We start from the raw sequence: 57671 nt of genomic DNA, 5'->3' as shown, positions 1-57671 counted from the left end.
GTGGCGATCAAATTATAACAAATGAATCTATTGCAGGCCTACGAACGGAAAGTTGGTTGGTGACGGCAATTTTTTCTGTAGATACAGATGCAATTGATCCTACCCAAGATTGTACAAATGGAGGTGGGTTTGGTAATCAGATTACTGCCACCGGCGATACGGATACCTCAAATAACACCGCTTGTGTGCCTGTGGAGATTGGAAATTTAGAGATTACTAAAGACGGTGTGTACGTAGATTCAGATTCAAATGGTTTCACGAATATTGGAGATACCGTTAACTATACCTTCGTTGTTAATAACACAGGAAATGTGGCTATATCCAATGTAATTGTATCGGATCCTTTATTGGGAGGTGCGATATCTGGACCTGCTTCAGGTGATACGAATGGGGATGGCGAATTGGATATTACAGAGACTTGGACGTATACTGCTTCATATAATATTATCCAAACGGATATAGATAATGGTCAAGTCAATAATCTGGCCACGGTAAATGGTGAAGAACCCAGTGGAAATGGTGTAACCGATACCTCAACAGACCCAACACCTTGCGCTACGTGTACGGTAGACCCAATTTGTCCTGATTGTACTTTGACAGAGTTACCTAGTACGCTTGATATTGATCTAACAAAAACGGTAGATTTAGATATTGCAGAAGTTGGAGATGAACTATTTTTTACCATATCTGCTACGAACAATGGTTCGGTAACGGCTAATAATATCAACATATCTGAAATACTTCCGAATGGTTTTGAATATGTGGATCACATCGCATCTTTAGGAGCTTATAATAGTACAACTGGTCAATGGGATATTCCAATATTAAGTAATGGGCAAACAGCTAATTTAAATATTCGAGTTCGTGTAGCTATAGGTTCAGATTATATAAATACTGTTAGATTAATTGGGTTGGACGAAACAGATATAGATCCATCAAATGATGAAGCTAGTGCTGAAGTTAGTATCCGTGGAATAGTTATTTCTAAGGATGGTGTTTATACTGATTCTGATGCCAATGGTGCTACAAATGTTGGCGATTCAATAACGTATACATTTTTAGTCAGCAATGCGGGAAGCGTAGTTCTTACCGACGTAGTTGTATCTGACCCATTATTGGGAGGCAATATAACAGGGCCTGTCAGTGGAGATGCTAATGGTGATGGAGCGTTAAATAATACTGAGGTTTGGGTGTACAATGCTTCTTACATAATCACGCAAGCGGATATAGATAACGGACAGGTTAGTAATTTGGCAACCACAACTGGAGAGGACCCAAATGGTGTAATTACGAGCAATACGTCTACAGACCCAACGCCATGTACAACTTGTAATGTAGATCCAATTTGTATGGATTGTACATTGACTGAGCTTCCTATTTCCAACGTAGATATAGCTTTGTCGAAGTCCGTAGATGTTAATTTGGCTAGAGTTGGTGATGAAGTAAATTTTACTATTACTGCAAACAACAATGGAACGGCACAGGCGAGTACTATATCTATATCAGAAATGCTTCCTAACGGTTATCAATATATTGAACATTCAACTACTGGGGGTGTTTATGATGAGATTACTGGTTTATGGAGTATAAGCACGCTGATCTCCGGCCAAACGGTTGAATTGTATATTCGAGCCCTGTTAATTGAAGGCACGGATTATTTGAATACTGTGAGATTGGCTAATGTGGATCAAATAGATATAGATTCTTCAAATGATGAAGCTAGGGCAGAAGTGGAAATAGATGAACCCATTTGCCTTATTAACATTTACAACGTATTAACACCAAATGGTGATGGTGCCCATGACGTTTTTCAGATTGCTTGTATTGAAAATTATCCGGATAATAAGCTAGAAATCTATAATCGATGGGGAATAAAGGTGTATGAAAAAGAAGGCTATAATAACACCTGGACAGGTATTTCCGATGGTCGCGCTACCTATGAGCGAAACGAAGAGTTACCGGTAGGAACCTATTTTTATACTCTTAATTTAGGAGATGGTACAAAACCTAAATCTGGATATGTTTATTTGACCAGATAGGTTAGATTTAAGAGTCAATTTTTTTAATTGCTATCTTATGTAAACTTTCAAAAGTTTCTAATAGATGGTTTGCTTCACTCTTTCTAATTGACACTACGAACTTGCAATCCATCTCCATTTGTTGCGAGATGATTTGACATTGCCTTTGTTTTAAAATGCGCATGACTATATCCATTTCTGGGTACTCAAAAGAAAGCTGGAAGGTATCTTCAATAAGTCGTTCCTCAATTTTTGAAGCCTCTAAAGCCATTTGTGCTCCGGTTCGATAGGCAGCGATTAAACCTCCAACACCTAGTTTGGTTCCGCCAAATATTCTAGCTACAGCCACTAATACATTTGTTACGTTAAAAGCTTGTATTTGCCCGTAAATAGGCTGTCCGGCAGAATTATTTGGTTCTCCATCATCATTAGCGCGATAACGAACTACTTCGGTTCCTAACTGCCAAGCATAACAAACATGACCTGCCGTGTGATGCTTCTTTTTCAATAGTTCTATAATTGGTTTTACTTCATCCTCATTCTCAATAGGAAAGACATAGCCATAAAATTTGCTTTTCTTTTCCTTAAAAAGAATTTCCTCAGAGGGTTTGGCAAGGGTTCTATAGGTGTCATTTATCTCTTCCATCAGCCAAAAGCAACTAAAATTATACTGGTAATGGCCAAAGCAATACCGCCCCAATTCTTGGAGCTTATCTTTTCTTTGAATAAAAGTATTCCTAAAAGTGTAGTGAACATTACTATGGCTACATTGTTTATGGTAAATACGGATGAACTGTTCAATGTTTCGTTCCGTAAAGCTTTTAGAAGAAAGAAAATTGAAAAGTAATTTACAACTCCTAGGGCTATTCCGCCTAACAATGTATTCCAATTATAAGTTGCCCGAAGGTCTTTGATCTTAAAGAGGGTAATTAAAAAACCAATACAGGCGGCCGAGGCAAAAACGGTGGCGGAAAAAATTGGATACTCTTCTTCTTTAATGTGAATTTCCTGAATGTATTTTAGACTTGCATCAATAATTCCAGAACCAAGAAACACAAGAACGGGAAGAATTAAAGCTGATTTTTCAAATTTCTTTACAGGTTCTTTAATGGAAGTGAAATAGACGGCCGCAAGTGCTAATATGATTCCGAATATTTTTACATAACTCAATTCTTCGGCGTACAGGAGAACTCCAATTATAACCGGAATTACAAATGACATTTTGGTGGCTACCGATGTTACCGATACACCTACTTTTTGTGAAGCCTTGGCCATGAGATTAAAGACTACTATAAAAAGAATGCCTAGGATAAAAGTGCCTAAAAACCATGGTTTGCCGGGTACTTCCGTTATATGGGTTTCTCCCTGGTAGCGTAAAACGCCTACACCTGCAGCTACATAATAGTTAGTGACAATAGCAAAAAGGGTATTGACTTTAAACCGGGTGTATAGCTTAAAAATTATAAATATGAGGCTAGAAGCCAGTATGCTCAAGGCAAGTGACGCCATTTTATAATTTTGATTTCAATTGAATGATGTCTTCTTTGCCCACCTGAATATTCCAACAAGTTATTCCTAGTTTTTCAGCGGCATCCGTATTTTCTTTTGTGTCGTCTATAAAGAAGGTTTCTTCCGCTTTTAGTCCGTTTTCATCCAAAACAAACTGATAGATTTCCGCATTTGGTTTTCTTAGGTGGATTTCATGGGAAAGGTAAAACTTCTCAAAAGGCTTTTTAAAACGAGCATAACGCTCAGCACCCATTTTTTGCTCCACATGGGTGATGTGGAGCTCATTGGTATTGCTTAGTAGAAATAGGCGGTATTCGTTTTCTTTGGCCAGATTTTCAATGAATTCCAATCGTTCTTCAGGAAAGTCCAGTAGCATTGAGTTCCAAATGTTCGTTATTTCCGTGGCATTCGCATTGGGGTATTGGTTTTGAAGCCGAGTGACAAAATCATAGGAAGTCATTCCACCTACCTCATACGTACCGTTTAGTTCAATCATTTCTGGCGTTAGATCTAAAGATCCGCCAAATTTTTCCATTTCTCGGAAAATGATTCCCTTATCCAAGTTGATGAATACATCGCCAAAATCAAAAATAATATTCTTAATCATTTGTATATATGTTTAAGGTGTCACCACCAATGGACTTAGTTGTTTTAATTTTCCCTTTTAGTCTGGGTGCTGATATTCCGTTTCCAAAGGATGTACTACCTGTAAAAACCCTAGCTTCATCCCATACACCTGAATCGATAAAAGTCTGCAAGGTCTGGCTGCCACCTTCCACAAAAACGCTTGTTATATTTTCCTCATGGAGGATAGTGCAGATTTGTTCAAGGAGGTTTTCATTGAAATTGATTAACCTATATTCAATAGAATCTTTTTGGAGCTTTTTATCTGTTACTTCCGTTAATACCAGCGTGGGGATACTACCGTCCAGCACATGGTAATCGGTACCTATTTTTAATTTTTTGTCCAACACTAAACGAATCGGGTTTTTTCCCGTAAATAAACGGACATCCAGTTTAGGGTTGTCTTCCAGTACCGTATTTGTACCTACCAAAATACTTTGTTCCTCACTACGCCATTTATGTACAAGCTGGCGAGAATAGGAATTGGTAATCCAATAGGGCTCGGGATTTTTGGTGCGTTCTTCTTTATTTGGCGCAATAAAACGATCTGCGGTTTGTGCCCATTTTAAAATAATATAAGGTCTTTTCTTTTCTTGAAAAGTCAAAAACCGACGGTGGTGCGCTCGGCATTCTGCTTCTAAGCAGCCGGTAACTACTTTGCTTCCTGCATTTTTTAGTTTTTCTATGCCCTTGCCAGCAACCTTTGTATGCGGGTCAATTAATCCAATAACCACTCTAGGAATGCCGTGTTTGGCAATCAAATCAGCACATGGCGGCGTTTTCCCGTGGTGCGAACAAGGTTCCAAGGTTACATATATAGTGGCTTGTTTAAGAAGTGTTTTATCGGTAACGGAATTAATGGCATTTACTTCGGCATGTGGTCCGCCGTAGGGGCTAGTGAATCCTTCACCAATTATTTTCCCATTGTAAACAATTACAGCGCCTACCATTGGGTTAGGGGCGGTTGTGCCTAAACCATTTTTAGCAATTTCCAAGCAACGTTGCATAAAGCCTTCATCTTCGGATAGCATGGGTTTAAATTGTAATTTGTTGCTCGGCATTGGCATGATTCTCGATGTTTTTGAAAGATACATACGCACATTTCTGCGTATCTTCACACCGTAAAAATATAATTTTATTTATTGGTAATGAGTGCTGTGAACATTCGTAACATAAGAAAGGAAGATAATACGCAAGTTGCGACTTTGATTCGCAAGGTTTTAGTGGATTTGGGTGCGCCCAAAGTAGGAACCGCCTATGCCGATGTAACCTTGGATCATATGTTCGAAAATTATGATAAACCAAGAGCTGCTTACTTAGTTTTAGAAGAAAATGGCGTTATCTTGGGCTGTGCGGGAGTTGCACAATTAGATAATTGCAAGGATAATATTTGTGAACTTCAAAAAATGTATTTTTTGGAAGAGGCCAGAGGAAAGGGAATTGGTTCCCAAATGTTGAGGCAATGTTTGAAAAAAGCGAAGGAATTCAATTTTGATAAAATCTATCTTGAGACCATGCCGTATATGAAAGCTGCACAAAAGTTGTATGCCAAGATGGGTTTTGAATATATAGATAAGCCACTAGGTGACACCGGCCACTATTCTTGTCCTGTTTATATGGTTGCCAAATTGTAATAAATACTGCGTGTAGACCATGGTTTTAAAAGAAATAAAAAATATTTATCATAAGGAATTAGATGCTTTGTATGCTTCGGAAGAAGTAGACAGTTTCTTTTACTTACTGATAGATCACTATTTACAATTGGAACGATTTGTACTGGCCTTGCAACCTAATTTAACTTTAACAAAAGAAGAGGAACAACCACTCTTTGAAGCCTTGACAGAGCTTAAATTGCAAAGACCTGTTCAATACATAATGGGTGAGACCAGTTTTATGGACCTTGATTTTAAGGTTAATGAACATGTGCTTATTCCAAGACCGGAAACAGAAGAGTTGGTACGGTGGATTATTGACGAAGTAGAAACAGAATACACGGACAAAAATAAAAATATTCGGATTTTGGACATCGGTACGGGAAGCGGTTGTATTGCCATTTCATTGGCTAAATATTTACCGGACGCCCAGGTATTTGCCTTGGATGTATCAGCAAACGCATTGCAAATGGCTAAGAACAATGCAGCCTTAAATTCGGTTAAAGTTGAGTTTATTGAGGCCGATATTCTAAATGGGGGTACGTTTGCTTCGGATTTTGATGTCATTGTCTCCAATCCGCCTTATGTGCGGCAACTTGAAAAGAAGGAAATGCATAAAAATGTATTGGAACATGAACCGGATTTGGCCCTTTTCGTTTCAGATGAAAATCCACTTATTTTTTACGAAGCGATAACGAAATTCGCAAAACACCATCTTTTGGAAAAGGGAAGGCTCTTTTTTGAAATCAATCAGTATTTGGCAAAAGAAACCGAAGCACTTTTACTTCAACATAATTTTTCAGAAATTGAGGTCCGAAAAGATATGTTTGGTAACGATCGAATGACAAAGGGTATTTTGAGGTAATTCAAGCCAATAATTCTTCAAAAGCACATTAAGATTACAGAAACACTTAGTTAGAAAATGCAGATAAAAGAACAAATAGAGGCGCTTCGCCAAGAACTTCGTGAGCACAACCATAATTATTATGTGCTGGACAATGCCACTATATCAGATTACGAATTCGATACTAAATTAAAGGAATTACAGGTGCTTGAGGCGAAGCATCCAGAATTTTATGATGCCAGTTCGCCTACATTGAGAGTTGGAGGTACGGTTACCAAGAATTTTGATACGGTGGTGCATAATGAGCGCATGTACTCTTTGGACAACTCCTATTCTAAAGAAGATCTTGAGGATTGGGAAAAACGCATGCAACGCATATTGGGTGATGCTCAGGTAGAATTTGTTTGTGAATTGAAATATGACGGTGCATCTATAAATATCACCTATGAGAACGGAAAATTAGTGAGAGCTGTTACTAGGGGTGATGGATTTCAAGGTGACGATGTAACAACTAACGTAAAGACTATAAAATCCGTTCCGTTACAATTAAAAGGTGATTATCCTCCCAAATTTGATATTAGAGGTGAAATTGTATTGCCTTTTGAAGGTTTTGCCCAAATGAACGCGGAGCGAATTGAAAATGGGGAAGAGCCTTATATGAACCCAAGAAACACGGCTTCGGGTAGTTTAAAGTTACAGGATAGTGCCGCTGTAGCACAAAGACCGTTAGATTGCCTTTTATATGGAATAGTAGGTCAAAATACAGGAGTAATCTCACAATGGCAGATGCTCAAAAAAGCTCGGGAATGGGGTTTCAAGGTTCCTGAAGTAGCTAAACTTTGCCGTTCTACGGATGAAGTTATGGCATTTGTAAACCAGTGGGATGTGGAGCGTCATAAATTACCTTATGAAACTGATGGGGTAGTGGTAAAGATTAATAGCATACAGCATCAAGATGAGCTAGGTTTTACTTCCAAATCGCCGCGTTGGGCCATGGCCTATAAGTTTAAAGCGGAACAGGTTTCTACGCTTTTAAATGAAATCACCTATCAAGTAGGGCGTACGGGGTCCATTACGCCTGTGGCCAATTTGGAGCCGGTGCTTTTGGCCGGAACTACGGTAAAAAGGGCGTCGTTGCATAATGCCGATCAGATTGCAAAATTCGATATTCGTGAAGGTGACACTGTTTTTGTTGAAAAAGGAGGGGAAATCATACCTAAAATAGTTGGTGTTGATTTTGGGAAGCGTCCTCAGGATTCGGAACCCACAGAATATATTAGCCATTGTCCGGAATGTCACGAACCTTTAGTGCGAACGGAGGGTGATGCCAAACACTATTGCGTAAATTATTATGGTTGTCCTCCTCAAATTACAGGAAGAATTCAGCACTTTATTTCTCGTAAGGCAATGGATATTGAAGGGTTGGGAAGTGAAACCGTAGAACTTCTTTATAAAGAAGATCTGATTCAGAATTATGCAGATTTATATACGCTCACCAAAGAACAGGTTTTGCCTTTGGAACGCATGGCAGAGAAGTCTGCTGAAAATCTAGTTCAGGGAGTTGCGGAGTCCGTGAAGATTTCTTTTGAGCGAGTGTTATTTGCCTTGGGCATTCGCTTTGTGGGTGAAACGGTAGCTAAAAAACTGGCCAGAGCATATAAGAATATTGATGCTTTAATGGTGGCGGATGAAGAAAGCCTGGTTGCTGTAGATGAAATTGGTAGTCGAATTGCCAGTTCTGTGGTTGAATTTTTTAATAATGAAACTAATCAAGAAATCATTGCTAGGCTAAAGGCCTACGGATTGCAATTTACCCTTTCAGAAGAGCAACTGGAAAATCAAACGGATAAGCTAAAAGGACTTACTATTGTTGTTTCAGGGGTGTTTGAAACGGTTAGTCGTAATGAACTCAAGAAGATAATAGAAAGCAACGGTGGTAAAGTTGGTTCAAGCATATCTTCAAAAACCGCTTATTTGGTTGCAGGTGATAAAATGGGTCCCAGCAAACGAACCAAAGCAGAATCATTAAATGTTCCTATAGTTACTGAAGGTGAATTTCTGGAAATGGTGCGGTAGTTTTTTATAAGTAGTGGGTTTATTTATATCTATTGTTTACATTTTGAGCCATTTTGGAGGTGATGTACTTTAAATGTTTGGCTTTGATGATTTCGTTTGCTTTATGATTTTTACCAAATTTTATACCTCCAAAACCAACTTGTGAGGTTACTGAGCCTGTTTGGGCGTCAACAACAATCCATAAATACATTTTATGTTGATGAGACCATATAATTTTCACATAAGTGGTTCCTGTTTCTTTTGCTAAAATAGCTTTTTGGTAGTTGTCCCAATCGACTAGTTTATGCTCATATTCGTAGTACGAATCCATTTTTTTTAAATCTTTTTCTTTGAAAAAGTCATTGGGTAATATTAATTTTGATTTTTGATTCTTCTCAATGTTTTCTTGAACATTGTAATATGTTTTCTCTGGAACATCTTGTGAGGCGCTTGTCACTAAATTGGTAAGTTGTTGACAAAGAAAAAGATAATCAATATCAATAAGTTCTCCATTTGCGAATCCAATTTCGGTAACAGACTTTGAGTTTCCCCCGTTAGTAACTTCCAAATTGTAGCTGTAATAGGCAAATGTGAAAGCCACACGTTGGTAACTAATTGAGTTTGCAGGTGCATTTGCTCCCATTCCATACCTTCTTCCAAAGCTACCGGATTGTTGATCCAATGACAAGTGGTTCATTCTTGTTTCTTTCAATTGCTCATTGTTGTGAGTTAGATATGCGTAGTCTGAATTGTTTGCCTCTTTTAGTTTATCTATTTCTTCTTTTGAAAAAAATGACACATTGGTTAATTTCCAGTTCTTCTCAAAAATATCTTTCATTGCTTTGTTCGCATAGATATCAAATTCTGATTTTTCATCTAGTAATTGAACAGCTAAAGTTCTTTTTAATACCAAATCAGCCAATTCTTTCTTTGGATATTGGTATTGTGAAAAAAGACTTAAAGTGACTAAAAGAAAAAAAGGAAGTAATAGATTCTTCATCAGAGAGGTTTTTTTGTTCAGTGCAAACGGAAAAAAAACCTAGAAAGTATAAAGCTATTTTTGCTTAGTCAAATTGAGATTGGTACAAAAGTGAAAAGAAATTATGAGGGCAACACTAAAAATATACCCTGCAAAATAGTTGTTATCGCCTAACCCAAGGTAAGGGTAATACACAAAACAGAAAAGAAAATTGAACAAAGTAAATACTCCAAAAAGAAGTAGCATTTGGGTGTTTCTTACTAGTTCTTGAAATGTTCTTTTGAATGTTAATGGCTTTAAATAGTGCTCAAAAAGCTGCATAAACATAGGCCACAGAAAGATTAATGGAAGTGCAAATAATCGTGATTCTCGGGCAAAGGCGGTCATAAAAACCAATGGAGTGTTGATGAGGGCAGTCAAGAGAAAGGCATGAACAAAATTGTTCTTCCATGTCTCGCTATTCTTTCGTTTCAAATAGAAGTAGGAGAAATATAGAAATGGTCCTAAAGTAATAAAAATGGATACTATAGATTCAACTATATTTCGTGTGTTTTGAATATTTTCTAGAAAACAAGAATATCTGCTGGTAATCTCTGTATGTGTAGCGTGTAATAGTCTTTGGTGGTAAATGAAAAAAACAATATAACATCCATAGAATAGAATGGGTGATATTATAATTAAACTATTTTTTTTCAGATTAAGCCCCAGTTTTTTTCGTGGATGATTTTGCATTCCTGGTAATAATAAAACAAGAGCAGGAAGAAGAAGCACACTGGTTTCACGGGCTACCATAGCTAAAGAAAACAGAACCATATACCAAAACCATTTCCGTTTAACAAAAGCAATACATGCCATAAGCAACAAGCAGTACTGTAAAGGTTCGTCATAAGTAAATACCGGAGGAAAAAAGGCGAACAGAACAGAAAATGAGGTGAAAAATACCAGCATGTTAATTAGTCCTTGTTCCTTTGTTGCTTTTAGGACAAGAGATAATAAATATATCAAGACCCCACTAAAACCCAACAATAAGAAGTTGACAAGAATAAAAGCATAGCCTGCCCTAAAACTGAATAGTTGCTGTGTGCTCTCAATCAATAAGGTGGTAAGAGGTCTTCTGGCAAAAGGAGCTATTTCCTTGTGATAATTTATCTGGGATTTTAAGAAAACATGAGAAATTTGGGTATTGTTTTCGTTGAGCATACTGTCTACGCTAGGCAGCATATGAATGCTCAAGATGGCGACAGTGGTTAGTAGTGCCAATACATAGGGTGTTGGTCTCCAGAGGAGTAAGCTTCTTGATAGTTGAACCATTAAAGCATATGGTTAATTTCAATCGAAATTAGGTATTTTTGTGTAGGAAAGAACATATGACACTATAAATTGATGGCAACACCTAAGAGTTACGAAGATTTTAAACAAACTTTAACCGAATCGGTCCCTCCTGTAGATTGGCCCGAAGCCTTAAAAGCGATGTGGTTTGCAGGTAGCGATAATTGGGAGGCATCACATGATATCGCTCAAGATATGTTCAACACAATGGGGAGTTGGATTCATGCCTACTTGCATAGGGTTGAGGGAGATAAGTTTAATGCGGGATATTGGTATCGTAAAGCTGGGAAGTCCTACCCTAACATGTCTTTGGAAGAAGAGCACCAAAAAATAACGGAGTATTTATTGAATAATTAGGGCGTCAGTTCTTTTTTGAAACAGACACTATTTTCCATGCCTTTGTATTGCCCGTAATTGGGAATTACTTTATACTTGTTTTTGGTGTAAAGGGCAATAGCTTCGGGTTGGCGTTTGCCTGTTTCTAAAATGCAATTTTTAAAATTTAGTTCGGAAGTCCATTTTTCCAATTCTTTTAAAAGTAGGGAAGCTATTCCTTGGCCCCGGGTTTCCGGTGAAACGTACATTCGCTTTACTTCCACAGTGTCAGAATCGAATTCTTTTATAGCTCCACAGCCTACGGCTACTTCATCTGAATAGGCAATAACAACGTGATTAAGGCTTTCTATACCGTTATATTGGTGATAGAAATCATGTTCATCACCATCGGTTTCACTTAAGTAGTTGTCTAGTTTAGCTACGAGTGCAGGGAAGTGTTCGTTTTTATATGTTGTGCGTTCAATTCGTATCACACTTAAACATTTATAGAGACTCCTGAAGCATTACTGTTCTTTGAACCGTCAAAGTAAAAATCTATTCGCCCTAAATTAATACCAAAGCAACCTACTTGGTTGACTAGCACATTGCGGCCTAGTTTATTTTCTACAATAGTGGGTTTATCAAGAAAAGTGTGGGTGTGGCCGCCAATAATTAAATCAGTGTATTCTAGTGTTTTGGCCATAGCAAGATCATGCGGCTTCTGTTGGTTTTTGTATTCGTATCCTAAATGGGAAAGACAAACGATAAGGTCGCAATGCTCTTCATTTTTTAAAGTACGTTCCGTGTCTTGAGCTATTTCCAGCGGTTCTAAATATTGGGTTTCTTTATATAGTTTCTTGGTCACCAATCCATTTAATTCTATGCCTAGGCCGTAAACCCCAATTTTTATTCCGTCAACGGTATAAATTTTGTACGGTTTTACCTGGCCGTCCATGACCGTATTCTTAAAATCGTAATTGGCATTAATCATCTCAAAATCTGCATTGGGCATCTGAGCCAACAAGCCATCGATACTATTGTCAAAATCATGGTTACCAATGGTAGCAGCATCATATTTTAGCATGCTCATAAGTTTGAATTCTAACTCTCCGCCATAAAAATTGAAATAAGGTGTACCTTGAAATATATCGCCTGCATCAAAAAGTAGGGTATTTGGATTCTCCTTTCTAATACGCTCTACCAAAGTTGCTCTTCTTGCCAGACCTCCAAGATTAGGAAATTCAGAATGGTCCACGGGAAATGAGTCTATATGGCTGTGAACATCATTGGTGTGTAAAATGGTGATATGTTTTTTTACATCGCCAAGGCAGGAGCTTAGAGAAAGTCCGCCTAGTCCAACGAGTGCGCTGGATGCCGTAGTGTTTTTAATGAATTTTCGTCTGTTCATAAAACATATTTTTTTCGAATGACACTGATGTTTGTTAGTTTACAGTGTTTCGTGTTGAGTGCTACTTTAGTTTAATAAATCGATTATCAACAACAGGTTTAAGCGTGTCTGTTTTCTTGAAGTAATCAATCATGGCATTTCTAATTAGATAGTCCGTATTAGTAATGGCAATAGCCTTTTTAAAAAACACCATGCTATCGCCTCCGTTTACAAGATAATTAGACGTTGCTACATAGTAAATTTTGTTTTCGTCCAAAGGTTTGCCTTGAATTGCAATAGATTGGATCTCATTTTTTGCATCTAAGGTGAGTTGCATTCCTGAAATGGGGTGTGCACGTCCAGAATCTCTTAGGTAAGAAGCCATTTTTAAAATAGAACTTCCTTTGAGTTCTGCTATAACTATGGAATTTTCAAAAGGCATAACCTCATAAGCGGTTCTTGAGGAGACATTTCCTTTGGAAATTAAAGAACGAATACCGCCATGATTCAGTAAAACCAAATCAATTTCATGCCCTGTTCTTGATTTAAAAATGGGATTGGCTTCAGATAAAACTATATCTGCCATAAGGTTTCCGGCCGTAGTATTTAGTGCGCCATCGGTTTTGGAAATAGGGTAGGGAGCATAGGATAATGTGCTGTCCAATACATGGTTTATCCTTTCCCTGTAAGGCTTAACGAAGGTCTCAATGGATTCCGTAGCGGTAATGGAATCTGTAATCCTAATTTGCTTTCCATCTATCTGTTGAAGGTTTTGCTGTTGCTCACCACAAGATGATAAAATTACAAATGTTGTAAATATAACAAAGTGTTTTATTTTTAAAACCATATTTCGTTCTATCTTAGCGCCATATTATGCGTGGAGATTCTTTACATTTGTAGAACCCATTCCAAATTTTGCATACCAGAATGGTTACAAAATGTAAAAGTACATGTTTAAGGGAATAAAAGATAAGTTCAAGTACAATTCGGGCGTTAAATTTCTGAAACAAGAGTTAGCCAAAGATCCGCCAATAATCGAGAGAAGTAAAGGTATTACTTCCATAGGTTGTATAGTAGATTTGGACACTTTTGATGATGCGAACCAATTTTATGGATTCGTTGAGGATTATAATTTGCGACCGAACGCTGTAAAGATTGTAGGTTATAAAAGTTATTACGATAAAAATTCGCCGTATTCTACTCCTGTTTTTTCAGATAAAGACCTTGGGTGGAACGGAGCAATAGAAAACAGCTATGCGCTTGAGTTTTTAAGTAGAGAGTATGATTTACTCGTAAATTATTATACCAGTGACAATCTATTATTACAGTTAATGAGCGTCAAAACAAGAGCCCGATTTCGTGTAGGTTTTAAAGATGTTGATCTTATGTATAATGATTTGATAATGGATTCGCCATTGGAAGATTTTAAGACCTTTAAAGCGGAACTTAAAAAATATCTTGGCGTTTTAAACGAAATTGAGTGATGAAGCAATTAATTGGTACAGGTGTGGCGTTGATCACCCCGTTCAAAACAGATTTTTCAGTAGACGTAGATGCGTTACACCGTATTGTAAACTACTGTGTTGATGGCGGTGTAGATTATCTAGTGGTATTGGGTACCACAGGAGAATCAGTAACACTTACCAAAGAAGAAAAACAACTGGTTGTTGATACTGTGACTATTGCAAATGCAGGGAGACTTCCTTTAGTTGTAGGTGTTGGAGGTAATAATACAGTTGCTGTAATAGAGGAGTTACAAAAGCTAGACCTTACTAATTTTGATGCTGTTCTTTCAGTATCACCTTATTATAATAGACCTACGCAAGAAGGTATTTATCAGCATTTCAAAGCTATTGCACAAGTGTCTCCCAAACCTATTATCTTATATAATGTTCCAGGTAGAACGGGTAGCAACATGCTTACGGCCACAGTGGCCCGTTTAGCGGAGTTGGAAAACATAGTTGCTATTAAAGAGGCATCGGGCAATATGCTGCAGGTTCAAGAGTTAATTAAGGAGTGTCCTAAAGATTTCCATGTTATATCTGGGGACGATGCCACTGCTTTAGCTACAGTTTTAGCCGGTGGTTCAGGTGTGATTTCTGTTCTAGGCCAAGGACTGCCTACTGAGTTTTCTAGTATGATCCGTTTAGGATTGGATAGAAATGTGGATGAGGCTTACAGACAGCATTATGAACTTCAAGATGGAATGGGCTTAATTTTTCAGGAAGGTAACCCTGCGGGGATAAAAGCTATTTTTGAAGTTTTGGGTCTTTCAAGAGCGGGCGTTAGACTTCCGTTAATGGAAGCTTCGGAAAGTCTTAAAAAGAACATCTCCGACTTTGTAAAATCATTGAAGGTTTTTGCATAGTGGTGTTAAATCTTCCCTAAAAGCATGGGTACACGGGGCTAGAATACTATTTTAGCTACTTTATTTTTTGTTTTTTATATCCATCTGGAATCCGTAATTTTGCAAAATGCTTTTTAAAATGAGGTTATTAGCCCCTATCTTACTTATCGCTTTGATGTCACAATCATGTAGCGAGTATCAAAAGGTACTTAAAAATGAAGAAGTTAAACCTAAATATGACCTAGCTCAGAAATTCTATGAGGAAGGTGATATGAAAAGGGCAAATCGTCTTTTTGAACAAATAGCTCCAAAATATGTGGGTAAACCACAGGGAGAGCGTGTAATGTTCTTTTTGGCAGACACTTATTTTCAAAGGAAAGATTACAATATGGCAGGCTATCAGTTTGAGCGTTTTGTAAAATCTTATCCAAAGAGTGATAAAGTAGGTGAGGCTTCGTTTTTAGGAGCGAAGAGTTATTTTGAGCTTTCACCGGTTTATTCGTTAGATCAAACGGATACGGATAAAGCGTTGACTAAATTGCAGCTTTTTATTAACTCATACCCAGACTCTGAATATTTTGAAGAAGCTAACGGTATGGCAAAGCAGCTGACCACTAAAAAAGAGCATAAAGCATACGAAATAGCAAAACAGTTCAACAAGTTAGGGCAATTTGATTATACGTTCTTAACGCCGGCGGTAGCAGCTTTTGATAACTTCATTTCTGATTATCCAGGATCTATTTACCGTGAAGATGCTATGTTTTACAGGTTTGAATCGGCTTCAAGGTTTGCCGTTAATAGTTTTGAAAGATTACAAGAGGAACGGCTGAAAGAAGCTGTTACAGATTATAATGCTCTTAAGAAGCAGTTTCCAGAAACTAAACATGCCAACGAGGCAGATAAGATACTTGAAAAAGTAAAGTTACAGTTACAAAATTTCACCCAAGAGAAAGAAGCAAAATAAATAAGTTTGACTATGAACATGAACGATCTTAAAAATTCGAATGCTGCCGTTTCAACGGTGACGATCAACAAAAATGAGTTTGATCAGCCAACGGAGAATATTTACGAAGCAATTTCAATTACAGCTAAAAGAGCGGTACAGATCAATTCTGAAATTAAAAAAGAACTTCTTGAGAAACTAGAGGAGTTTGCTACGTATAGCGACAGTTTAGAAGAGGTTTTTGAGAATAAAGAACAAATTGAGGTTTCTAAATTCTACGAAAAATTACCTAAACCACATGCTTTAGCAGTTGAAGAGTGGTTGAATGATAAAATATACCACAGAAATACGGAGAAAGACCAGTAGTATATGCTAGGCGGTAAGAACATCCTTTTAGGCATTACCGGAGGGATTGCCGCTTATAAAACTACTTTTCTCGTACGTTTACTGATTAAAGCTGGCGCCAATGTCAAAATTGTTTTGACGGATAGCGCCAGCTCTTTTGTTTCCCCACTTACCCTGGCGACCCTTTCTAAAAACCCAGTGCTTTCATCTTTTGTTAATGAGAAAGAAGGTGCTACGGATTGGAATAATCATGTTGAATTGGGGCTTTGGGCAGATTTGATGATTGTAGCTCCTGCTACGGCAAATACCTTGTCTAAGATGGCATCTGGTACGTGTGATAATTTATTATTGGCGTGCTATCTGTCGGCAAAATGTCCAGTGTTTTTTGCTCCTGCTATGGATTTGGATATGTATAAGCATCCTTCTTCAAAATCGTCATTTATAAAATTAAAGTCTTTTGGGAATATAATAATACCCGCTACTTCAGGTGAATTGGCGAGCGGACTTCACGGTGAAGGACGAATGGCAGAACCTGAGGATATAGTGAAATTTATTAAGGGGTATCTTCAAAAAGGACTTCCGCTTAGCGGAAAAAAAGTGCTGATCACAGCAGGTCCTACCTATGAAGCTATAGATCCGGTACGGTTTATTGGTAACCATGCTTCAGGTCAAATGGGGTATGAGTTGGCCAAGGCAGCTGCAAATCTTGGGGCAGAGGTGGTTTTGGTTTCTGGTCCGTCTCATTTTACCGTTTCTCATGATCTTATCAATTTAAGAAAAGTAACTTCAGCAGAAGAAATGTATAACGAGGTACATCTACACTATAAAAATATTGATGTAGCTATTTGTGCAGCGGCTGTTGCGGACTATAGGCCTAAAACAGTAGCAGACCAGAAAATAAAGAAAAAAGAGACTGAATTTTCGGTAGAGTTGGTAAAGACAAAAGATATTTTGCTTTCCCTAGGTGATCAGAAGAAAGAACAGTTTTTGGTCGGTTTTGCATTGGAGACAGAAAATGAGCTTGAAAATGCAAAAAATAAGCTTAAAAAGAAGAATTTAGATGCTATTGTTCTTAATTCTTTGAATGATAAAGGGGCTGGTTTTGGAAAACCTACCAACAAAATTACTTTTATAGATAAGAATTCTGCGATTACGCCGTTTGAACTTAAGACAAAGGCGGAGGTTGCCAAAGATATTTTTGACGAAATCTTGAAAAGATACCATGCGTAACTTTATATTTATTCTTTTATGTTCGTTTTTCATGACGTCGGTTTCGGCGCAAGAATTGAACTGCGTGGTGACTATTAATGCAGATCAGGTATCTCAAACCAATCAGCAAATTTTTAAGACACTAGAGCGCTCGTTGAACGATTTTGTCAATAAGAATAAATGGACTAACCGCACATACAAGGAAAATGAAAGGATAAGCACTCAAATGTTTATTACAATTACCGATTATGAGTCTAACCGTTTTAAGGGAAACATCCAGATTCAGTCTTCTCGTCCTGTTTTTAATACATCTTATGAAAGTCCTGTTTTTAATTATAAGGACAATCAGCTTAATTTTGAGTATATAGAATTTCAACCCTTAGTGTTCAATGAGAATGTTTTTGAATCCAACTTAGTTAGTGTTGTTTCGTACTATGTTTACGTAATCCTAGGTTTAGATGCAGATACGTTTTCACTTGAAGGTGGTACTGAATATTTTAGAAAAGCACAGCAAATTACTACGCAAGCTCAGAGTAGTAGTTATACAGGTTGGGACCAAAATAGTGATCGTAGCCGTTTTGAATTAGTAGATAATCTTTTGTCTAATACCTACAGGGAATACCGTATAGCCATGTATAATTACCACCGTAAGGGTCTTGATATTCTGGGTGATAATAATAGTACGGGCAAACAAGTTATTGCGGGCACTATGAAGCTTTTTGAAACAATGATCAAGCGTAGGCCCAATGCCTTTCTTATTCAGACTTTTTTTGATGCTAAGTCAGACGAAATACAGAATATCTTTTCTGATGGACCAAAAGTAGATATTGTTCAATTAAAAGAAACTTTGAACAGTATAGCTCCATTATATTCAAGTACTTGGAACGATATTAAATACTAGTTCTTTCGGTACGGAATTATCATTTATCTTTACGGCACAAATAGAATAAAAAACTGTGCTAGTACACCTTTCCATAAAAAATTACGCATTAATAGATAGTCTTAACGTAGCCTTTACCAATGGTTTTACCTGTATTACTGGTGAAACAGGTGCGGGTAAGTCTATTTTATTGGGGGGTTTATCTCTTGTATTGGGTAAACGTGCCGATTTATCTTCATTAAGGGATAAGGATAAGAAATGTGTTATAGAAGCTGAATTTCAGATTGATAAGTATAACTTGAAATCCTTTTTTAAGGAAGAGGATTTAGATTATGAAGAAAGAACTATTATCCGAAGAGAGATTCAGCCTAGCGGGAAATCCCGAGCATTTGTAAACGATTCTCCAGTTAGATTAGATGTACTTACAAAATTAGGAAGCAGTCTTATTGATGTGCATTCACAACACCAGACGTTACAATTAACTGATAATGATTTTCAATTAAAAGTTATTGATGCCTTGGCCGATAACAAAAAAATGTTAGAAGAGTACGTGTCAAAACTTAGATTGTACAAAACCACTTCAAAAGAGCTGGGCAAGCTTGTAGAATTTCAAAAAGAAGCCAATAAAGAGCACGATTACAATACTTTTTTATTGGAAGAACTTCAGGCGGCACCTTTGAAATTAGGTTTGCAAGAAGAACTTGAGGAGCAATACGAGCAGCTTAATAATGTAGAAAATATTCTAGAATTGATTTCTTCGGGTCATCAATTACTAAATGATGAACAAGTAGGGATTGTAAGTTTGCTCACGGAACTAAAACAAGTAGCGAATAAGCTATCCAGCTTTGGGAGTCAATACGCAGATTTAAATCAGCGTGTGCAATCTGTATTTATTGAAGTAGATGATATTGCTTCTGAACTTCAGAACTATCAAGAAGAAACAGAAGCAAACCCAGAATTGCTGGAGGAAACCAATACCAAGCTTCAGCAACTGTATGATTTGCAAAAAAAACATAGCGTTCAGGGAGTTTCTGAATTGTTGCAAATTAGAGAAGAACTGGCCGAAAAAGTTAGTGTCACAGAAAACCTTGAAGCGGATATAGAGAAAAAAGAACAGGAGCTCGCGGCTCAAAAACTGATGGTGCAAAAGGCAGCCGATGAGTTAACGGCTAAGCGTAAAAAAGTCATTTCGGAGCTGAAAAAGCAATTGGAAGATTCTTTAAAAGCTTTAGGTATGCCTAGTGCTACGTTTAAAATAGAGCTTTTTAAGGCGGATGATTTTAAAACAAACGGAGCGGATGGACTTATCTTCTTGTTCTCTGCGAACAAAGGAGGCGATTATGGAGAGTTGAAAAAAGTAGCCTCCGGTGGAGAGCTTTCTCGTATTATGTTAACCATAAAATCTATATTGGCCAAATACGAAAACCTCCCCACTATTATGTTCGATGAAATTGACACCGGCGTATCTGGTGAGATTTCAGGAAAAATGGGAGATATTATGCAGACAATGAGTAAAAGCATGCAGGTGTTTTCTATTACACATTTGCCTCAAGTGGCTTCTAAAGGTGATCATCATTTTAAAGTATATAAGTTAGAAGAAGGTGCGGTTACTAAAACAAACATGAAGCAATTATCTAGTGAGGAAAGGGTAGTGGAGCTAGCTGAAATGCTAGGCGGTAAAGAGCTTTCTGAATCTGCTATGGCTCACGCAAGACAACTTTTAAACTAAAATTTTATAGGAGTGCGCTAGACTTGGAGGTGTATTTTAGTTATTGAGGCCTCTTTTATTCGTATAAATGCTTTTTTCTTCTTGTGGCAACTCTTTGTTGCCAACTTTTTAAATATCTTTGACGCTTTAAGAACAACCAACAGAATCTATTAAAATGTCATATAATTTATTAAAAGGTAAGAAGGGAATTATTTTTGGAGCTTTGGATGAAAATTCAATAGCATGGAAAACTGCGGAACGTATTCATGAAGAAGGAGGAACGTTTGTTTTGACCAATGCACCTGTAGCTATGCGTTTAGGGCAAATTAAAGATTTGGCCGAAAAAACAGGTTCTCAGATTATTCCTGCCGATGCAACTAGCGAAGAAGATCTTGCAAATTTGGTAACCCAGTCCATGGAGATTCTTGGAGGGAAAATAGATTTTGTATTGCATGCTATTGGTATGTCTATAAACGTTAGAAAAGGACGTTCTTACACGGATGAAAAATATGATTTCACTACTAAAGGATGGGACGTTTCTGCACTTTCTTTTCATAAAGTATTGCAAAGCTTGTATAAAGCAGATGCAATGAAAGAATGGGGTAGTATTGTAGCCTTGACCTATATGGCGGCACAGCGTGTTTTTCCTGATTATAATGATATGGCGGATAATAAAGCATATTTAGAGTCCGTAGCACGTAGTTTTGGATACTTTTTTGGAAAAGAGAAAAATGTTCGTGTGAATACGATATCACAATCACCTACACCAACAACTGCTGGCCAAGGGGTGAAAGGTTTTGGAGGTTTTATTAGTTACGCTGAAAAAATGTCACCTTTAGGAAATGCAACTGCATTGGAGTGTGCAGATTATACGGTAACGCTCTTTTCTGACTTGACCAAGAAGGTCACTATGCAAAACTTGTTTCATGACGGAGGGTTTTCTAATACTGGGGTTAGCCAAGAGGTTATAGAACGCTTTACCGAGGAGTAGGGTAAAACACTTTTCAATAGATTTAATTCTGGCGAAGTATTGTTTTCGGCATATATTTTGGGCATTTTATAGCATCTATTCCAGTTTTTAAAATGCCTTTGAATTTTCCGTATAAAAACTCATGGATTTATCTTTTTCGTTTATAGTTCCTGTTTACAACAGACCCGATGAAATTGCGGAGTTGTTGGAAAGTCTTACGCATCAGACCTATTCAAAAGATTTTGAAGTGTTAATTGTAGAAGACGGTTCAACACTTTCTTCTGAAGAAGTGGTAGGGAAATATAGAGAGAAGCTATCCATTTCCTATTATAAAAAACCAAATTCGGGTCCGGGAGATTCTAGGAATTACGGAATGACTCGTGCTAAGGGTAATTATTTTCTAATTGTAGATTCAGATTGCATGATTCCGCCTCAATATTTAGATGCGGTTCATGGCGCTTTAGAAAAAGAGTGGGTTCATTGTTTTGGTGGACCAGATGCGGCTCACGAATCTTTTGGCCTTCTACAGAAAGCTATTAACTATGCAATGACTTCGGTACTTACCACTGGGGGAATTCGTGGTAATAAAAAGGCCTTGGATAAATTTCAGCCAAGGAGCTTTAATATGGGGATTTCAAAAATAGCTTTTGAAACCGTTGGGGGATTTGGGAAAATACACCCAGGAGAAGATCCGGATTTTACATTTCGTATTTGGGAAAAGGGCTTCAATACAAAATTGATTCCTGAAGCATTTGTATATCACAAGCGCCGTATAGATTGGAATAAGTTTTTTACTCAAGTGAAAAAATTTGGAAGTGTTCGCCCTATTTTGAATAAATGGCATCCTAAAACTTCAAAAATGACCTATTGGTTCCCTACCTTGTTTTGTTTGGGGTTTTTAGCTTCACTTTTGTTTTTAGCACTAGGTATTAGTGTGCCTTTATATTTATATGTTGTTTATTTTGTGCTCATTTTTGTAGATTCATTTTTAAAGAATAGAAATTTAGCAGTGGCATTACTTTCATTAGTAGCCGTAAGTATTCAATTCATGGGGTATGGATATGGTTTTTTAAAATCTACTATCTTCCTTAACTTCAGCAAAAAGCAACCGGAAACATTGTTTCCACATTTATTTTTTAAGTAATTGGTAAACTGGGTAATAGATAAAATAAAGAAGGCGCTTAAGAAGAGAAAAGTAAAAATATTTTTGGTGTTTTTAGTTTTTTCAACCTTAATATGGCTCATTAATAACCTCTCGGAGAGTTATGTGAGCACGGCAAGTTTTGATTTAGAATATGTAAATGTTCCTAAGGGTTATTTGTTTAAAGGAGCTACGGACAATGAGTTAAAAGTAAAGCTGGAAGCTGGTGGGTTTCAGTTTTTGGGTTTTAATTTTAAACACTCAAAAATAGCTATTGACCTTGCTGATGCGCAGCATAAAGATTCCATTTTTTACATACCACAAGAAATATATCGCAAGCAGGTAGAAAGGCAGTTGAGTGCGTCTATGTCTTTGATTGATATTGAAACTGATACTTTGTTTGTGGGAATGTTGGCCGTTGTTTCTAAAAAGGTTCCTGTAAAGCCTAATATAGAAGTTAATATGGCTAGGAATTATTTGTTAGATGGTCAAATGGAGATTCAGCCAGATTCTATTGCAATTACTGGGCCTTCCGAGGAAATTGATACCATAGTGGTGGTGCGAACCAATAAGTTGACTTTGCCGGATTTGGATTCTGATTTTTCAGAAACTATTGAAATTTATAAGTCCAAAGAATTAAAAAATACAGAGTACTCAATTGGCGAAGTAGAGCTAACGGCTAAAATTGCTCGTTTTTCTGAAAAGGTTTTTGAAGTGCCTATAACTACTGTTCATTTTCCGAACAATATAGATGTAAAAACGTTTCCGGATAAAGTTTCCGTGGTGTGTAAGGCTAAATTGAAGCGATTAAAAAAAATAGAAGCTTCAGATTTTGAGGTTATCGCAGATTATGGACAATTGAAGGATGGTATTACAGATGAGCTTAAGCTAGAGTTGCGAAAGAAGCCTAGCGGTCTGCATAGTGTAAAGCTTCAAAAGAATAGCGTGGAATATATATTGAATAAAAAATGATAAAAGTAGGCTTAACGGGAGGCATTGGTAGTGGTAAGACCACCGTAGCCAAAATGTTCCAGGAGTTGGGTGTGCCCTGTTATAATTCTGATGAACAGGCAAAATACTTAATGCAAAAATCTCCACAGTTAATACGGGAGATAAAGGGGCTTCTTGGTGATGAAGCTTATGTGTCTGGGGAGTTAGATAGAGCTTATATCTCCCAACAAGTATTCAATAACAAGGAGCTTTTAGAAAAATTGAATGCTATAGTGCATCCGGCGGTCCGACGGGATTTTGTTAACTGGGCAAACCAACAAAAATCAGATTATGTAATTCAAGAAGCAGCCATTATATTCGAAATTGGTTCGCAAGATTTTTATGATTGTATTGTTTTAGTCACAGCTCCAAAAGAAATTAGAATTGATCGTGTTATGAAACGGGATGCTTCAAGCACGGCAGAGAGTATTGAGACCCGAATGAAAAACCAATGGGATGATACTAAAAAAATAGAGGCTTCTAACTATGTCATCCAAAATGACAATATAGAACAAACCAAGGTTCAGGTTTTAGATGTTCATCGTGATATACTTAATAAAATATAGGCCTGACGCAGTTTTAACATTTTTGTTAAGGTTTGGTTAAACGTACTAACTGCTAGTTGTTAAATCTTTAATTTTGTTTTTAAATGAATAAGAGGTTATTTATCCTTTTGGTGGCGTTGATGAGTCTCTCCCTGATAGGAATAATATCTGTTCAATTCTTGTGGATAAAACAGTCTGTGGAAGACAAAGAAGAGCAGTTTTCCAATACAATATCTGAAGTGTTGAATCAGGTCTCCGATAAAATAGAGGAGAGAGAGACAAAGGATTATTTTGAGCGTTACATTGATGTAAAAGATAGTGTAGGGGAGCCGAAGAGTTCTCACTTAAGAAATATCTTTTTTATAGATCGTGATATAAACTCCAATGAGATTCGGTTTTATTCCCATGGTATTTTAGAGGAAGATTATAATATAGCATCTACGTTCTTTGATAATGGTAATGGAGGTGATACCATAACCACAATTAAAAATTATACGAGCAAACGGTCCAAAACCATTTTTAAGGAAGATTTTGGATTGGATGGAAAGGAGTATAAGCTTAACGCAGTGCAGAAGCTTCAGAAAATTGGAGGATTGTCTTCTATAGAGAAAGCTCAGTTTGAAGATGTTTTTAGTGAATATGCTAAGAAAGTGCCTATTCATAAAAGGGTTTCCAATCAGGAGATTCAACTGTTACTTGATCGCGAACTTAAAAATAGAAACCTCAATATTGAATATGAATATGGGGTGTATAGCAGAGGGCTTCCTACCAAGGTAAAGTCTAGAAAATTTAAGTTTACGAAAGATATGCTCTATGAAACTCCTATTTTTAAGGATAGTGAAGGAGCTAGTAATTTTTCTTTGCTAATAGCCTTTCCAAAGAAAAAGAAGTTTTTGATTCAGTCCATCATAAAAATGGCGCTGTTATCCTTACTTTTTACTTTGGTAATTGTAATCGCTTATTCAGGAGCAATTTATCAGCTTATTCGTCAAAAGCAGATTTCAGAGATAAAATCTGATTTTATAAATAACATGACGCATGAGTTCAAAACACCCATAGCAACAATTAACCTAGCAGTTGAAGCTATTCGGAATCCTAAAATAATAGGAGACCCAGAAAAGGTAGACCGGTATCTGACTATGATTCGTGAAGAGAATAAACGTATGCATGCTCAAGTAGAAAATGTGTTGCGTATATCAAAACTAGAAAAGAATCAATTAGATATAAGTAAGGATAGGGTAGATGTACACGACATAATAGAAGATGCAATAGCACATGTAGAGCTTATTGTAGCCGATCGTGGCGGATATATAGAAACGCATTTAAAGGCAAAAAGAACAGAGGTTCTTGCCAGTGAAATGCACTTTACGAACGTTATTGTAAATATTCTTGATAACGCCATTAAGTATTCAACCAAGGCACCTAGAATAGATGTGTCTACGGAAGTTGCAAAAAACTATATTGTAATTGAAATAAAGGATCAAGGTGCAGGAATGAGTAAAGCCGTGGTCAAAAAAGTATTTGAAAAATTCTACCGTGAACACACGGGAGATTTACATAATGTTAAGGGGCATGGGCTCGGGTTGGCATATGTGAAAAAGATTGTAGATGATCACCAAGGTGAGGTTTACGCAGAAAGTGAAAAAGGAAAGGGAAGTACTTTCTATATAAAATTGCCTTTAATCTAACTCAACAAGTTATGGAAACAGTAAATAAAAAAATACTCTTAGTAGAGGATGATCCCAATTTTGGAATTGTGCTGAAGGACTATTTATCAATGAATGATTTTGATGTCACTTTAGCCAAGAATGGTATGGAGGGATTTGAGAAATTCAAAAAAGACAATTATGATATCTGTATTTTAGATGTGATGATGCCTTATAAGGACGGTTTTACCTTGGCAAAGGAAATTCGCGAAAAGAACGAGAATGTTCCTATCGTTTTTCTTACCGCTAAAACCATGAAAGAAGATGTTTTAAAAGGATATAAGGCTGGTGCCGATGATTATCTAAATAAACCTTTTGATTCAGAAGTTCTTTTAATGAAAATTAGAGCTATTCTTCAAAGAAAAGCATCTAATACATTGGCTGACAGTAAAAAGTTTGAGTTTAAAATTGGTAATTTCCACTTAAATTCTAAGCTTCGGTTTTTGAAATATAGAGAAGAAGAAGCTATTAAACTTTCTCCAAAAGAGAATGAACTTTTGAGACTTTTGGCACTTCATGAAAATGATTTAATGCCAAGGGAATTAGCGTTGACTAAAATATGGAGAGATGATAACTATTTTACATCTCGTAGTATGGACGTTTATATTGCTAAACTAAGAAAGTATTTGAAATTAGATGATACAGTCGAAATCTTAAACATTCACGGAGAAGGTTTCCGTTTGGTTGTTAAGGAAGACGTGTAAACTAAAATTCTATATATTCAAAAGCCCCGCTATATTTTATAGCGGGGCTTTTTTTGTGATTATAGCTTAGAGATTATTTTAGAGACAATTTCTACGGGTGTTTGCATAATAGAGACGGTAATAGCATCTTTAGGCACTTCTAAAGTGTTAAATTGTGATTGAAGTAATTCTGGTGGCATAAAGTGATTTTTACGTTGCTCAAGACGAGTCATAATTTCTTCAAAAGTTCCTTTGAGGTATACAAAGACAAGCTTTTTTTCTAAATTATTTTGTAAAATGACACGATATTTGGTTTTAAGAGCAGAGCAAGCAATGATGGCTCCTTTCTCATTATTTTCAATAGCTAACAAGTTTAACCTTTCTAGCCAGCCTTGACGGTCATGGTCATCTAAAGGAATACCATCAGCCATTTTTTTTACGTTTGCTTCAGGATGATAATCATCACCATCATAGAATTCTATATTCAATTTCTTTGCAAGAAGTTTGCCTATGGTGCTTTTGCCGGAGCCAGATACGCCCATGACAAATACTATGGGTTTTATATTTTTCATTTTAGAATGATTTTATGTAAGGTGGCTATCAATTCTTGGAAATCTACGTCATATGAAACCCATAGGGTCTCCTGATTTCGCTTAAACCATGTTAGCTGTCTTTTTGCAAACCTACGTGTGTTTTTCTTTATTTCTTCTATGGCAAAAATTAAATCACTATCAGTGGCCATGTTATTTGATTCTTTTTCAAAATAAGTAAAAAGCTCTCGGTAACCAACGGTTTGTAGCGCGTTTAGAGCTTTGTACTTCTCAAGTTGTCTAGCTTCTTTAATAAGGCCCTCCGTCACCATTATATCTACACGTTGGTTAATACGATCATATATAAGTGGACGGTCAGCTTCAATACCAATAGTTATTGTTTTGAACGGTCGCTTCTTTTTGTTTTTTGACAAAAAAGAAGAGTAGGGAGTATTTGTTCCTATGCAAATTTCCAGTGCTCTTATGAGTCTGTGAGGGTTGTTTATATCTACGGTTTTATAGTAGTCTGGATCTCTTTGTTTTAGCTCGTTTTGTAGAATTCCAATTCCTTCTTCTGTGAATTGTATATTAAGTTGTTCTCGTATTTTTGGGTCTATTTTAGGAAAGTCATCTAACCCTTCGGCAACAGCTTTAGTATAAAGCCCACTGCCACCTACCATTACAACAATATTATTTTTTTTGAAAAGATTGTTTAGTGCGGTAAGGGCATCCCGTTCAAAGTCACCTACCGAATAGGAGTCAAAAATACTAATGTGTTGTATGAAGTGGTGTTTGGCTTGCTTAAGTTCTTCTTGCGAGGGAACAGCTGTGCCAATTTTCATTTCTTTAAAAAACTGCCTTGAATCTGCAGAGATAATTTCAGTATTAAAATACTGTGCTAATGAGATGGCAAGTTTAGTTTTTCCAATTGCGGTAGGGCCTACAACAGATAAAAGTATTTTCTCCATTACAGCTCGGTTCCGCAATTATAACAATGGCTGGCGTCATCTCTATGGCCTTCTTTACAGCAATTTCTACATGCTTGCGTGTTTACATGTACAAAGTGTTTATCGTCCATTTGCTTCTGTTGTTGTGCTTTTTTGCCAAACTCTACTGTAACGATTCCGGTAGGAACGGCAATAACGCCATAACCTACAAGCATAATAAGAGTTGCTATAAATTGACCTTGAGGTGTTATTGGAGCAATATCTCCGTAGCCTACAGTAGTAAGAGTTACAATAGTCCAATAAATGCTGGTAGGGATGCTCGTGAAACCAGCCTCATCTCCTTCTATTAAATACATGAGTGTTCCTAGGATAACCGAAAGAATAAGCACAGCAAAAAGAAAAACAGTTATTTTGGCCCTACTTGCTTTTAGTGCATTTTTCAGCTGGGATGCCTCACCTAAAAAGCGGACTAATTTTAATATTCTGAATACTCTAAGAAGGCGTAAAGACCTAATGGCTAAAAGCACTTGTGAACCAGCAAAAATATAAGATAGGTATAGCGGTATAGTAGATAGGAGGTCTATGATTCCGTAGAAACTAAATATGTATTTTTTAGGTTGATTTATACTTATTATTCTGGCAATGTATTCAATAGTGAAGAGTATAGTAACTACCCATTCTAGTATAAAAAGTATTTCATGATACTCGGCATCAATCCATTTTACGCTCTCTAGCATGACTAGAAGAACACTTATGATAATGAGAATAAACAAAAGAATATCGAACCATTTGCCCAAAGGGGTATCCGCTTCATAAATAATTTCATGAACTTTGTTCTTCCAGCCTTTATCGGGTTTGTGCTCCTTCAACTTTTACTTATTGCTTAATTCTAGAATTTTTAAACCACGTTTTTTACGCATGTAACTTTCAATGATGTGTGTGGTGTTATCATTGCCTCGCATGGGAACGATTATAGATTCTAAGATATGAATATTATTGATTTGATGATTAAGGTCATAATAGCCAATACCTTTAAAATCACCATTTTTAATCAATATAGCGCTGTATTCTCCAATTTCTCGCCCTTTATCTATTATTACCACATTTTTCTCATTTAACGAGTATTTCTGAAGGGCCTCATTGACTCTTTGGTTGTATTCCTCCGTTGATTCTTTGGTGATGCAAGCGCCTAAACACTCTCCGGTATCATAGTTAGAGCAATTATTTTTTGCTTCTGATATGCCGTTTAGTTTGTCACAAAGATTAAAATCTCGAGTTAATTTAAAAATAAAGTTGGAGGCACCGGCCAGACTGTTGAACGTGGTAAAAGCCCCTTTTCTTTCGGTAACCTTTCTAACCGTTAAAGTGTTGTATCCGTCTATATTTTTTTGAACAAATAAACCGTGACTGAAAATTACGGCTTTAGGGCGATGGTTGTATTTAGGGCGATTTCTTTTGAGTTCTTCATTTTCCTTCAGAAGCGCTACCAGTTCATTTCCTGTTCTTTCAAAAGTAACTTTTTTGGTCGCTTTTTGTAATTGTCTCGCACGACCTCCACCTTTTGTAAAATGTTGATTTACCCTTTTTTTGATATTGGTACTTTTTCCAAGAAATAGAATTTCACCATCCTTGTCATGCATGTAATAAACTCCGGTTTCAGAAGGTAGTCCGTCTACAATATCTAATTGTCGGTCAGAAAGTTCTCCTTCCGTTTCTTTACGGATTACATCTTTAATTATGGTCTTGTCAAGGTCTTTAGCTAATAATATTTTAAAAAGCTTCAGGGTTGCTAGTGCATCGCCGTTTGCTCTATGGCGGTCACTAACGGCAATACCAAGAGATCTAACTAATTTACCCAGACTATGTGATTCTGCTTCAGGAATCAATTTTTTAGAAAGCTCTACCGTGCACAGGGTCTTACGTTCAAAATTATAGCCTAATCTTCTAAATTCGGTTCTCAGTATTCTATAGTCGAATTGTGCGTTATGAGCAATAATGACCGTGTCTTCGGTTATTTCAACAATCCGTTTGGCAACCTCATGAAATTTTGGGGCGGTCTGTAGCATTTTGTTGTTAATACCCGTGAGCTTGACAACAAAAGGCTGTATGTCTTTCTCTGGGTTTACCAAGCTAATAAACTGGTCTACCACTTTATGTCCGTCAAATTTATGAATGGCAATTTCAGTAATGCCCTCTTCATTAAATTTTCCTCCTGTAGTTTCAATATCTAAAATGGTATACATTTATGCGTTTTTGAGCTTTGGTGATGGTTTTTTTGTTGGTTGGAGGCAGATTATTATTTATAATTTCGCTTGCCAAAGATACTACTTCCAATGCGTACCATGGTACTTCCTTCTTCAATGGCCACTTGGTAGTCTCCGCTCATACCCATAGATAAGATTTTTATTCGTGGGTTTACTGATTTTATGGAATCGAATATTGATTTTAGTTGCTGAAATTCCCTTCTAACTTGCTCCTTGTTATTCGTAAAAGTGGCCATTCCCATTAGCCCTACGACATTTACGTTTTTAAGGTTAAGGTATTCATCTGACTTTAGAATAAGATCTAGTTCATCTTTATCTAAGCCGAATTTTGTGTCTTCTTCGGCAATATGAATTTGTAGTAGACAATCAATCGTTCGGTTGTGCTGTTGCGCCCTTTTATTTATTTCAGAGAGTAGTTTAAAGCTGTCCACTCCGTGTACTAAATCAACGAATTCAGCCATATATTTAACTTTGTTGCGTTGGAGGTGGCCGATCATGTGCCATTTGATGTCTTTAGGTAAACGTTCCCATTTGCCAACCATTTCTTGCACTTTGTTTTCTCCAAAAATGCGTTCTCCGGCAGTATAGGCTTCCATTACATCTTCATCTGGTTTTGTTTTGGAGACAGCCACCAATGTTACATGTTCAGGAAGTGTATTTTTGATTTCTAAAAGGTTGTCTTTTATCATCGTATCGTTCGTGCTTTGCTATTTTTAATAGGAATAATTTAAAAGGAGAGAGTTTTTAGGTGGTCATAAAAACTGGTTAGAAACCTTTTCGGCTTTTCTAGATTCGCTATAATCATAGAATCCTTCTCCTGATTTTACACCTAGTTTTTTAGCCATGACCATATTAACCAACAGTGGGCAAGGTGCATATTTAGGCTTTTTAAAACCATCATACATCACATTTAAAATAGATAGGCAAACATCAAGGCCAATAAAATCAGCTAGTTGTAAAGGGCCCATAGGATGTGCCATGCCTAATTTCATTACCGTGTCAATTTCAGAAACGCCGGCCACTCCATTATACAGTGTTTCAATCGCCTCATTGATCATGGGCATTAAAATTCTATTGGCCACAAAACCTGGGTAGTCATTGACTTCCGTGGGAGTTTTGCCTAGTTCTGTAGATAACTTCATGATTTGATCCGTAGTTTCGTCTGAAGTACTATAACCACGAATAATTTCTACCAATTGCATAATAGGCACGGGGTTCATAAAATGCATCCCGATTATTTTCTGTGGTCTATTTGTAACTGCTGCAATTTGTGTGATTGATATGGAAGAGGTGTTTGTCGCTAAAATGGTTTTCTGGTCACAAATAGCATCCAATTCCTTAAAAATATTCAGTTTTATGTTTAGGTCTTCTGAAGCAGCTTCAACCACTAAATCAACATTGGTAACCCCATCTTTTAGAGTGGTAAAAGTTGATATGTTCTGAAGAGTGGCCGTTTTATCGTTTTCGGTTATCTTCTCTTTGGCCAGCATTCTATCCAGATTTTTCTCGATAGTTTTCATCCCTTTACTCAGCGCATCATCGGAAAGGTCTATCAAATTTACTTTGTGACCGCTCTGAGCAAAAACATGAGCAATTCCGTTACCCATAGTACCTGCGCCTATAACCGCTATATGTTGCATACGTGTTATTTTAATATTTCTAAAAAGAAGCTATAATCTGTAAGGCTACTTTGAGGGCTTGCGTACCTTGTTTTAAGCTTACAATGGGTGTGCTGTCATTTGCAATAGCATCTGCAAAACTTTCAAGTTCATCAAGAATAGCATTGTTTGAACCAACTTCAGGATTCTCAAAATAGATTTGTTTTTTCTCTCCTTCCGCATTTTGAAGTACCATGTCAAAATCGCCCACTTTTTCAGGTGCGTCTTGCATTTTGACTACCTCTACTTTTTTCTCTAAAAAGTCTACAGAGATATAAGCATCTTTCTGAAAAAAACGTGATTTGCGCATATTTTTCAAAGAAATTCTACTAGCCGTTAAGTTGGCTACACAGCCATTTTCAAACTCAATCCGTGCATTGGCAATGTCCGGCGACTTGCTTATGACCGAAACTCCACTGGCATTAATCTGTTTTACTTCAGAATTTACCACGCTAAGTATCGCGTCTATGTCGTGAATCATTAGGTCTAAAACCACGGGCACATCGGTACCGCGAGGGTTGAATTCTGCCAACCGGTGACTCTCTATGAACATGGGCGTATTGATTTGGTGTTTTACAGCAGAAAAAGCAGGGTTAAAACGCTCCACATGTCCAACTTGCCCTTTAACGTTATACTTTTTTTCTAGTTCCAAAAGCTGTGCCGCTTCTTCGTACGTATTTGTTATGGGCTTTTCTATGAAGATATGTTTCCCTTTTTCTATTGCCTTCTTGGCGCAATCAAAATGAGAAAGAGTAGGGGTGACAATATCTACTACATCTACCGCTTCTATAAGTTTATTGATATTATCAAAGTATTGGTATCCAAATTCGTCCGCTACTTTTTTTCCGTTAATTGCATCTGCATCATAAAAACCGACTAACTTGTATTTTTTCGATTCGTTCAGCAAACGTAAGTGTATTTTTCCTAAATGACCTGCGCCTAATACGCCAACTCTAAGCATAAATTTCAATTTGTATCAAAAATAGGGATAGTTTCTCAGTTTTCGGGTTTGAAGCGAGAAGATTCAGGTTTTGATAATTTAAAAAATGTAGGCTGACATTTAGTCGCTAGACTTGTGAGTTGAAATTTTACAAGTTAACTTTACGTTCCAAAACCAAACCGTTGAGAGATACTTTAAAACATAGGGGAATGCGTAATAAGCTGGCCGAAGTATTGGTCGCTAAAGGCATTACTGATAAAAATGTATTAGAAGCTATACGCACTATACCCAGGCATTTATTTATGGATAGTAGTTTTGAGGGTCATGCCTATCAAGACAAGGCTTTTCCTATAGCTGCGGACCAAACTATTTCTCAACCTTATACGGTTGCTTTTCAATCTCAATTATTGGAGGTAAAGCCTAATGATAATATTTTAGAAATAGGAACAGGTAGTGGATATCAAACTGCTGTGTTATTACTTTTAAGAGCAAAAGTTCATACTATTGAGCGGCAATTGGAGCTTTTTAAAAAGACAAAAATTTTCTTTAGAAAAATGGGGTATCGTCCTAAAAAATTAATTTTTGGAGATGGTTATAAAGGTCTTCCCGAACAAGCGCCTTATGATGGAATTATTGTAACCGCGGGTGCTCCAGAAGTGCCAAGGGCACTCATGAGTCAATTGAAAATCGGAGGTAGATTGGTTATACCTGTTGGAACTGATGACCAGATTATGACTTTGTTTGTTCGTAAATCTGAAAAAGAGTTCGAAAAAAAAGAATACGGTTCTTTCCGTTTTGTGCCGCTTTTGGAGAATAAGAATTAGAGCATCAATCTTAGTTATTGAAGCTTTTCTTAATTCTTGAAAGATCACGTTTATTATCGCGGTCTTTTAAGGTTTCGCGCTTGTCGTACAGCTTTTTACCTTTGGCTAAAGCAATTTTTAGTTTAGCTAGTCCTCTATCATTAATAAATAGATTAATTGGTACAATAGTAAAGCCAGAAGTAGTTACTTCTTTTCGCAATTTAATAAGCTCGCGTTTATTCATGAGCAACTTGCGTTCTGCTTTGGGTTTGTGATTAAAGTGGGAGGCGTGCGAATATTCATCAATTTGCATGTTAATTACAAAAAGCTCTCCGCGCTCATTAAACTCACAAAAACTTTGAGTTATTGAAGCTTTGCCTTCTCGAACGGATTTTATTTCAGTCCCGGCCAAAACAATACCAGTTACATAGGTATCTATGAACTCATATTCAAATTTGGCTTTTTTGTTTTTTATGTTGATGTTCTTTTGAACCATGACACAAAAATAGTGAAGTTCCCCAAATTATTAGCTAATTCAAGGCCATAGAAAAGTGATAAGAGTAGATTTAAAACCGATACCGCTTCATTTTAATCTGCTAGAAGCTCTATTTTCGTTCTTTTGGGCAGTTACAGTTAATGTGAAGACGTTGTGAAGTTGCTTGTCCGTTAATGAGTTGCACAACAAAAAGGCTTCCATTGTCATTGTCTTCCATCTCGTAGTACAAATCAATATTTATCATTTTATTTACGAAGTCAGGTGTCGTGTTGCTATGGCCCACCACAAGAACGTTTTTACCTAAGTTATCAGCTTTAAACTGTTCTATGTTTACGTTTTGTGGCTCGTAATACTTAACGTCAAGTTCTTGTTTGACTGCCGTAGGAGCAGCGGTCATAGAGGTTCGTTGATAATCCGTTGTATAAATAACGTCTAGCTCTACGTCTTTAAGAATTTCGGCCCAATGCATAGCCCTGCCTAAACCACGTTGATTTAGTTCTGGATCCGTATTTTCTGAATCAGAACGGTCTTTCTCCGCATGACGAATAAAATAGAAGGTAGAAACTACACCTTGGTTGTTGTTTTGGTTAGCCTTTTGATCGTCTTTACAACTAACAAAAATTAAGGCGGTAAGCAGAATAATATAAAAGGATTTGATCCGTTGCATATTAGGTAATAGTTTTTGGTTGAAAACTCTTGCATAATTGTTAACTAAATTTAGACAAAAAAAGTATGTATCAATACTGCTTTTTGTTTTTTTGTAATCATGCGCAAAACTATATTCACTTTATTTCTTTTATTGTTTGTTTTGGTTCTGCGGAGTCAAGAGTCGCGTTTACCTGCTGATTTAAGGCAACATAACTTAACGACGTACAATGCTAGTTTGTTTAATCCTGCTTTTTCAGTAGATAGAAACAATGCTAATTCTTTGGCGTATTGGGTACGCTGGCAGTGGCAAGCTATAGATGCTAATCCTACAACCCAGTTTTTAAATTATACGAGAAAATTAAATAATAAATCTGCCGTTGGTATAGCTTTTTTTCAGCAAAACACGGGAATCTATTTTGACACGGGAGGAGTTGTTAATTATGCATATAGTTTTGACTTGAATGAAAGCGTAAAATTATCTGTAGGAGCAAATGTATTTGGCTTTAAGCAGTCTTTAGCTGATGACCGTTTTACAGTTAATCCTGATTTTCCATTATTACAATCTACTCCCACTGATGATTTTATTTTGCAAATGGCGCCAGGTGTTAGTCTTAGTGTAGAAAGGCTTACGCTGGGTTTTGCTTCTGAAAATTTATTTGATTATAACTTTACCGAGAGTGAGGTTAATACGGAAAAGGAGGATAAAGTTTATATGGGCTTAGTTTCTTATGATTTTCCCGTAACCCTTGGTGCTGCGGTCAATGCTTTTGTGCGGCCATCTATGTATTTGCGAACTATTCCGGGTGAAGCCAATCAAATAGGATTCAATGCACTTCTAAATACGAACAAGTATTGGGGGCAATTGGGATATAATAATTTCTATGGCTATGGCGTAGGTGTTGGAGGAACATTTTTTAATCATGTATCAATAGGTGCATTGATTGAGTTTGGAGCGGATTCGTCAGTTAGTAGAGAATCTTCTTTTGAGTTGATGGCCGCGTACTTTTTTGGCAAACCAGAAGAGCGTCATAAAATAGTAGGTTATATTTCTCCGGAAGAAAATGAACTGGACCAGATAGAGTCCCAAGCGATTGCTGAGGCTATAACGGAAGAGTTAAAAAAAGCAGAGGAATTGGCCCAAGAATCCAAATCAGAAGAAAAGCTTGTTAAGAAAGAAGAAAAAGAGCGCCGCAAGTTGGAAAAAAGGGCTCAAGATTCTATAGCTAAAGTACAGAAACAGGAAACTTTGGTTTTAAGGAAAGAAGAGAAGCGTCTTGAAAAGGAAGCGCAAAATCAGATAAAAGAAGAAGAGGCTCTTGCCAACGCTGCTGAAAAAGAAGCGCAAAAGCAGAAAGGTGAGGAGCTTGCCATAGCTGAGCAAGAAGAGCAAGAAGAGCAAAAAAGAAAATTGGATTCAATTCAAAATGCTAAGCAACAGGAAGCTTTGGAATTAGCTGAAAATACAGAAAGAGATAAGCGGAAAGCTGAGGCTGAAGCGGCAAAGATTGCGCAAGAAAAAGCTCGTCAAGAAAAAATAGAAGGAGAGAAAGCTGCTCAAGAAGCTAAGCTGGCGCAGAAAGAAGAAGTAGTTACGCCTAGAAAAGGAGAAAAATACGAAGAGGTTAAAACCGAGGACGGTTTAGAGCCGGGCTATTATTTGATAGCAAATGTATTTGGTACTAAAAAGTACTTTGATGCCTTTATGGCTGATTTAAAGAGAAAGGGACTTCAACCTAAATCATTTGTGCGTAGCAAAAATAAATTTAACTATGTGTATCTGAATCGTTTTGATACTATGGGTCAGGCAAGACAAGCCAGAGATGGTAATTTTGACGGTAAGTTTTCTGGTAATACTTGGATTTTTAGAGTAGTAGGGAAATAAGAGTCAGAAGTCTTGGATGAGGAAGTTGATTGGATGAATAATAAAAGTAAAAACTACTCTCAATGGAGAACTCGCTATTTACGTTCAAAAAATATTGAGTCTCGCAAAAACATATTACTTTTTTTTGTGTCTATATTTTTTTTGACATTTACTTTTCTAGGAGCTTATTTATGGTGGACTGATGAATTTAAGTTTTTAGGTAAAACAGTTATCTATGTGAATGCAGCTGTAACCCAAGAGAATATGAAACATTGGGGAAGAGGATATTACTACCAAATTGGGGTTTGCAATTATATAGTTGAAGGTAAGGAATACTCATCAGATTTTAGAATCAATGACAGCTATCTTTTGGCAAAGATAGGAGATACAATAGTAGTGAAAACAACACTTGAAAATCCGAAAATCTCCAAATTTATTGGTTACCCTTGAGGAGATGTTCTAAACAAAAAATTATAGTTTTATAAGCTGTAATTTACTTTTTAAGCTCTTTCTTTATTAAAACCTCTAGGTAAGCGATAGTATTCGTGAGGTATTTTTTGTCACTGGTCATAGTTGCCATAGCAATTGCACCTTGGGTCATAGTAAAAAGTTGCTTCGCAAATTGTGAAGGTGTAACCGGCAGTTTAATTTCATCGTTCTTAACGCCATTTTCAAGAACGAGCGCAATTTTGCCTTCCATTTCTCGTATGGCTTCTTTGTTGGCTGCTACCAGAAGCCTGTTATTATGTTGGGCATCTACACCTGTATTTAAAATAGGACACCCGCCCATGCTCAAAGTGAACGAATCATAATTACGATAAAAATCGGTGAGGTTAAAAATCTTGTCCAAGGCATTGCTTTTCTCGGCCAAAACTTCATCTACTTTTGATAAAAGAAGGTTACTGTTGTATTGATAGGCCGATAATGCCAAGGCTTCCTTATTTTCAAAATTACCATAAATAGCACCTTTTGTAAGTCCAGTGGCCTCGGTTAGGTCGCTCATACTTGTACCTATGTAACCATGTTTGTTAAAAACAGAGGCAACAGTTTCAATTATAAAGGCAGTGGTTCTTTCGGCTTTGGTAGACATGTGGTGCAGTTTTACACGAAGATAAAAAAATTATATACTGCATGGTATATACTTTTAAAAAAAAGCATCCCTTTTGAGGGATGCTTTTTCTTGCGACATTTTTTTTGAAAATTATAGGATTATTCCACTAATTCATCTTGATTTCTAAATACAAGTGCATCATCAAATGAATCAATCAACACAATACTATCCGCTTTTATGTTGCCACTCAAGAGTTCTTTGGAGAGATTGTTCAAAACATCTTTCTGAATGACCCTTTTTATTGGTCGAGCTCCGTATTGTGGGTCATATCCTTTATTTGCTAAATAATTTATGGCCTCGTCCGTAGCGTCAATCGTTATATGTTGCTTAGCAATGTTCTTCTTCAAACTATCTAATTGAAGTCTAACAATTTTAGTAATATCCTCCCGGCTAAGCGGTGTAAACATGATAATATCATCAATACGATTTAGAAATTCAGGTCGTATTGTTTTACGTAGCAAGCCTAAAATTTCAACACGTGCGGCTTCTGTTGCACTATAAGGGTCTTTGCTATTTTCAAATTTCTCTTGAATAATAGAGCTACCCATATTGCTGGTCATAATGATAATGGTGTTCTTAAAATCAGCAACCCTACCTTTATTATCCGTCAACCTTCCTTCATCCAACACTTGCAATAAAATATTAAAAGTATCCGGATGTGCTTTCTCGATTTCATCAAGCAGTACCACGGAATATGGCCTTCTACGAACTGCTTCCGTCAATTGGCCACCTTCATCATAGCCTACATATCCTGGAGGAGCTCCAACCAATCTGCTTACTGAATGTCGTTCTTGGTATTCGCTCATATCAATGCGGGTCATTGCGTTTTCATCATCAAATAAATATGAAGCTAGAGTTTTTGCCAACTCCGTTTTACCGACACCTGTAGTACCTAAAAACAAGAATGAACCAATAGGTCTATTTGCATCCTGCAGCCCAGCGCGACTTCTTCTAATGGCATCCGAAACAGCTTCAATGGCTTCGTTTTGACCAATCACCCTTTTGTGGAGGACATTTTCTAATTTTAAAAGTTTTTCACGCTCGCTCTGCAACATTTTGGTCACAGGTATTCCTGTCCACTTTGCTACAACCTCCGCAATGTCTTCGTTGGTAACCTCTTCTTTAATCAGCGTATCGCCCAATTGCTGCTCGTCCAATACCTTTTGAAGGTCTTGAAGTTTTTCTTGTGCCTCTTTGATTTTGCCATAACGAAGTTCGGCTACTTTACCATAATCTCCATTACGTTCAGCACGTTCAGCTTCGTTTTTAAACTCTTCAATGTCTTGCTTCGTTTTTTGAATTTCATCAACAACGGACTTTTCACTTTCCCATTTCGCAAAGATTTCATTACGGTCTTCTTTAAGGTTTGCTAAGTCAACATTCAGCAACTTGAGTTTGGCCTTGTCGTTTTCTCGTTTTATTGCTTCAATTTCAATTTCGAGCTGCATAATCTTACGGTCAAGAACATCTAATTCTTCCGGTTTAGAGTTAATTTCCATCCTGAGCTTTGATGCGGCCTCGTCTATTAAATCAATAGCCTTATCTGGTAAAAACCGATTGGTAATATAGCGTTGAGATAGCTCAACAGCAGCAATTACTGCTTCATCCTTAATCCGGACTTTATGATGTGCCTCATACTTTTCTTTTATACCTCTAAGAATTGAAATGGCACTTTCTGTATCAGGCTCGTTTACTATTACTTTTTGGAAACGCCTTTCAAGTGCTTTATCTTTTTCAAAATACTTTTGGTATTCATCTAATGTGGTTGCACCAATGGCTCTGAGTTCACCACGGGCCAATGCGGGCTTTAAAATATTGGCCGCGTCCATTGCGCCTTGGCCGCCGCCTGCACCAACTAGGGTATGTATCTCATCAATGAATAAAACAATATCACCATCTGAAGATGTTACTTCTTTAATGACAGATTTTAGTCTTTCTTCAAACTCACCTTTATATTTAGCACCTGCAATAAGTGCACCCATATCCAATGAATAAATGACTTTATCCTTTAGGTTTTCTGGTACATCTCCTTGGATAATCCGGTGTGCAAGACCTTCTGCAATAGCCGTTTTTCCTGTACCTGGCTCACCAACCAACATAGGGTTGTTTTTGGTTCTTCGGGATAAAATTTGAAGAATACGACGAATTTCCTCGTCACGCCCAATGACCGGGTCTAACTTGCCGTTATCTGCCAACTGATTTAGGTTAAGGGCATATTTGTCAAGCGAATTATAAGTGTCTTCAGCACTCTGTGAGGTTACTTTACCGCCTTTGCGAAGTTCACCTATAGCTGCTTTTAAGTCTTTTTCGGTAGCGCCTTGATCCTTTAAAATCTGGGCAATTTTACTGCTAGATTTTAAAATGGCCAGCAAAAGATGCTCTATGGAAACATATTCATCCTCCATTTTTTTAGCAATGGAACTTGCCTCGTTCAGTGTTTTTCCTGCTTCTCTGGATATCATAATATCCCCTCCAGAAACTTTGGGAAAGCTTTCTAGTTCTTTTTCTAAAATTTGCTGAAGCAAAGCAACGTTTATATTCAATTTTTTCAGAATAAAAGGCAGAACGTTTTCGTCAACCTCCCAGATTGCTTTGAACAAATGTTCGTTCTCTATCTGCTGATGGCCAAAACCCTGCGCAATCTGCTGGGCTTGCTGAATAGCCTCTTGTGATTTTGTAGTATAATTATTAAAGTTCATATGTATATTGTTATCTGCTGTTATTGTTTATTTTTGATTTGAATAAGTCAATAATCTTACCAAGGCGGTAAGCAAGACAATATGGCGCTTAACACTGCAAAATAAACGACATTTAGTCAGTTGTAAGTTTTTGAAAAAGGTTAGACTGATACTATAAAAATACGAAATGGGTCTCTTTAATAATATATTTGGAAGTAAAAATGAGGGTGAAAATAAAAAGGAAACTAAAATTCCTTGGATAGCACTTACTTCCGTTGAACAACTAAGTGAAATTGAAAAAAAGTCTTTAACGAAACCACAGGTGATATTTAAACATTCAACTACTTGTGGTATTAGCCGGATGGTTTTAAACATGTTTACTCAAAACTATGCCTTTGAAGATGGTCAAATGGATTTCTATTTTCTAGACTTGCACAGTTATCGTCAAGTTTCTGATGAAACGGGTTATAAATTTCAGGTCATGCACCAATCACCCCAGCTGCTGGTAATAAAAAATGGAGGAGTGGTTGTTCATGATTCCCATGGGGCAATTGCAGAAATTAACCTAGAAAAATACCTTTAAACCATCTCATTCTATAAAGAGGCTTAAAGGTATTGTAGTAATTGAGAGTAAAATTTTTAACTTTTTTTCTTTGGAGTGAAAGGAGGTAAAAGCTTTGTTTTTACTTCACCAAAACCGATGCGTACATCATTATTTGAGCAATACCCTTTCATAATTACGGTGTCATTGTCTTCAATAAATTTACGCTCAGAACCATCATTTAGTTTTACAGGCTTGGTGCCTTGCCATGATAGTTCAAGCATGGAGCCGTAAGAGTCAGGGGTTGGCCCGGATATGGTTCCGCTACCCATCATATCACCACTGTTTACAATACAGCCGTTAATTGTATGGTGGGCTAATTGTTGTGCCATGGTCCAATACATGTACTTAAAGTTAGATTTTGAGATGGTGGTTTCGTTACCGTTTTCGGTTGCTATACTTACTTCAAGGTTAATGTCGTAGCTATGTCTCTCTTTTTGCTGTAAATAGGGGAGTGGCTTGGGTTCTTGCGTTGTACTTTCAACACGAAATGGTTGAAGGGCGTCTATGGTTACAATCCATGGAGATATAGATGAAGCAAAGTTTTTTGCTAAAAATGGTCCAAGAGGCACATATTCCCATTTTTGGATATCACGGGCGCTCCAATCATTAAAAACTACCATTCCAAAAATATATTCTTCGGCTTCATTTACGGAAATAGGTTCTCCTAGCACATTGGCATCCGTGGTAATAAATGCCATCTCCAATTCAAAATCTACCAAACGCGATGGTCCAAAAACGGGCTTGGTTTCACCTTTTGGCAAGGTCTGCCCCATGGGCCTGTGAATAGGTGTTCCGCTGGGTATAATGGTGGAGCTTCTACCATGATACCCAACAGGTATATGAAGCCAGTTGGGTAATAACGCATTATCCGGATCACGGAACATAGTGCCAACATTTGTAGCGTGTTCTTTGCTGGAGTAGAAATCTGTATAATCACCTACTTGTACAGGCAATTGCATTTCAATCTCATCCATAGAAAATAAGACTACATTTTTATGATCTTCATTGTTTTTAAGGGTTTCGTTAGAAGCCTCAAAAATTTCACTAATACGATTACGAACTAATCGCCAAGTCTTTTGTCCGTCAGATATAAAATCGTTTAGGGTGTCTTGTAGAAAAATATCGTCCGTAAGCGGGATGTTCTCAAAGTAACCAAGTTGATGAAGAGCTCCTAAATCTATTGCATAGTCTCCAATACGTGTGCCTATTGTAATAATATCATCACGGGTAAGGAAAACCCCGAAGGGTATATTCTGTATAGGGAAATCTGATTGATCTGACATGGGGAGCCATGTTTTTTTTGAGGGGTCGTTCGCGTATATAGACATAGAAAGATTGTTAATTTGTATTTGATAAATTCTTAATCAAATATATTGTTTTATGAGTTTTAACAATGGGCAATTCGTACTTTTGCATCTCATTTAACAGAATATTTGCTTATGCAACGAGACAATCAGATTTTTGAACTAATAGCAGAGGAAAGAGAACGCCAAATAAGCGGTATAGAGCTTATAGCCTCTGAGAATTTTACGAGCCCCCAAGTTATGGAGGCTGCGGGATCCGTACTAACCAATAAATATGCCGAGGGATATCCTGGGAAGCGTTATTATGGGGGTTGTGAGGTAGTTGACAAAATAGAGCAATTGGCTATTGATAGAGCTAAAGAATTGTTTGGAGCTGCGTATGCAAATGTCCAGCCTCATTCAGGTTCTCAGGCAAATGCTTCGGTTTACCACGCATGTTTAAAACCGGGTGACACTATTTTAGGATTTGACCTTTCTCACGGAGGGCATTTGACTCACGGATCTCCTGTGAACTTTTCAGGTAGATTGTACAACCCTGTTTTTTATGGTGTTGATAAAGCAACCGGTACGCTAGACTATGATGTTATCCAGGAAATAGCAACAAAGGAAAAACCAAAAATGATTATTGCAGGAGCGTCTGCATACTCACGAGATATTGATTTTGAAAAGTTCAGAGCTATTGCTGATAGCGTTGGAGCTTTATTGTTGGCTGATATTTCTCATCCAGCTGGTCTTATTGCAAAGGGTATTCTGAACGATCCAATTCCGCACTGTCATATTGTGACCACTACAACTCACAAAACTTTAAGAGGGCCACGTGGTGGACTTATTTTAATGGGAGAAGATTTTGATAATCCTTTTGGAATCAAATTAAAGAACGGTAATCTTCGTAAGATGTCCGCTTTATTAGATTTGGCTGTTTTTCCAGGAAATCAAGGTGGTCCTTTGGAACATATTATTGCAGCTAAAGCTATTGCTTTTGGAGAAGCTCTTTCTGACAATTTCCTTAATTATATGATTCAGGTTAAGAAAAACGCTGCTGCAATGGCTGCAGCTTTTGTTGCTAAAGGATACAATATTATTTCGGGAGGAACGGATAATCACATGATGCTTATTGATCTTAGAAATAAAGATATTACAGGTAAGGACGCTGAAAAAGTTTTAGTACAGGCAGATATTACGGCAAACAAGAATATGGTTCCTTTTGACGATAAGTCGCCATTTGTAACGTCTGGTATTCGTTTTGGTACAGCTGCTATTACAACTAGAGGTTTAAAAGAAGCTGATATGAATGTTATTGTTGAATTGGTAGATGAAGTTCTAACCAATGCTGAAGACGAGACAAAAGTAAAAGCGGTTAAGAAAAAGGTAAATGCCTTAATGAATGGTAGAGAGCTTTTTAATGCTTGATTGAAAATCAGAAAGTTACAGTAAGTAATTAATATAATCCCATCCCCCAACTACTCAATTTTATTTGAGTAGTAAATGGGGGATTGATTATTTTGGGGAATGGGCAGTTTATATTACTGTCAAACACCTCAAAAACTTGTCTTGATTTAATGGTTAAGCATAAATAGGTCACCGTGTTCTATGGTAGAGCTCTTTAAATCATAGATGACAGCATCATCTTCAGATTCAAAATAAAGACCCCAATACTGAAAATAATCTTTTTTGGTGTTATTATCAGCTTCTATATTTTGTATTAGAATTTCATTTTTTTCGTTATTTTCTTCTTCAAAAACAGGAACGTAGATTTCATAAGGTGTTTCGGTTAAACCTTTGCTGAAATGCACATAATGTTTGCATATTTCAGCTATGATAATATCTAACTGTTCAGGAATGCTATTGTCGTAAATTTTATTGATGACAATAGCCGTGTCTTTTAGGAAAAAAGTAAACTCTTCAATATCTACACTAAAACCACTTTCTTCAACAAGATTGTTAAGCAATTTTATGAAAGAGGTCCTTCCTGGTTTAAAATTACCCCAAGTACCTTTGTTGAAATGAAATAGCATTTCAACTAAAGAAATATTACAATTTAACTCAATAGCTAAATTGGTTTTGGCATCTAGATTCGTGCAATTGAGAATAGTGACTTCTGCGAAGAATAATTTTTCTAAACTATTAGCAAAAGATTCCATTCCTTCTATTTGCGAACCGGACGTATAACCATTAGACTGGTTGTTTCTAAAACTATCTTGATATAGTGGCATATGACGTAGTTATACACTTTACGCCAAAGATAGTTTTCGGTTTTGTTTGCGCTATAAAGAAAAACCCCATAAAAACGGGGGGTTTTTTAGATTTTGCAAAAAGTAAAAATCTTAAGTAGCTTATTTTAAGATATTTATATATTTATTCTATATGAACCCACGCTTTTTTGCTTCCTCAATTAGGGCAAAGTCGTTACCATTTTCTACATTGAAGATTATTTTTAACTGTCTTTTTCGGTTTTCAACGGTTGTGCTAGATGCTGCAACTAAAGAAGAGATGTCTTTAGTTTTGGTGCCAATGGATAATTGGTATAATATTTTTTTATCCCGTTCATCTATCTGGTCTTCGTTTGCCATTTTTCTACGTATGGCTTGCAGTGCCGCGGCAGTATAATAAGGAGGATTTTCTTTGACGGTCTTCACCATATCCTGCAATGTTTTCTCATCAACTTCAGATTTAACCATGTACCCGTCTGGATTAACTGTTTTTAAAACATTGTTAATGTGGTAACTATCACTAAAAGATGAAAGGAAAACTACTTTAGAAGTTGGAGAAATTTTTCGTACCAATAGACCTAAATCAACACCGCCACGTTCTTCTTTGGCACTATCTGGAAACATCTGAATGTCTAATAATATTATATCATACGGCATACGACTTGCAGAACTTTCTATTTCTGCTTTTCCTTCTAAATAACTAGGTGCAATATTTACAGTTACTTTATAATCCTCAAAATCACAACCTTCAATGGTATACTTGTAGCCTAATACAATCATTTCATGATCATCAACAGCTAATATTCTAATTAAATTCTCCATAGTTTGCTTGGTCAGTCTTGATTTTTTGATAAAGTCTTTAACTGGTTGCGCATTTGCATTAAGTTTCTAACGGAATCTGAAGCGTAACGGTGGTGCCTTTGCCTCGTGAACTATTAATAGTATATGTTCCTTTTATTTTTTCAATCCTAGATGAAATGTTTCGTAAGCCTATCCCTTTTTTTCTGGAACTTGTTTTGAAGCCTTTTCCATCATCTATAATCTTTGTAATAAAACCAGTATCAGTTTTACTAAGTTCTACAATTACGTTTTTACATGCTGCATGTTTAACACAATTTTGTAAACTTTCTTGAATCATACGATACACGTTGATTTTTACATTCGCATTCAGCGAATCCCAATCAAAGCTTTCATTGTATACAAAATTGTATTCAAAATTGGCAGTAGTTTGAACTGTGTTTAATAAATCACTAATTGAATGTATAAAATTAGGAATATTTTGATAGGCAGCATGACTAAGTTCATGAGAAATAGAACGAACCTCTTTTTCAACCTCCTGTAGGGCGTTTATAGCTTTTTTTCTCTCCATTTCAGCTTCGTTTCCTTTTCTTTTGTTGAGACCGGTAAGTACCATACGGGCACCTAGCATTTTTCCTAACACACCATCATGAAGTTCTTCGGATATTCTTTTTTGCTCTATTTTTTTCCCTTCTTCTAATTTTTCTTTTTGGGTAAGCATTAAATTAAAAATCTCTTGGTTAGCTGCCTGTTGTTGTTGTTGAAAACGGAGTTTTTGGTTTTTAGATCTCTGGTCTAAAATTATATATGACATAAGCCCTAGCAATAATATGGAAACGGCAACCCCTGTCCATAGCTGTTTTTCGCGAGCTAGAACTTCATTCTCAGCAATAAATTCATCCGTTTCAAAACGGATTCTTGCAAACTTATTTCGGACTTGTCTTTCGGCTTGTTGCAGGCTGTCATTTAGAGAAATGTACTTTTGATTGTAATAGCTAGATTTTGAGGACTCTAATTTGGCTAAAAGCTGGTAGCTTTCCAGGACGCGATCGTTATTACTTGATATTTTTGCATAGCCCAAGGCTTTCTTTGCTTGAAAAATAGCGTTTAATGTGTCATTTTTACTCAAGTGATATTCGGCAAAGCAGAAATGGGTGCGTGAAACATCTTTAATTTCCCCTAAGCTATCCTGAAGCTTAATTATTTCTAAAAACTGGTCGGAGAGGTTTTCCTGATTATTTACTTTGAATTTGCTGTAAATTAAATTATTTAAGGCAGTACCGTACAAAGCAGGTTTTTCTGATTTCAGGCTTTTGTCTTTTAGTACTTCTTCAAAATAAGGAATGGATTCCTCAAAATTGCCTCTTTCCTGGTATACAACACCAATATTGTTCTTAAGGCTAAGACCGTAGTTGTTTTCAAAGTCTAGTTTGGTTTGATATTCAAGAGCAGTCGCGTAGTAATCAAGAGCCCTGTCAAAATCTTTTAGTTCTTTTGTAATTGAGCCTAAATTATTATAACAGTAGTAAAGTCTTTTGTGCTCTTCTAGTGGTTTTAAAATTTCAATGGCTCGTATGGTGTTAATTTCACTACCAGTGTAGTCTTTAATGTCTGATTGTGTAACAGCCATGTTGTATAGCATACGGGCAGATTCATAATCCATATGAAGGGCTTCGTATATTTTTTGGGCTTCCGAAAAGTATAAATATGCCTCATGAATACTTGCTTTTGACCTATGGAAGCTAGCTAAATCCCAGTTTGCTTCGGCAAGAGTTATGCTATCATTTGATAATTTGGATAATTCAATGGTTTCTTGATTTGTTCTTAAGAAGTTGACAGAATCTTTCAGATTTAAGTACTTGAGGGAAATTTTAGAAAAAAGCTTAAGTTTTATTGAATCGTTATTTAGCTCATCCGTTTTTTTTTCGGCTTTAGCCAAATAGAGTTTGCTTTTCTCTTTTGAGACACCTGAATTACTGGAGCTGTCGATCAGAGCAAAAACTGAATCGACTTGAACGATGGATTTGTGGATGTTATTTTGATCTTTCCTATGACAAGATATAAATGATGCGGTAAGCAAGAGAAAGCTTAGGTGAACAGTGATTAGAAGGGGTTTACGTTTGACACAGATCATATGGACAATCCTGGTTAAAAAAAAAGCCTTAAAACTTAATTTAAGGCTAATATAATCTATTTTGATTTTATTTTAAGAATCTCGAGTATCGGTTGGCACGTCATCACCATCGGTAGAAGAGTCTCGTGTATCCGTTGGAACATCATCACCGTCGGTAGAAGAGTCTCGTGTATCCGTTGGAACATCATCACCGTCGGTAGAAGAATCTCGGGTATCCGTTGGAACGTCATCACCATCTGTAGAAGAGTCTCTGGTATCTGTTGGAACGTCATCACCATCGGTAGAAGAATCTCTGGTATCTGTTGGAACATCATCACCATCGGTAGAAGAATCTCGGGTATCTGTTGGAACGTCATCACCATCTGTAGAAGAGCCACGTTCGTCAATTTCAACATGGTCGCCGTCGGTTGGAGAGTCTACGTTTACGTCATAGGCTGAATCCGTTTCTGTTTCACATGAGACTATTCCAAATGACATAATCATCAATGCTAAAATGGTCGCTACTTTTTTCATAATTAAACTAGTTTAGGGGGTTATTGATTGTTTCTTACACCGCTAAACTAGTGTGGTTTACGATAAATTTAATCAGCTTTAAAATTGTAATGGTGAACGAACCAGTTTTATGAGTAAACTGCTGGGTTTTGAGAGTATTGGATTAATTAAGAGAGGAAATTGTGTTTTTCGACAACAAATTCTTGAGCCCGTCAATATTTTCTCTGTACGATTTAGAGAATGGTAGTTGCATCTTATTCTGTTTTAAGGTGCAGTATGATTTGCCATAACTAATACGAGAAATAAAGTTCGTGTTTACTATGTAACTCTGGTGTATTCTTACAAAGTTTTTTGGTAACTGATTTTCGAAGGTCTTTAACGTTTTATAGGCGTTATTTATTGTCCCGTCTTTCATAACAAATTCCGTAGAATTGTTATCTGCTTGTAGGTAAAGAATATCATCTGTGTTTATATATTGAAAATCACGATATGATTTTAAACACAATGTTTGTGGTTCTGTTTTGGCGGGTACTTGCTTTTTGAGGCGTAATATCGATTTCCTTATATCAAACTCATTATAAGGTTTTAACCAATAATCAAAGAATCCATTTTTTATGGCCTCGTATGCGTAGTCTTTACTTTTAGATATACCTATTATAATAGGAAGCTCATTTAAATATTGGTGAAGCTCCATAACCATGTGAAAGTATTCATAAGCACTTTCATTAAGGTTAATAAAAATTACATCTGGAGAATATTTTAAAATTGTATTTGTGCCTTCGGTACTATTTTGGGCAAGACCGGCACAAGTGAAATCACCATAATCCTCCAAATAATGCTGTAATTGCAAATTTGAGGTCGCATCTGAATCTATTATGGTGTAAGTATATTCCAAGACACATTATTTTGATGCAAATTAGTGACAGTAAGTTACATAGGTATAAAGATATTCCCCACAATAATTGGGGTTTTTATACGTAAAATGTTGGCTATTAGCTCGTTTGAAGGAAAAATACTACTTTTTATTTTGTTTTTGTAGTGTTTTTAAGAAAAATCCTTTTTTTTCGGTTTTTGAACAGTATTTCTCTAGGTTCTATATGATAAATTCTTCTTAGATTAGAAAAGAGTGTTTCTTATAAAGGGTATGGGCCACTACATTGTGTAATAAATAAAATTTAACTCTTAATCTGTACTAGAAAACTCGTAAGCACCTAGGTCTGGTGTCTCTGTTCTGTCTTTTCCTAAAATATCTTTGGAGATATTTAAGGTAAAGGTTTTATCTCCAATGTTTAAAGCCGATGAAGTTATAGTTAGCCTAAAGTCATTTTTAGAAGTATTTACAAATTCTAGAGGCTCGTTTAATATGTTATTCTTGTACTTGGAGCTATCTTCAAAATTATATAGTTTTTTTGATTCAGAGGTTAGGTTGGTTGTGTTTGCCGTAATTGTACAAGAACTGAATAAAAAGTTGTACCTATTTAATTCGTTGGAACTATGGGAAAGTTCAAAATCACTGTTACCATCTATAATACAATTTTTAAAATCGGCCTTTATTAAATCTATACCAATAGAACCGTTATTTTCTGTTTGCTCAAAATTATTTATAGTAAGAGCTGTGCTAGGGCGGTAACTTTCTGTCCAGTAATTAGCAATTGTAGTGTGTGTAAAAGAATAACTACCTCCTAAATTACAATAAAGAGAGCTGCTTCCCGCATTACCTAAAACAAGGTTTTCTCCTGAAATAACTGCTGTTTTTCCCCATAGATTAATTTTAGAGCTATTGTGTACCTGCGAATTTTTAATGTTTAAAGTAGGTGTAGAAAAAGAAGATTCACCCTCTGCAAAGATGCCTATTGTTGCATTTTTTAAAGTCAGATACTCTATAGTATTATCAACGCTTCCAGAGGCTATTCGGATGCCTTCCCATTGACCGGATACGTCTCCATATTCAGGTTCTAGCCGGTCTCCCTCAAAAATAACTTCATTTTCAAGCAGTTGTTGGTCCGTACTTAGTGTTCCGTTTATGGCTAATTGAGCTTCAGGTTGAACCAGAATTCCTGAATTCTCATGAAAATAAACTCTTGCACCTGCATCAATGCTTAATGTCTTTTCTTTAGGGACTACAGCAAATCCATAAATTACGTAGGGTTTCTCATTAGTGAACTGTAGTTGGTCGTTTTCAAGCTCAAAACCAGGAGACAGCATATCCTCTCCGTTAGCATCAATCCCAAGAACAACGGTTTCTTTCTGTCCGTCAGAAGCAGTTTTTGGATAAAGAAAAATAGCATCTTGCACCAGTGTCACCAGTGGAATTTGTTGACTGGTAGCACCTTGGCCAAATTGTAAAACATCAGTATATAAAAGCTGATTCGCGCCTTCATTTTCCAGTGTTACAGTGGTCTCTATGAAAATATAAAGACTGTCCTTGGACATGAGTGGAATGTTTTGAAAAGTCTTTCCTGCGGCTCCATCTACATTTAACCTATAGGAGCTTTCATCTCCTTGTTCTAGGCCTATAAAGGGAATTGATATATCGTCTTTGCTACGGTTGTACACTTTTAGGCTGTAGGTACTGCTGCCAATATTGGCAAATACAGTATCTAAGAAAACCGTGTCTTTAGAAAACTCTAAATTCCCATTACTTGTAGTATAATCAAAATCTTTTCTGCAAGAGCCAATAGAGCAGAGCAGAGCAAATAATACTATTAGGGTTAGGAATAACTTCATTATTTATTTGGCTTTAGTCTAGAATGCTTTCCTGCACTATTGTAAAATCGCCATGTTCCAAAAAGTTTACATTTTCAGGAATACATCTTTAATTTCTTGTGATATACGTGTTGGTTTTAAGGTCTCAGCATTTAAAAGACACCACTCCGTACTAGATTTTACTAACAGTTCTTTGGTTTTCTTATTGTGCATTTCAACAATACGAACGGACACAGCACCTCTGCTTTTTTGTATATAGGTACGCATTTCTATGACATCATCTAGTACAGCTGCACTTTTGTAAGTGATATGATGCGTCATAACAACCCAAATTATTCCGTTGCGCATTTCTTCCGGAGCTACGGTCACCCAGTGCTCTTTAGAGATATCCTGCATCCACTGTACATACCTTACATTGTTAACATGATCAAGGTCATCTAAGTCGTCTTTTTGAACAGTAATAGTTTTTTGATAACTCTGCATTTATTTCTTTTGGATTTTTACCTCAAACATTTTATCCCATTCTTTACCAGTAACAAAAAACGTTTGTCTTTCCGGGTGGTAGGCAATACCATTTAGAACATTATCTGTGTCGCTCCAGGTAGCATGGTGGGTAACCTTACCACTCAACCCTCCAAAATTAATAACACCTTCTATTGCACCACTTTTTGCGTCAATAATCATAACGCTAGGTTTTTGATAGACGTTGGCGTAGATTTTGCCGTTAACATACTCCAGTTCGTTTGCACTATCGTTAATAGATTTGTTGGTCACAGTTTCAATATGGCCTTCTTCCACTAAAGTTTCTGGATTTAAAAACCATATTTTTTCTGTACCATCGCTTTTAAACAACTTTTTACCGTCGTTGGTTAGTCCCCAACCTTCTTTACTATCTCCAAATTGGAAATTATCAATTTTATCCAGGGTCTTTAAGTCATAGATAAAGCCAAGACCACTGCGCCAAGTAAGCATATAAATTTTGCTATTTAAAATGGTGATGCCTTCTCCAAAGTATGTTTTGTCTAAATCTACTTGCTGCAAGACCTCACCCGTCTTAAAATCTACTTTTCTTAATGAAGACCTTCCTTTTTTTCCTGTACTTTCATAAAGTGTATCCTTATAAAATTCTAGACCTTGCGTATAGGCCTTATTGTCATGAGGGTATTCTTTAATTATTTCATAAGTGTAAATTTCAGGGGCATTCGGAGCCAGTAACTTTAAGTGTGTGACAATTTCTGCAGAAGTATCTTCATATGCAACGGTAGCTTTAAGCGTTTTATCGCCTAAGTGCGGCATATTCAGTGCAATTTTGCCGTCGTTAACGGGAACTTCCTTACCATCAATGCTATAGGTTACACTTTCAATTGTTTTGTCTTTTTTATTTTTTAGGGAAACTGAAATATTCTGGTTTTGCTGAAAGCTTTTACTGTTTCCTTGTAATTGAATTTCGAATAGCGAAGAAGGCGTATTGTCACCTCCACAGGCCATAAAAAGCATTAAAAAAAGACAGACTGGGAAAAACTTTAAAATTGTCATTATAAAATTAAATTTGGTTATGCCTGATTTACAGGTGTTTTTAGATGTACAAAAATAACGAACTCAAAACAATTTGTTGATATTAAAATTAGAATGTAAAACAATTGTGAAAGAAACAAAAGGTTGTATATTTGCAGTCGGCAAGTCCTACACGACCAGCTCCTGTAGAATCCCCCAGGGTGGGAACGCAGCAAGGGTATATGGTTGTAGCGGTGCGATGTAGGTAGCTTGCCGATTTTTTATGACCTAAATTCTACTAAAAACAGGGTCATTATAACAAATTCACCTCAACTCGTTTACATCCTTTAAATTCTTGCCGAAATACACTATAATTATTGTTATTTTGCAGCAATTATGGAGCAAAAAGTAGTGTTGATTACAGGTGGTTCTTCCGGAATAGGAAAATCTATAGGTTTATATTTAAAATCAAAAGGGTTTAAGGTTTATGGAACCACAAGAAGTTTGGCTAAACATCAAGATTTTGAAGTTTTTGAATTACTTCAACTAGATGTTTCTGATAACGAGAGTATTGTTTCTGCCGTAAATAAAATTATAGTAAAAGAAGGTAAGCTAGATGTATTGGTAAATAATGCGGGAGTAGGAATTACCGGCCCCATTGAAGAGACACCTACAGAAGAGGTTCAGAAAGCTTTTGACACTAATTTATACGGCCCATTAAGAGTAGTGCAAGCTGTATTGCCGCAAATGAGGAGGCAAAATGGGGGAGTCGTTATAAATATAAGTTCAATAGCAGGTTATATGGGCTTGCCGTATCGCGGGATCTATTCGGCTACAAAAGGAGCACTTACCATTCTTACTGAAGCTTTACGCATGGAAACTAAAGAATTTGGTGTGAAAATTGCGACTATTGCTCCAGGAGATTTTGCTACAAACATTGCTTCTGGGCGGTATCATTCACCTGTTTTAGAGAGTTCTCCTTACAAAGAACCTTATGGCAACACCTTAAAGATGATGAACGATGATGTGTCAAACGGGGAAGATCCAATTGCAGTAGCCAAAAAAGTTTTGGAAGTAATAGAAAGCTCAAACCCTAAGGTGCATTACAAGGTTGGTTCTCCATTGCAAAAATTCTCCATTGTCTTAAAGTGTATTTTACCAGATAAAGTATACGAGAAACTCTTGCTAAACCATTATAAGTTGTAATTTTGTCCTTTGGAATATATGATTCCAAAAAGTGTAGTAATTATCTAATATTAAACCTAATAAACTCTAGAAAATGAAATTTTTTATAGACACAGCCAATTTGGATCAGATACGGGAAGCACAAGAACTTGGTGTTCTTGACGGTGTAACAACAAACCCGTCTTTAATGGCCAAAGAAGGTATTTCAGGACGAAATAATATATTGAAACATTATGTAGACATCTGCAATATTGTTGATGGTGATGTTTCTGCTGAAGTTATTGCCACTACTTTTGATGAAATGGTAAAAGAAGGTGAGGAATTAGCTGAGCTTCACGATCAGATTGTTGTGAAAATACCAATGATCAAAGACGGTGTAAAGGCATTAAAATATTTTTCCGATAAAGGTATCAAAACCAACTGTACGTTAGTTTTCTCAGCAGGACAAGCTTTGTTGGCGGCTAAAGCTGGAGCAACTTATGTTTCTCCATTTATTGGAAGGTTGGATGATATTTCTACAGACGGTCTTAACCTAATTGCGGAAATCAGACATATCTATGATAACTATGCGTTTGAAACTCAGATTTTGGCTGCTTCTATCCGACACACCATGCACGTTATTGATTGTGCTAAAGTTGGCGCAGATGTTATGACCAGTGGGTTGTCTTCTATTACAGGTCTTCTAAAGCACCCATTAACTGATAGTGGTTTAGAGAAGTTCTTAGCTGATTACGCTAAAGGAAATTAATATATCATCGTAATTCAATTACGTAGAAATAAAAAAAGGGATGCTGTTGGGCATCCTTTTTTTGTTCTTATGTATTATTGTAAAGTAGTAGTTTAGAAGGATGTATAAACATTAGCAAATGCATCTACAATTACCTTGTTATCTGTAATAATACATTTATTAAGTGGGTAAATGATGAGTGACTTTGTCAACTCTTCAAAATCAGATGAACGGTACTGTTTTGCTTGATCTATACCAGACATTTCCATCATTGCTTTCCAATTAGATTCATTGGTTTTAATATTTATGCCTATGTAAGAGTACTCAGGTTTTTTTGCAGATAGTTGTTCAATTCTTCTATTGATATTATCAAAATGCATTCTATCCGTAGCTGACCAAAAATAGAAAACTGTCTTATTGTTCTTGGCTGCAATTTGCTTCATGGTTAGAGTATCGCCATTGGCATTTGTAACAGATACGTTGGGTATTTCTTTCTTAGGCTGAATGTTTTTAATGCCTTCGTACAAGGCATCAATTTCATTCATGTGCCTATTATTATGGCTTAGCTCTCTAAAACCGCTAATAAACTCTTCATTATTTTCTTCGGAGTCATGGACTTTCAATAAATAATCAAAAGCTACATATCTAAAAAGGTTGTCTTTTAGCTCTTTCTCTTGCACAAGGCTATCTATAATGTGAAGTTTGTGTTTGTTAAAATGAAGCTGGTTCTTAACAACGTTATTCTTAATGCTACATGCATGCGAACAGGTCATGAAAGACATATTACCAACATGGTTGATCATAAAGTTGTAATAAGGCCTTAAGTAGGTTAAATCCTTATCATTAAAAATTAAATCTTTTCTGTAGTCGTAAAAATTAACGGGTAATTTGTCTATTATTTTTTCTCCTGTAAGCCTTTTATGTTTAAAAGGGTATTCTTCTTTGTACGTGTTGTAGTTGTAGTTTACGCTGGCACTGGCAATTTTTTGCTCTTTTTTAGAAAGCTTACCTTCGCTTTTAATCTCGTCCAGTTCATCTAGTTTTATTTTTTTTAGAGAATCAATGTTTCTTTCAAAATCAATAGGGTTCATTCTGTACATAGCACGAACCGAATTTGATTCTTCCTCATGAGCTAAGAAAACTTCTAAAAGAAAATTATTGAGTTCCTCTCCATCTCCAGAAAAAACTAATGATTCATCAAAATCCGAGGTGTTCAAGCGAACTACCAGACTATCCCCTTTTTCAAGATATACATACTGTAATTCCGGATCATGATTAAAATGGTAAAGACCTTCGGAAATAGAGTCTAGTGAAAAAGAAAAACGATTGTCTTCGTCTAATTCTGCGGAATCTATAACTACATCCCCTTTTAATAATACAATATGATTGCTTGTAGGGTTAACAATTTCACCAGCAAAAAAAACAGTGGAAGAATTTTTTTCTGCAGCACAACTTCCTAGAAAAAGAAAAAAAAGATAGAGTAAATTTCTATTCATATAGTTAAACGCTTACTGTGTAACGCTCAAAATTAAACAACCCTTGGGCAGTTTGCTGTTAATAGTGAGTTAAAAATAAGTAGGTTGCGTTAAGGTTTTAGTTGAAGTGAATGCTTTCTAAGTTTATTGGTCTAGGCCATTAAAATTCTGTATTTTTGCACGAATTTTAAAAAGAAAGTTATGCTGTCGGTATCAAATCTATCTGTACAATTTGGAAAAAGGGTCTTGTTCGATGAAGTGAACGTAACTTTTACTCAGGGCAACTGCTATGGGGTAATTGGAGCAAATGGAGCGGGAAAATCTACATTTTTGAAGATTTTATCAGGGCAAATTGATCCAACTTCTGGCCATGTTCATCTTGAACCGGGTAAGCGTATGTCTATTTTAGAACAGAACCACAATGCTTACGATGAATCTACGGTGCTTGAAGCTGTGGTAATGGGGAACAAGCCGCTTTTTGCTATAAAGCAGCAAATAGATGCCCTTTACGCCGATTATACAGATGAGAATGCCGATAAAATTGGAGAACTTCAGGTGCAGTTTGAAGAAATGAACGGTTGGAATGCTGATAGCAATGCCGCGGCTTTATTATCAAACTTAGGTATAACCGAAGAGTTTCATTACACTTTAATGGCAGATATAGATTCAAAACTTAAGGTTCGTGTGCTTTTGGCACAGGCTCTTTTTGGAAATCCAGATGTGCTGATTATGGATGAGCCTACCAACGATTTGGATTATGAAACTATCAACTGGCTAGAAAATTTCTTGGCTGATTACGAAAACACGGTAATTGTTGTTTCCCACGATAGACACTTTTTGGATTCTATCTGTACCAGTATAGCGGATATCGATTTTGGAAAAATGAATCTCTATTCGGGTAACTATACGTTCTGGTATGAAAGTAGCCAATTGGCTTCTCGTCAGAGAGCGCAACAGAATAAAAAGGCAGAAGAAAAGGCCAAAGAACTACAAGAATTTATTGCTCGCTTTAGTGCCAACGTTGCAAAAAGTAAGCAAGCTACTTCTAGGAAAAAAATGTTGTCCAAGCTTAAAGTAGAAGACATTAAACCATCTAGTAGAAGATATCCTGCCATCATTTTTGAAAGAGAACGTGAAGCAGGTGATCAGATTTTAAATGTAGAAGGACTTTCTGCTAGATCTGAGGATGGCGATTTGCTTTTTGAAAATGTAAACTTAAACTTAGCAAAAGGGGATAAGGTGGCAATCATTTCTCGTGACTCTAGAGCTACCACTGCTTTCTATGAAATTATAAACGGTCAGAAGAAAGCAGAAAAAGGTGATTTTCAATGGGGAATCACTACTACTCAATCTTATCTGCCAGCAGATAACTCTGATTTTTTTAAAGAAGATATAAGTTTAGTAGATTGGTTAAGACAATGGGCTAAAACCGAAGAAGAAAGAGAAGAAGTTTATATTCGCGGTTTTTTAGGAAAAATGCTTTTTAGTGGAGAAGAAGCTTTAAAAAAATGTACGGTTCTTTCTGGAGGCGAAAAGGTACGCTGTATGTTAAGTAGAATGATGATGCTAAGAGCTAACGTAGTTATGTTAGATGAGCCTACCAATCACTTGGATTTGGAGAGCATTACAGCTTTTAATAATAGCCTTAATAACTTTAAAGGAACGGTGATGTTTACTACTCATGACCACCATTTTGCGCAGACGGTTGCCGATAGAATCGTAGAGTTGACCCCTAAAGGCAACATAGATAGATATTTAGCGTTTGATGAATATATGTCTGACAAGACATTACGGGAGCAGCGTAATAAAATGTACGTTGCTACGGTATAGCTTTTGTTAAACCTGTATTCTTAAGTGTTTATGGTGGGCGTTTTTTTAATTCAAGAACCCAAACTTGAATTAAAAAAGGGCCCATTATGTTCAGTTGACAAACTGTCAACCTGAGCCATTTAAGAAACATTAAAATGCAACAGATGAAAACCTACAATCTAATCTATGCCTGTATGGCATTACTTGTCCTTATTGGTTGCAGTAAAACTGATAGTGACAATCTTGGTGAGAACGAAAAAGAAAAAAGTGTTCAAGCCAATTACACCTTAATCGTCAAAAACCAAGGAAATCTTAGTGGAACTCTTTTTAATGTGGAAGACGAAGCGCTGACCATTAAGACAGAAGAGAGTAAATTTACCTCTGTGTCATCTCCAGACCTTTCCTATGAAGAGAATAGCGTATTAACTACTTATAACAAGAAAACCAATTGTAGTGGAATGCTTACTGTTCATGATTTTAATGATGATAGTAGCGTTAGCCATGATGTTTTTACAGATTTAGGCTCTTGTAACCTTACAGCTAAATCAATTGTTCGTAAAGGGGGCAAAATCTATATCGCGTACGATCTACATATTAGTTCTACGGTAGATGAGTTTT

Annotated in this window: 57 protein-coding genes and 1 other RNA gene (2 of these 58 only partly in view); 28 read left to right on the top strand and 30 right to left on the bottom strand. The window is 36.6% G+C overall.

Translation table 11 applies throughout. The annotated features are described in order from the left end of the window. On the top strand, positions 1 to 2039 hold part of the coding region annotated (locus tag IWC72_RS18745) for a DUF7507 domain-containing protein (protein ID WP_194530848.1) (this coding region is incomplete at its 5' end). Its footprint begins 209 nt before the window's first position; 2039 of 2248 annotated nt are visible. Between the two features lie 7 nt (positions 2040 to 2046). Here the strand turns inward: IWC72_RS18745 and IWC72_RS18740 are convergent. The 4 genes from IWC72_RS18740 to ribD are packed head-to-tail and all read right to left on the bottom strand — an operon-like array spanning position 2047 to position 5218. Next, a complete protein-coding gene (locus IWC72_RS18740; RefSeq protein ID WP_194530847.1) occupies positions 2047 to 2664 on the bottom strand; it encodes an IMPACT family protein in 618 nt (205 codons plus the stop codon). Next, positions 2664 to 3527, bottom strand: coding sequence for a DMT family transporter (locus tag IWC72_RS18735; RefSeq protein ID WP_194530846.1), 864 nt, complete (start codon positions 3525 to 3527; stop codon positions 2664 to 2666). The genes IWC72_RS18740 and IWC72_RS18735 overlap by 1 nt, the downstream gene beginning before the upstream one ends. A 1-nt stretch (position 3528) precedes the next feature. Beyond that, entirely contained in the window at positions 3529 to 4134 is a 606-nt protein-coding gene (locus IWC72_RS18730; RefSeq protein ID WP_194530845.1) for an HAD family hydrolase, read from the bottom strand. Further along, positions 4127 to 5218: a bifunctional diaminohydroxyphosphoribosylaminopyrimidine deaminase/5-amino-6-(5-phosphoribosylamino)uracil reductase RibD gene (gene ribD, locus IWC72_RS18725; RefSeq protein WP_226979635.1), complete on the bottom strand. Its 1092-nt coding sequence runs from the start codon at positions 5216 to 5218 to the stop codon at positions 4127 to 4129. Before ribD ends, IWC72_RS18730 begins: the two co-directional genes overlap by 8 nt. Before the next feature lie 81 nt (positions 5219 to 5299). Here ribD and IWC72_RS18720 point away from each other — a divergent pair, with 81 nt between their 5' ends. Genes IWC72_RS18720 through ligA form a run of 3 tightly spaced genes read left to right on the top strand, consistent with a single transcriptional unit; the run spans position 5300 to position 8723 of the window. Next, the gene (locus tag IWC72_RS18720; protein ID WP_194527698.1) at positions 5300 to 5785 is read left to right on the top strand and encodes a GNAT family N-acetyltransferase; all 486 of its coding nucleotides are present in this window, start codon (positions 5300 to 5302) and stop codon (positions 5783 to 5785) included. Positions 5786 to 5804: 19 nt separating this feature from the next. Then, the gene (gene prmC / locus IWC72_RS18715; RefSeq protein ID WP_194530844.1) at positions 5805 to 6668 is read left to right on the top strand and encodes a peptide chain release factor N(5)-glutamine methyltransferase; all 864 of its coding nucleotides are present in this window, start codon (positions 5805 to 5807) and stop codon (positions 6666 to 6668) included. Between the two features lie 57 nt (positions 6669 to 6725). Then, positions 6726 to 8723, top strand: a complete 1998-nt coding sequence (gene ligA, locus IWC72_RS18710) for an NAD-dependent DNA ligase LigA (protein ID WP_194530843.1) — start codon at positions 6726 to 6728, stop codon at positions 8721 to 8723. 19 nt (positions 8724 to 8742) lie between these two features. Here ligA and IWC72_RS18705 read toward each other — a convergent pair whose 3' ends face one another. Both IWC72_RS18705 and IWC72_RS18700 read right to left on the bottom strand, forming a co-directional pair. Beyond that, positions 8743 to 9702 (bottom strand): hypothetical protein, encoded by a 960-nt coding sequence (locus tag IWC72_RS18705; RefSeq protein ID WP_194530842.1) that lies wholly within the window; start codon positions 9700 to 9702, stop codon positions 8743 to 8745. Positions 9703 to 9756: 54 nt separating this feature from the next. Beyond that, positions 9757 to 10992 carry an EpsG family protein gene (locus IWC72_RS18700; protein WP_194530841.1) on the bottom strand — a complete coding sequence of 412 codons (1236 nt, stop codon included), beginning with the start codon at positions 10990 to 10992 and terminating at the stop codon, positions 9757 to 9759. Between the two features lie 72 nt (positions 10993 to 11064). On the opposite strand from IWC72_RS18700, the gene IWC72_RS18695 reads away from it, so the two are divergent. Then, positions 11065 to 11367 (top strand): hypothetical protein, encoded by a 303-nt coding sequence (locus IWC72_RS18695; RefSeq protein WP_194527694.1) that lies wholly within the window; start codon positions 11065 to 11067, stop codon positions 11365 to 11367. Here the strand turns inward: IWC72_RS18695 and IWC72_RS18690 are convergent. The 3 genes from IWC72_RS18690 to IWC72_RS18680 form a co-directional block, all read right to left on the bottom strand. Then, entirely contained in the window at positions 11364 to 11819 is a 456-nt protein-coding gene (locus tag IWC72_RS18690) for a GNAT family N-acetyltransferase (protein ID WP_194530840.1), read from the bottom strand. The two genes, IWC72_RS18695 and IWC72_RS18690, sit on opposite strands and share 4 nt — an antisense overlap. A gap of 2 nt (positions 11820 to 11821) precedes the next feature. Continuing rightward, the gene (locus tag IWC72_RS18685) at positions 11822 to 12733 is read right to left on the bottom strand and encodes a bifunctional metallophosphatase/5'-nucleotidase (RefSeq protein ID WP_194530839.1); all 912 of its coding nucleotides are present in this window, start codon (positions 12731 to 12733) and stop codon (positions 11822 to 11824) included. Positions 12734 to 12794: 61 nt separating this feature from the next. Next, the gene (locus IWC72_RS18680) at positions 12795 to 13559 is read right to left on the bottom strand and encodes a 5'-nucleotidase C-terminal domain-containing protein (protein WP_194530838.1); all 765 of its coding nucleotides are present in this window, start codon (positions 13557 to 13559) and stop codon (positions 12795 to 12797) included. Between the two features lie 103 nt (positions 13560 to 13662). On the opposite strand from IWC72_RS18680, the gene IWC72_RS18675 reads away from it, so the two are divergent. The 13 genes from IWC72_RS18675 to IWC72_RS18615 all read left to right on the top strand — a co-directional run bounded on the left by IWC72_RS18675 (position 13663) and on the right by IWC72_RS18615 (position 26200). After that, complete coding sequence (locus IWC72_RS18675) at positions 13663 to 14196, top strand: DUF6913 domain-containing protein (protein WP_194527690.1); 534 nt, start codon at positions 13663 to 13665, stop codon at positions 14194 to 14196. Next, positions 14196 to 15080, top strand: coding sequence for a 4-hydroxy-tetrahydrodipicolinate synthase (dapA, locus tag IWC72_RS18670; protein WP_194527689.1), 885 nt, complete (start codon positions 14196 to 14198; stop codon positions 15078 to 15080). The genes IWC72_RS18675 and dapA overlap by 1 nt, the downstream gene beginning before the upstream one ends. A 118-nt stretch (positions 15081 to 15198) precedes the next feature. Then, positions 15199 to 16023, top strand: coding sequence for an outer membrane protein assembly factor BamD (locus IWC72_RS18665; RefSeq protein ID WP_226968088.1), 825 nt, complete (start codon positions 15199 to 15201; stop codon positions 16021 to 16023). Positions 16024 to 16035: 12 nt separating this feature from the next. After that, a complete protein-coding gene (locus IWC72_RS18660) occupies positions 16036 to 16368 on the top strand; it encodes a DNA-directed RNA polymerase subunit omega (RefSeq protein ID WP_194527687.1) in 333 nt (110 codons plus the stop codon). Between the two features lie 3 nt (positions 16369 to 16371). After that, the gene (gene coaBC, locus IWC72_RS18655; protein WP_194530837.1) at positions 16372 to 17577 is read left to right on the top strand and encodes a bifunctional phosphopantothenoylcysteine decarboxylase/phosphopantothenate--cysteine ligase CoaBC; all 1206 of its coding nucleotides are present in this window, start codon (positions 16372 to 16374) and stop codon (positions 17575 to 17577) included. Further along, positions 17570 to 18457, top strand: coding sequence for a type IX secretion system protein PorD (porD, locus tag IWC72_RS18650; RefSeq protein ID WP_194530836.1), 888 nt, complete (start codon positions 17570 to 17572; stop codon positions 18455 to 18457). The genes coaBC and porD overlap by 8 nt, the downstream gene beginning before the upstream one ends. A 55-nt stretch (positions 18458 to 18512) precedes the next feature. Beyond that, on the top strand, positions 18513 to 20165 hold the full coding sequence (gene recN / locus IWC72_RS18645; protein ID WP_194530835.1) for a DNA repair protein RecN: 1653 nt from the start codon (positions 18513 to 18515) through the stop codon (positions 20163 to 20165). Positions 20166 to 20319: 154 nt separating this feature from the next. After that, entirely contained in the window at positions 20320 to 21135 is an 816-nt protein-coding gene (locus tag IWC72_RS18640) for an enoyl-ACP reductase FabI (protein ID WP_194527683.1), read from the top strand. A 121-nt stretch (positions 21136 to 21256) separates the two neighbouring features. Then, a complete protein-coding gene (locus IWC72_RS18635; protein ID WP_194530834.1) occupies positions 21257 to 22258 on the top strand; it encodes a glycosyltransferase in 1002 nt (333 codons plus the stop codon). A gap of 66 nt (positions 22259 to 22324) precedes the next feature. Next, positions 22325 to 23227: a CdaR family protein gene (locus IWC72_RS18630; RefSeq protein WP_194530833.1), complete on the top strand. Its 903-nt coding sequence runs from the start codon at positions 22325 to 22327 to the stop codon at positions 23225 to 23227. Next, positions 23224 to 23811 carry a dephospho-CoA kinase gene (coaE, locus tag IWC72_RS18625; protein WP_194527680.1) on the top strand — a complete coding sequence of 196 codons (588 nt, stop codon included), beginning with the start codon at positions 23224 to 23226 and terminating at the stop codon, positions 23809 to 23811. Before IWC72_RS18630 ends, coaE begins: the two co-directional genes overlap by 4 nt. Before the next feature lie 83 nt (positions 23812 to 23894). After that, complete coding sequence (locus IWC72_RS18620) at positions 23895 to 25478, top strand: sensor histidine kinase (protein ID WP_194527679.1); 1584 nt, start codon at positions 23895 to 23897, stop codon at positions 25476 to 25478. Between the two features lie 11 nt (positions 25479 to 25489). Then, positions 25490 to 26200, top strand: a complete 711-nt coding sequence (locus IWC72_RS18615; RefSeq protein WP_194527678.1) for a response regulator transcription factor — start codon at positions 25490 to 25492, stop codon at positions 26198 to 26200. Positions 26201 to 26259: 59 nt separating this feature from the next. Here IWC72_RS18615 and IWC72_RS18610 read toward each other — a convergent pair whose 3' ends face one another. The 7 genes from IWC72_RS18610 to IWC72_RS18580 form a co-directional block, all read right to left on the bottom strand. Further along, on the bottom strand, positions 26260 to 26751 hold the full coding sequence (locus tag IWC72_RS18610) for a gluconokinase (protein WP_194530832.1): 492 nt from the start codon (positions 26749 to 26751) through the stop codon (positions 26260 to 26262). After that, complete coding sequence (gene miaA, locus IWC72_RS18605; RefSeq protein WP_194527676.1) at positions 26748 to 27677, bottom strand: tRNA (adenosine(37)-N6)-dimethylallyltransferase MiaA; 930 nt, start codon at positions 27675 to 27677, stop codon at positions 26748 to 26750. Before miaA ends, IWC72_RS18610 begins: the two co-directional genes overlap by 4 nt. After that, the gene (locus IWC72_RS18600; protein ID WP_194527675.1) at positions 27677 to 28525 is read right to left on the bottom strand and encodes an ion transporter; all 849 of its coding nucleotides are present in this window, start codon (positions 28523 to 28525) and stop codon (positions 27677 to 27679) included. The genes miaA and IWC72_RS18600 overlap by 1 nt, the downstream gene beginning before the upstream one ends. A gap of 3 nt (positions 28526 to 28528) precedes the next feature. Continuing rightward, the gene (locus tag IWC72_RS18595) at positions 28529 to 29899 is read right to left on the bottom strand and encodes an exonuclease domain-containing protein (protein WP_194527674.1); all 1371 of its coding nucleotides are present in this window, start codon (positions 29897 to 29899) and stop codon (positions 28529 to 28531) included. Positions 29900 to 29952: 53 nt separating this feature from the next. Continuing rightward, the gene (locus IWC72_RS18590; RefSeq protein WP_194530831.1) at positions 29953 to 30609 is read right to left on the bottom strand and encodes a YggS family pyridoxal phosphate-dependent enzyme; all 657 of its coding nucleotides are present in this window, start codon (positions 30607 to 30609) and stop codon (positions 29953 to 29955) included. 63 nt (positions 30610 to 30672) lie between these two features. Next, positions 30673 to 31560 (bottom strand): 3-hydroxyacyl-CoA dehydrogenase family protein, encoded by an 888-nt coding sequence (locus IWC72_RS18585; protein ID WP_194530830.1) that lies wholly within the window; start codon positions 31558 to 31560, stop codon positions 30673 to 30675. Between the two features lie 19 nt (positions 31561 to 31579). Then, positions 31580 to 32539 carry a Gfo/Idh/MocA family protein gene (locus tag IWC72_RS18580; protein WP_194530829.1) on the bottom strand — a complete coding sequence of 320 codons (960 nt, stop codon included), beginning with the start codon at positions 32537 to 32539 and terminating at the stop codon, positions 31580 to 31582. Between the two features lie 161 nt (positions 32540 to 32700). On the opposite strand from IWC72_RS18580, the gene IWC72_RS18575 reads away from it, so the two are divergent. After that, positions 32701 to 33342: a protein-L-isoaspartate(D-aspartate) O-methyltransferase gene (locus tag IWC72_RS18575; RefSeq protein ID WP_194527670.1), complete on the top strand. Its 642-nt coding sequence runs from the start codon at positions 32701 to 32703 to the stop codon at positions 33340 to 33342. 10 nt (positions 33343 to 33352) lie between these two features. On the opposite strand, the gene smpB is transcribed toward IWC72_RS18575, so the two are convergent. Beyond that, the gene (gene smpB / locus IWC72_RS18570) at positions 33353 to 33817 is read right to left on the bottom strand and encodes an SsrA-binding protein SmpB (RefSeq protein ID WP_194530828.1); all 465 of its coding nucleotides are present in this window, start codon (positions 33815 to 33817) and stop codon (positions 33353 to 33355) included. 109 nt (positions 33818 to 33926) lie between these two features. After that, positions 33927 to 34484 (bottom strand): SixA phosphatase family protein, encoded by a 558-nt coding sequence (locus tag IWC72_RS18565; protein ID WP_194530827.1) that lies wholly within the window; start codon positions 34482 to 34484, stop codon positions 33927 to 33929. A gap of 99 nt (positions 34485 to 34583) precedes the next feature. On the opposite strand from IWC72_RS18565, the gene IWC72_RS18560 reads away from it, so the two are divergent. Further along, positions 34584 to 36347, top strand: a complete 1764-nt coding sequence (locus IWC72_RS18560) for a PorP/SprF family type IX secretion system membrane protein (RefSeq protein WP_194530826.1) — start codon at positions 34584 to 34586, stop codon at positions 36345 to 36347. 12 nt (positions 36348 to 36359) lie between these two features. Continuing rightward, on the top strand, positions 36360 to 36776 hold the full coding sequence (locus IWC72_RS18555) for a hypothetical protein (protein WP_194530825.1): 417 nt from the start codon (positions 36360 to 36362) through the stop codon (positions 36774 to 36776). 43 nt (positions 36777 to 36819) lie between these two features. On the opposite strand, the gene IWC72_RS18550 is transcribed toward IWC72_RS18555, so the two are convergent. Both IWC72_RS18550 and clpB read right to left on the bottom strand, forming a co-directional pair. Continuing rightward, entirely contained in the window at positions 36820 to 37416 is a 597-nt protein-coding gene (locus tag IWC72_RS18550) for a TetR/AcrR family transcriptional regulator (protein ID WP_194530824.1), read from the bottom strand. Positions 37417 to 37535: 119 nt separating this feature from the next. Next, complete coding sequence (gene clpB / locus IWC72_RS18545) at positions 37536 to 40136, bottom strand: ATP-dependent chaperone ClpB (protein WP_194530823.1); 2601 nt, start codon at positions 40134 to 40136, stop codon at positions 37536 to 37538. 166 nt (positions 40137 to 40302) lie between these two features. On the opposite strand from clpB, the gene ytxJ reads away from it, so the two are divergent. Then, positions 40303 to 40698: a bacillithiol system redox-active protein YtxJ gene (gene ytxJ / locus IWC72_RS18540; protein WP_194530822.1), complete on the top strand. Its 396-nt coding sequence runs from the start codon at positions 40303 to 40305 to the stop codon at positions 40696 to 40698. Between the two features lie 56 nt (positions 40699 to 40754). Here ytxJ and fahA read toward each other — a convergent pair whose 3' ends face one another. Beyond that, positions 40755 to 42047: a fumarylacetoacetase gene (gene fahA, locus IWC72_RS18535; protein WP_194530821.1), complete on the bottom strand. Its 1293-nt coding sequence runs from the start codon at positions 42045 to 42047 to the stop codon at positions 40755 to 40757. A gap of 111 nt (positions 42048 to 42158) precedes the next feature. On the opposite strand from fahA, the gene glyA reads away from it, so the two are divergent. Next, positions 42159 to 43433 (top strand): serine hydroxymethyltransferase, encoded by a 1275-nt coding sequence (gene glyA, locus IWC72_RS18530; RefSeq protein ID WP_194527662.1) that lies wholly within the window; start codon positions 42159 to 42161, stop codon positions 43431 to 43433. Between the two features lie 146 nt (positions 43434 to 43579). Here glyA and IWC72_RS18525 read toward each other — a convergent pair whose 3' ends face one another. The 8 genes from IWC72_RS18525 to IWC72_RS18490 form a co-directional block, all read right to left on the bottom strand. Then, positions 43580 to 44236: a hypothetical protein gene (locus IWC72_RS18525; RefSeq protein ID WP_194527661.1), complete on the bottom strand. Its 657-nt coding sequence runs from the start codon at positions 44234 to 44236 to the stop codon at positions 43580 to 43582. Between the two features lie 147 nt (positions 44237 to 44383). Next, positions 44384 to 45055: a response regulator gene (locus IWC72_RS18520; protein WP_194527660.1), complete on the bottom strand. Its 672-nt coding sequence runs from the start codon at positions 45053 to 45055 to the stop codon at positions 44384 to 44386. Between the two features lie 58 nt (positions 45056 to 45113). Further along, positions 45114 to 47165: a tetratricopeptide repeat-containing sensor histidine kinase gene (locus IWC72_RS18515; RefSeq protein WP_194530820.1), complete on the bottom strand. Its 2052-nt coding sequence runs from the start codon at positions 47163 to 47165 to the stop codon at positions 45114 to 45116. A gap of 72 nt (positions 47166 to 47237) precedes the next feature. After that, on the bottom strand, positions 47238 to 47678 hold the full coding sequence (locus IWC72_RS18510) for a hypothetical protein (RefSeq protein ID WP_194530819.1): 441 nt from the start codon (positions 47676 to 47678) through the stop codon (positions 47238 to 47240). A gap of 142 nt (positions 47679 to 47820) precedes the next feature. Then, complete coding sequence (locus tag IWC72_RS18505) at positions 47821 to 48552, bottom strand: LytR/AlgR family response regulator transcription factor (RefSeq protein WP_194527657.1); 732 nt, start codon at positions 48550 to 48552, stop codon at positions 47821 to 47823. Positions 48553 to 48839: 287 nt separating this feature from the next. Next, positions 48840 to 50384, bottom strand: a complete 1545-nt coding sequence (locus IWC72_RS18500) for a hypothetical protein (protein ID WP_194530818.1) — start codon at positions 50382 to 50384, stop codon at positions 48840 to 48842. 66 nt (positions 50385 to 50450) lie between these two features. Beyond that, on the bottom strand, positions 50451 to 50846 hold the full coding sequence (locus IWC72_RS18495; RefSeq protein WP_194530817.1) for an acyl-CoA thioesterase: 396 nt from the start codon (positions 50844 to 50846) through the stop codon (positions 50451 to 50453). Further along, a complete protein-coding gene (locus IWC72_RS18490) occupies positions 50847 to 51899 on the bottom strand; it encodes a glutaminyl-peptide cyclotransferase (RefSeq protein WP_194530816.1) in 1053 nt (350 codons plus the stop codon). 138 nt (positions 51900 to 52037) lie between these two features. On the opposite strand from IWC72_RS18490, the gene ffs reads away from it, so the two are divergent. The 3 genes from ffs to fsa all read left to right on the top strand — a co-directional run bounded on the left by ffs (position 52038) and on the right by fsa (position 53790). Beyond that, positions 52038 to 52136: signal recognition particle sRNA small type (gene ffs, locus IWC72_RS18485), an RNA gene on the top strand. 117 nt (positions 52137 to 52253) lie between these two features. After that, positions 52254 to 53063: an SDR family oxidoreductase gene (locus tag IWC72_RS18480; protein ID WP_194530815.1), complete on the top strand. Its 810-nt coding sequence runs from the start codon at positions 52254 to 52256 to the stop codon at positions 53061 to 53063. Positions 53064 to 53136: 73 nt separating this feature from the next. Then, on the top strand, positions 53137 to 53790 hold the full coding sequence (gene fsa / locus IWC72_RS18475; RefSeq protein WP_194527652.1) for a fructose-6-phosphate aldolase: 654 nt from the start codon (positions 53137 to 53139) through the stop codon (positions 53788 to 53790). Between the two features lie 92 nt (positions 53791 to 53882). Here the strand turns inward: fsa and IWC72_RS18470 are convergent, their stop codons facing one another. Continuing rightward, a complete protein-coding gene (locus IWC72_RS18470; protein WP_194527651.1) occupies positions 53883 to 55265 on the bottom strand; it encodes a transaldolase in 1383 nt (460 codons plus the stop codon). A gap of 180 nt (positions 55266 to 55445) precedes the next feature. Here IWC72_RS18470 and IWC72_RS18465 point away from each other — a divergent pair, with 180 nt between their 5' ends. Together IWC72_RS18465 and IWC72_RS18460 are read left to right on the top strand one after the other, a co-directional pair. Then, positions 55446 to 57074 carry an ABC-F family ATP-binding cassette domain-containing protein gene (locus tag IWC72_RS18465; protein WP_194530814.1) on the top strand — a complete coding sequence of 543 codons (1629 nt, stop codon included), beginning with the start codon at positions 55446 to 55448 and terminating at the stop codon, positions 57072 to 57074. 143 nt (positions 57075 to 57217) lie between these two features. Further along, on the top strand, positions 57218 to 57671 hold the 5' end (the start) of the coding sequence (locus IWC72_RS18460) for a hypothetical protein (protein WP_194530813.1). 683 nt of this gene lie beyond the right edge of the window; only the first 454 of its 1137 coding nucleotides appear in the window; it begins with the start codon at positions 57218 to 57220; its stop codon lies off the right edge, out of view.

Origin of the sequence: Zobellia roscoffensis, assembly GCF_015330165.1 — a bacterium.
In the GTDB taxonomy this organism is placed as follows: Bacteria; Bacteroidota; Bacteroidia; order Flavobacteriales; family Flavobacteriaceae; genus Zobellia; species Zobellia roscoffensis.
This window is presented reverse-complemented; position numbering and strand designations above follow the sequence as displayed.

Coding starts and splice junctions, on each gene's coding strand:
- IWC72_RS18740 (WP_194530847.1), bottom strand. CDS start 2,664: ATGGAAGAGATAAATGACACCTATAGAACCCTTGCCAAACCCTCTGAG.
- IWC72_RS18735 (WP_194530846.1), bottom strand. CDS start 3,527: ATGGCGTCACTTGCCTTGAGCATACTGGCTTCTAGCCTCATATTTATA.
- IWC72_RS18730 (WP_194530845.1), bottom strand. CDS start 4,134: ATGATTAAGAATATTATTTTTGATTTTGGCGATGTATTCATCAACTTG.
- ribD (WP_226979635.1), bottom strand. CDS start 5,218: ATGCCAATGCCGAGCAACAAATTACAATTTAAACCCATGCTATCCGAA.
- IWC72_RS18720 (WP_194527698.1), top strand. CDS start 5,300: ATGAGTGCTGTGAACATTCGTAACATAAGAAAGGAAGATAATACGCAA.
- prmC (WP_194530844.1), top strand. CDS start 5,805: ATGGTTTTAAAAGAAATAAAAAATATTTATCATAAGGAATTAGATGCT.
- ligA (WP_194530843.1), top strand. CDS start 6,726: ATGCAGATAAAAGAACAAATAGAGGCGCTTCGCCAAGAACTTCGTGAG.
- IWC72_RS18705 (WP_194530842.1), bottom strand. CDS start 9,702: ATGAAGAATCTATTACTTCCTTTTTTTCTTTTAGTCACTTTAAGTCTT.
- IWC72_RS18700 (WP_194530841.1), bottom strand. CDS start 10,992: ATGGTTCAACTATCAAGAAGCTTACTCCTCTGGAGACCAACACCCTAT.
- IWC72_RS18695 (WP_194527694.1), top strand. CDS start 11,065: ATGGCAACACCTAAGAGTTACGAAGATTTTAAACAAACTTTAACCGAA.
- IWC72_RS18685 (WP_194530839.1), bottom strand. CDS start 12,733: ATGAACAGACGAAAATTCATTAAAAACACTACGGCATCCAGCGCACTC.
- IWC72_RS18680 (WP_194530838.1), bottom strand. CDS start 13,559: ATGGTTTTAAAAATAAAACACTTTGTTATATTTACAACATTTGTAATT.
- IWC72_RS18675 (WP_194527690.1), top strand. CDS start 13,663: ATGTTTAAGGGAATAAAAGATAAGTTCAAGTACAATTCGGGCGTTAAA.
- dapA (WP_194527689.1), top strand. CDS start 14,196: ATGAAGCAATTAATTGGTACAGGTGTGGCGTTGATCACCCCGTTCAAA.
- IWC72_RS18665 (WP_226968088.1), top strand. CDS start 15,199: ATGAGGTTATTAGCCCCTATCTTACTTATCGCTTTGATGTCACAATCA.
- IWC72_RS18660 (WP_194527687.1), top strand. CDS start 16,036: ATGAACATGAACGATCTTAAAAATTCGAATGCTGCCGTTTCAACGGTG.
- coaBC (WP_194530837.1), top strand. CDS start 16,372: ATGCTAGGCGGTAAGAACATCCTTTTAGGCATTACCGGAGGGATTGCC.
- porD (WP_194530836.1), top strand. CDS start 17,570: ATGCGTAACTTTATATTTATTCTTTTATGTTCGTTTTTCATGACGTCG.
- IWC72_RS18640 (WP_194527683.1), top strand. CDS start 20,320: ATGTCATATAATTTATTAAAAGGTAAGAAGGGAATTATTTTTGGAGCT.
- IWC72_RS18635 (WP_194530834.1), top strand. CDS start 21,257: ATGGATTTATCTTTTTCGTTTATAGTTCCTGTTTACAACAGACCCGAT.
- coaE (WP_194527680.1), top strand. CDS start 23,224: ATGATAAAAGTAGGCTTAACGGGAGGCATTGGTAGTGGTAAGACCACC.
- IWC72_RS18620 (WP_194527679.1), top strand. CDS start 23,895: ATGAATAAGAGGTTATTTATCCTTTTGGTGGCGTTGATGAGTCTCTCC.
- IWC72_RS18615 (WP_194527678.1), top strand. CDS start 25,490: ATGGAAACAGTAAATAAAAAAATACTCTTAGTAGAGGATGATCCCAAT.
- IWC72_RS18610 (WP_194530832.1), bottom strand. CDS start 26,751: ATGAAAAATATAAAACCCATAGTATTTGTCATGGGCGTATCTGGCTCC.
- miaA (WP_194527676.1), bottom strand. CDS start 27,677: ATGGAGAAAATACTTTTATCTGTTGTAGGCCCTACCGCAATTGGAAAA.
- IWC72_RS18595 (WP_194527674.1), bottom strand. CDS start 29,899: ATGTATACCATTTTAGATATTGAAACTACAGGAGGAAAATTTAATGAA.
- IWC72_RS18590 (WP_194530831.1), bottom strand. CDS start 30,609: ATGATAAAAGACAACCTTTTAGAAATCAAAAATACACTTCCTGAACAT.
- IWC72_RS18585 (WP_194530830.1), bottom strand. CDS start 31,560: ATGCAACATATAGCGGTTATAGGCGCAGGTACTATGGGTAACGGAATT.
- IWC72_RS18580 (WP_194530829.1), bottom strand. CDS start 32,539: ATGCTTAGAGTTGGCGTATTAGGCGCAGGTCATTTAGGAAAAATACAC.
- smpB (WP_194530828.1), bottom strand. CDS start 33,817: ATGGTTCAAAAGAACATCAACATAAAAAACAAAAAAGCCAAATTTGAA.
- IWC72_RS18565 (WP_194530827.1), bottom strand. CDS start 34,484: ATGCAACGGATCAAATCCTTTTATATTATTCTGCTTACCGCCTTAATT.
- IWC72_RS18560 (WP_194530826.1), top strand. CDS start 34,584: ATGCGCAAAACTATATTCACTTTATTTCTTTTATTGTTTGTTTTGGTT.
- IWC72_RS18550 (WP_194530824.1), bottom strand. CDS start 37,416: ATGTCTACCAAAGCCGAAAGAACCACTGCCTTTATAATTGAAACTGTT.
- clpB (WP_194530823.1), bottom strand. CDS start 40,136: ATGAACTTTAATAATTATACTACAAAATCACAAGAGGCTATTCAGCAA.
- ytxJ (WP_194530822.1), top strand. CDS start 40,303: ATGGGTCTCTTTAATAATATATTTGGAAGTAAAAATGAGGGTGAAAAT.
- fahA (WP_194530821.1), bottom strand. CDS start 42,047: ATGTCTATATACGCGAACGACCCCTCAAAAAAAACATGGCTCCCCATG.
- glyA (WP_194527662.1), top strand. CDS start 42,159: ATGCAACGAGACAATCAGATTTTTGAACTAATAGCAGAGGAAAGAGAA.
- IWC72_RS18525 (WP_194527661.1), bottom strand. CDS start 44,236: ATGCCACTATATCAAGATAGTTTTAGAAACAACCAGTCTAATGGTTAT.
- IWC72_RS18520 (WP_194527660.1), bottom strand. CDS start 45,055: ATGGAGAATTTAATTAGAATATTAGCTGTTGATGATCATGAAATGATT.
- IWC72_RS18515 (WP_194530820.1), bottom strand. CDS start 47,165: ATGATCTGTGTCAAACGTAAACCCCTTCTAATCACTGTTCACCTAAGC.
- IWC72_RS18510 (WP_194530819.1), bottom strand. CDS start 47,678: ATGAAAAAAGTAGCGACCATTTTAGCATTGATGATTATGTCATTTGGA.
- IWC72_RS18500 (WP_194530818.1), bottom strand. CDS start 50,384: ATGAAGTTATTCCTAACCCTAATAGTATTATTTGCTCTGCTCTGCTCT.
- IWC72_RS18495 (WP_194530817.1), bottom strand. CDS start 50,846: ATGCAGAGTTATCAAAAAACTATTACTGTTCAAAAAGACGACTTAGAT.
- IWC72_RS18490 (WP_194530816.1), bottom strand. CDS start 51,899: ATGACAATTTTAAAGTTTTTCCCAGTCTGTCTTTTTTTAATGCTTTTT.
- IWC72_RS18480 (WP_194530815.1), top strand. CDS start 52,254: ATGGAGCAAAAAGTAGTGTTGATTACAGGTGGTTCTTCCGGAATAGGA.
- fsa (WP_194527652.1), top strand. CDS start 53,137: ATGAAATTTTTTATAGACACAGCCAATTTGGATCAGATACGGGAAGCA.
- IWC72_RS18470 (WP_194527651.1), bottom strand. CDS start 55,265: ATGAATAGAAATTTACTCTATCTTTTTTTTCTTTTTCTAGGAAGTTGT.
- IWC72_RS18465 (WP_194530814.1), top strand. CDS start 55,446: ATGCTGTCGGTATCAAATCTATCTGTACAATTTGGAAAAAGGGTCTTG.